The organism is Phenylobacterium sp. (genome assembly GCF_016793225.1).
GTDB lineage: Bacteria > Pseudomonadota > Alphaproteobacteria > Caulobacterales > Caulobacteraceae > Phenylobacterium.
Window position 1 is genome coordinate 1 of the sequence record NZ_JAEUMN010000155.1, and the last position, 44,387, is coordinate 44,387.

Consider the following 44,387-nt stretch of genomic DNA (forward strand, 5'->3'; position numbering starts at 1 on the left):
GGCTCAAAGCCGGTTGTCAAAACACCTAGTGACCACTAAGTGTCCGTTGGACCCGGGCCTGCCCGACGCTTCTGGAGTTCCCATGCAGCAACGCAAACGACATCGGATCGCGGTCATCGGCCTGGGCATGCGGCTCGGGATGCTGCTGCGCGCCGCGCGCGCCGAGGGCTGGGACTTCGACCTTGCTGGCTACGTGGACCCCGCGCCGGTGGGCCTGCCGCTGCTCGCGGAACAGGGCATCGAGGCGGGCGCAGCCTACCCTGACGTGCCGGCGCTGCTGGCCGACGGTCCCTTCGATCTCGTGATGATCGGCTCGCCGAACCACCTTCACCTGGAGCACCTCAGGGCGAGCCTGGACCACCCGGGCATGGTCTTCATCGAGAAGCCCATCGTGCGCACCGAGGCGGAGTCGTTCGAGGCGGCGCGGCTGGTGCGCGAGCGCGGCGCAGGGCGGGTGCTGGTGGGCCTTGTCGCGCGCTCGGCGCCGATCGTCTGCACGGCCCTGGAGAGGCTCGACGACGGCGTGATCGGCGACATCATCTCCATCGACGCGACCGAGCACCTGCCGCCCGCGCACGGGGCCTACCTCGCCCGCAACTGGCGCCGCCGCGTCGAGTGGGGCGGCTCGTACATGCTGGACAAGGTCTGCCACGACTTCGACATCCTCGGCCGGATGGTCGGCGCGCGGCCGAGCCGGGTGGCCAGCTTCGGCGGCCGCCGCATCTTCACCGCCGACACCGCGAACGTGTCCCGCGACCAGGGCCCGGCGATCCTGCGCCGCCTCTCCGGCTGGAACGCGGCGCCCGACATCAGCGGGGCCGACATGGACGTCACCGATCACCAGGTCGCGATCGTGGAGTACGCCAACGGCGTGCGGCTGTCCTTCCACTCGAACACCAGCGCCGCCGCCCCCGAGCGCCGCTGGAACCTGATCGGCGCCCGCGGGGCGATCACGATCGACCTCGTCCAGAACACGATGGTGGTCACGCCGCTGGAGACGCGCGAGGCCATCGAGACCTTCCGCTGGCGCGGGCCGGTCGGCGACTCCCACGGGGGCGCGGACCAGGCCATGGCGCGCGACCTCGTCGCCGCGCTGGACGGTGAGCGGGCCTTCCCCGTCTCGGTGACCGACTCGCTCGTGGCCGGCCTGACGGTGATGGCGATCGACCGGGCGCTGGCCGAGAACCGCATCGTCGACTGCGCGCCGCTGTGGACCCAGCTCGACGCGGCCGAAGCGGGCCTCGCGGCGTGAGGACCACGCCGTCGCTGGTGATCGGCATCGACGCCGGCGCGACCAAGACCGCGGCCGTCTCCGGCGGGCTGGACGGCGGGGTGCTGAACCGGCTGCGGACGGACCCCAGCGCGGTCGTGGGCCTGCCCGAGCCGCGGCCGCTGGCCGTGCTGCGGCGCGTGGTGGACGAGCTCGCGCCCCACAGGGCGGCGCTCGCGCACGTCGCGATCGGGCTGAGCGGCGTCGACTTTCCCGACGAGTTCCTGGAGCAGCATCGCCGGGTCGCCGCCGCGCTCGACCTGCCGGCCGAACGGCTGCTGCTGGTCAACGACAGCGTCGTCGCGCTGGCCGGCGCCGCGACGCACGAGAGGGCCACGCTGGTGCAGCACGGCACCGAGGTGACCATGGCCTGGCGCGCGCAGCTGGGCGGGGAGGCGGTGTTCGACAGCGTGGGCATCGCCGACTGCTTCGACGTTCGGCTGAAGGCCGTGCCGCTGGTGGCCCGCATGCTGGACGGCCGCCTGCCGGTCACGGCGCTCCGGGACCAGGTGCTGGCGCATTGCGGCGTCAGCGGCGAGGACTTCCCGCGCTGGATGATGCGCGATCCGCGGGCGAAGGAACGGGTCCTGCAGCTGGGCCCGGTGGTGTTTGCGGCCTGGCAGGCCGGCGATGCGGCGGCGGCCGGCCTCGTGGCGCGGGCGGTCGACGACTACGTCGTGGCGACGGCGGCCATGGCGGCGCGGATGGGGCCCGGGCCGTTCCAGGCCTGCTTCGGCGGCGGCACGATCGCGCAGGGCGGGGCCCCGCTGATCGCCGCCATCGCCCAGCGGCTGGCCGAGGCGCGCCCGGATGCGACGCTGGCCGCGCCGGCCGCGCCCCCCGAGGACGGCGCGCTCATCCTGGCCCGGCGGGCGGCGGCGCGGACGCAGGCCGCCTAGAGCGCGTTCCGAAAAGTGGGAACCGGTTTTCGGATCGAAGCGCGCTCAAGGTCTTGATTCAGAGCCTCATTCTCCCGTTCAGACGGTTCCGTCTGAACGGGTGAGGCTCTAGGGGCCGTACGCGATGCCCGTCCGTCCCGGCAAAGATGCCAAAGCCGGTCTGAATCCTGGCTCAGCGCTCACGCCCGGATCCGGTCTTCCATGTGGCGGATGAAATAGCGCATGGCGTCGGCCATCGAGATCCGCCCGTCGCTCAGCAACCACTGCAGCCGCAGGCCGTCGAGGGTCGCCAGCATCAGCACGGCCTCGGTGTGCGGGTCGAAGTCGTTGCGGTAGACGCCCGCGGCGCGCCCGGCCTCGAACGAGCGGACCAGGCGGTTGCGGAACGTGTCGTAGCGCCGCCGGAAGTACTCGTTGAAGTCCGACGTCGTCTCCAGGTGCTCGGCCGACATCAGCACGTCGAGGGCCGTGAGCACCGGGTCGTCCTCGAGGACCTGGCCGAACTCCGCCCACGAGGCGATGTAGCTGGCGTCGGCCGTGTCCAGGTCGCCCGCCATGCGGGTTTCCTGCTCCTGATCGGTCTCCTCCAGCACCGCGAGCAGGAGCGCGTTCTTGGTCGGGAAGTGGTAGAGCAGGCCGGCGTCGGTGATGCCGATCTCCTCGGCCAGCATGGCGAGGCTCGTTCCGCGGAACCCGCGCTGCGCGAAGAGCTTGCGCGCGCCCTGCAGAATCTCCGCGCGGCGCTTGCGCCCACGCTGCTGGCGCGTCCCGGGCGCGGCGACGCCTTCTGAGGTGGGGGGAGCGTCCGGGGATTCCTCGGTCATCTCGAAATCTAGCGCTGACTTCGCCTGGGATGCCAAGAGCCGGCCGCGTGGCCCGCAGGGCCTTCCATAACGTGCGTGGAGAGTGAGAGGCGATGGAGCCGCGACGGCTCCATCGCCTCGAGTGTCCGCCCGAGGGGAGGTTCGGACGGCTTAGAATTCCACGTCCAACGAGGCGCCGATGGTGCGCACCGAGTTGAAGTTCCAGGACTGCAGGATCGCCAGGGCGTCGGCCGTGACGTGCGACAGGAAGCTCGGCACGTGCTTGTCCGCGCAGTTCTTGCAGAAGACTGACACGCGGTAGCGCTCGTTGAACCGGTAGGTGAGGCTGGCCCCGAAGATGTCCACGTCGCCGAGCTTCGTCCCCGGGTCGCCGTTGGGGGAGAAGTTGACGCCGGAGCGGTGGAACCAGTTGCCCTCGACCGTCAGCGTGTTGGCGCCCACCGGGATGTCGTAGAGCGCCTGCAGGGTGGTCGTGAACTTGGGCGCATTGGCCGGCGCGAGGCCCTTCGCCTGGAACTGCCCGGCGACACAGCCCTGGGCGGCCGTCTGGCCCGGGTAGCAGGTGGTCACGAAATCCGTGAACTCGGTGTCGATCAGGCTCGCGCCGAAATTGATCGTCAGGAACTCGGTCGGACGCGCGACGGCGTCGATCTCGACGCCCTGGGAGCGCACGCCCCCGGCGTTGGCCAGGCGGAAGAGCGCGGCGACCGGATCGTAGGTCTGGGTCTGGAAGTCGCTGAACTTGTTGTAGAAGCCCGCGACGTTCAACCGCAGCCGGCCGTCGAGCACGGTCGAGCGGACCCCGCCCTCGACGGCCTTCACCGTCTCGGGGGCGATGTAGGGATTGAAGGCCGTGGAGCCGAGGTTCTGCGGATAGGCGGGACCCTTGTAGCCGGTGGCGTAGGTCAGGTAGCCCATCACGTCCGGCGTGAACTGATACTGCCCGCCCACCTTGTAGCTGAGGTCGGTGTGGGACTCGGCGAACCGGAAGTTGCCCCGCGGACCGTAGAGGCCGGGGCCGTTCACGTAGGTCCCGAAGTCCTGCGCGATGCGCACCTTCACCTTGTCGCGGGTCACGCGGGCGCCGGCGATGAGCGTCAGCGCTTCGGTGACATGGAAGTTGACCTGGCCGAAGGCGGCCGCGCTGTCGACCGTGTTGCGCGAGTCGAAGTCGCCGCCGAAGAAGTTGGGGATGCCCGAGCCGAAGTTCGCGAACAGCTGCGTGTGGCCGTTGTTGACCGATCCGAAGTAGTAGAGGCCCACTTGGCCGTCGATGCGATCGAAGTCGAACGCGAGCCTGAGCTCCTCGGTGAACTGGCGGTTGTTCGAGCCGTTCCGGTTGGTGTTGAAGAGGTTGTTGGTCGAGTAGTCGGTGTCCAGGTTGAGCTGCAGGTCGTAGCGCCGCCACGCCGTGATGCTCGAGAGCGTCAGCTCGGGCGACAGTTCGTGCGACACGCTGAGCGAGACGCCGTAGGTATCGACGCTGCGGAAGTTGCCCGACGCCGAGTCGATCCCGTAGCGGAGGTTCTCGGGCCCCGGCGTCGCGCCGATGCGGTTGAGCGCGGCGGCGTAAGTGCCGGCGCCCAGGGTGCGCAGCGTGCGGTCCCAGATGCCCCCGACCCCACGCTCGCGGCTGTAGTCGGCGACCGCGTAGAGGCTGGTGGCGTCGGACGGCTCCCACAGGTACTTCACCCGGCCGGCGACCCGCTTCTGGGTCTGGTCGATGTGCGAACCCGCCGGCGCCGTCACGATGGCCTTGGCGATCGGGTCCTGATGCGACCCCAGCACGTTGATGCGCAGCGCGGCGTTCTCGCCGACCGGCAGGTTGAGCGTGCCGCGCACGACCGCGCCGAAGTCGCCGCCGTCGGCCGTGTCGCGGTTGGCGTACTCCAGTCCCAGCGCGCCGCTGGTCTCGCGCAGGCGGGGCCGGTTGGTGACGACGCTGAGGAGGCCCGCCGAGGCGTTGCGGCCGAACAGCAGGCCCTGGGGCCCGCGCAGGACCTCGATCCGCGCGATGTCGTTGAAGACCCCGTTGCTCTGGAACAGCGGCACGCCCAGGGAGACGTCGTCCACCATCACGCCCACGCTGGAGTCCACCGTCGGCAGGAAGATGTTGCTGCCGATGCCGCGCAGCGAGAAGGCGTTGTCGGTGGTGGTCTGGAAGCTCGGCGCGACCAGCTGGATCTGGTTGAGGTCGTTGAGCTTGCGGCTCTGCAGTTCCTCGCCGCCGACGGCGGTCACCGCCACGGGCACCTGCTGAAGATTCTGTTCGAGACGCTGGGCGGTGACCACCACCTCGCTCACCGTGGCTCCGCGCGCCGCCGCGTCCTGCGCCGCCGCGGGCGATGCCGCCGCGCCGACGACCGCCGCCCCGACCAGAAGCGCCAGTTTCCTGCTCATCTTTCGTCCCTCCCGGCCCCGTGCCGACATCCCGTTCCACGCGAGGCGCGGCCGGATCGGCGGCGCGCCTCTCGAACCCGTTCCGGCCGACTCCGCGGCCTTTCAGAAATCCCTAGAGACCACTAGGTAAATCGTCTGACGAAAAAATCTAGTGTCCACTAACATTTTTGCGATGAGGGCGAGGCGGCATGGCCTGCGGGGGTCCGGCCGAAGCCCGGTCGAGACCGGCGCGCAATTGGAATGTCAGGGGTGCGCCTGGACGGCCGCGGGGCCTGCAGTGGACGCCAGCGCCTCGTCGAACGCGTCCGACGCGATCTCCCACAGCCGCTCGGCGTCGGACCAGCGGTCGGACTCCTCGCGCAGTTCGCCGTCGGGGCCGGTCGCCAGGCGGGCGTAGTACAGCGGCGCGCGGCGGCCCTGCCACATGACGGCGGCGGGCAGGAGTTCCGCGGCGAAGGGCAGGACGTCGCCGGGCGCGGCGCCCTGGAGGAAGCCCAGGCAGCACTGGCGCCACATCTGCCGGAAGTGCCGGATGGCCTCGCGCTGCGGGTCGACGGACATCCCTACCTGGAAGCAGCCCGGATCGCCGATCCGGCCGTGGATCATCCGGACGCGCTCGAAGACGGGGCCGAGGCGGGCGAGCTTGGCGTCGAAGTCGCCGTAGGTCATCTCCAGCCCCGTGTACCAGTGGCTGAGGTCGGCGGTGAAGCGCACCTCCGGGAACCGCTCGACGAGCGACAGCGTGCGCCGCATGTCCTGCGCCAGCGTGGCCCGGTGCGTTTCGAGGTGCATCGGATGCCCGTGACGCGCGGCGGCCTCCAGCATGGCGCCCAGCAGGCGGTCGGCGTCGGCGTCGGTCTCCAGGCCGTCGCCGAGGTGAATGGTGGTGGCGTCCAGACCCAGCTCGGCGCCCCGGCGCGCGATCGGCTCGGCGTCGGCGGGCGACAGGATGCGGCCTATGCCCGTGGCCCGGAACCCGGCCGCCAGATAGGGCGCCGGATCGCGCGCCTGCACGCCCTCGACGTTCGCCGCCCTCAGCGCGGCGATCACCTCGTCCGGCTGCGGCCCGGGCCCGACGGACCAGGCGGGCAGCTCGAGGAACGTCACGTAGTTCATGTCCTTGCGGAGCCGCGGCGCGGCGGCGCCGCCGTCGTTCAGCCGGTCGGGCGCGCTCATCGTGCGGCTCCCCCGGGCGCCATCACAGCAGGCCGCGGCGGGCCAGCGAACGCATCAGCGCCCGGGCCCCGAACCGCCAGGGCGGCGCCCGGTCGCTGGTGGTCACCACGTTGGACAGCGCGCCCAGCTTCGCGGCGCGGATGACGACCCGGTCGCCTTCCTTGTGCGTGAAGCCGCCGCCGGGCGTGTCGCGGTCCTCCGTCGGCGCGAACAGGGTGCCCAGGAACAGCATGAAGCCGTCCGGATACTGGTGCTCCGGGCCGCAGGTCTGGCGTACGAGTTCCAGGGGATCGCGGCTGATCCGGCGCATGGAACTGGACCCGCGCAGGACATAGCCGTCCTGGCCCGTCACCGTGAGCTGAAGCTCTGCGGCCCGCACGTCGTCCAGCGAGAATGTCCGGTCGAAGAGCCGCACGAAGGGGCCGATGGCGCAGGACGCGTTGTTGTCCTTGGCCTTCGACAGCAAGAGCGCGCTGCGCCCTTCGATGTCGCGCAGGTTGACGTCGTTGCCCAACGCCGCGCCCACGACGGCCCCCGCGGAAGAGCAGGCCAGCACCACCTCCGGCTCGGGGTTGTTCCACTGCGACGTGGGATGCAGGCCGACCTGGGCGCCCGCGCCGACGGCCGACATCGGCTGGGCCTTGGTGAAGATCTCGGCGTCCGGGCCGATGCCGACCTCCAGGTACTGCGACCACAGGCCCTTGGCGATCAGGGTGGCCTTGAGCCGCGCGGCGGCCGGGGAGCCGGGCGCCACGTTCGCGATCTCGTCGCCCAACGCCTCGGCCAGGTCGGCGCGCAGCGCGGCCGCCGCCCGGGCGTCGCCGCCGGCCCGCTCCTCTATCACGCGCTCCAGCAGGCTGTGGGCGAAGGTCACGCCGGCCGCCTTGATCGCCTGCAGGTCGCAGGGCGCGAGCAGCGCGGGACGGCCGTCGAACGTGGCCGAGAGCGCGTCTTCCAGGCTGCCCAGCCGCACCCCCGGGGTCGCGGCGACCTGGGCCGCGGGATCGGGCATCTCGAACAGATCGCTAAGCGTCGGCGCCAGCGCGGAGAGGTCGAAGAGCCCGTCGTCGCGCACCGCCACCGGGCGGGGCCCCGGCGCATCGCCGTCCATCCAGATGCGGCCGACCAGCGTGCCGGCGCAGCCGTCGTCAGGGAGGATGTCCTTGGCGCGGATCAAGGCTGAACCCCATAGAACGCCTGCGCCGTCCCGCCCATGATCGCGGCGCGGTCGGCCTCGGGGAGGTCGGACAGCAGGATCTCGGTGGCCTCGGCCCAGCGGCCGTAGTCCGCGGCGCGGTTCACCACCGGCCAGTCGCTGCCCCACATCAGGCGCGATGGGCCGAACGCCTCCAGCAGCGTCTCGGCGTAGGGCCGCAGGTCGGCGACGGTCCAGTCGGGCCGCGCCTCGGTGACGAGGCCGGAAAGCTTGCACACGGCGTGCGTCTCGCGCGCCAGCGCGTGCATCGCCTGGGCCCATGCGGCGTGCTCGCGCCCGGCGATGTCGGGCTTTGCGCCGTGGTCGACCACGACCGGCAGGTGGGGATGCCGCTCGAGGAAGCGTCGCAGCGCAGGCAGGTGCCGGGGCTTCACGAGCGCGTCGAAGGTGAGCCCCGCCTCGGCCATGGCCGCGAAGGACGGGGCCAGTCCGGGGCGCAGCAGCCATTCGTCGTCGGGCAGGTCCTGCAGCATCGGCCGGAGGCCCAGCGCCCCGGGGCGGGCGGCGAACGCGCGGACGGCCTGGGGGGCGCCGGGCGCCTCCAGGTCGATCCAGCCCACCACGCCGGCCACGAACGGCGTCCGGCCGGCGAGGTCGAGCAGGAAGTCCGTCTCGGCGGCGGTCGGCGCCGCCTGCACCAGCACCGTGCGGTCCACGCCAGACGCCGTCAGGTGCGGGGCGAGGTCGCACGGGAGGTAGTCGCGGTAGATCGGCTCGAGGCGGGGTGTCAGCCATCCGTAGTCCCCGCGCGAGAGGCGCCAGAAGTGCTGATGCGCGTCGATCCGGATCATGGCCGGATCACGCCCTTGACGAGGATGAGGTTGCCGTAGAGTCGGCACTCGCCCGTGGCGACGATGGCGAAGGCGCGCCGCGCGCGGGCGTAGAACTCATGCCGTTCCAGCGGCTGGGGCGGACCGGCCTGGCCTGCCTCCGCCACGATCTCGGCGAAGCGCCGCACCACCTCGGGCGTCGGCTCGGCGGGGTCCACGGGCGCCATGGTGAAGGCCGCGCACGGCTGGAAATCGTCGAGCGGGAGCACGCTGAGGATCGCCTCGGCCATGTCGGTGGCCGGATGGCCGTCGGCGCGGCACAGGCGGGCCGCCAGGGCGGCCGCGGGGAAGTTCGCGTCGACGATCGCGATCTCGTCGCCGTGCCCCATGCTGCGGAGCGCCGCCAGCAGGTCGGGGCCGAGCCGGGGGTCGAGGCCCTTCAGCATGCGGACGCGCCCGTCTGAGGGATCGGCGCGGCCTCGCTCAGGAGCCCGGCGGCCTTCAGTTCGGCCCACAGGGCGGCAGGGACCGGGGCGGTCACGGCGCGGACGTTGCGCACGACCTCCTGAGGCGTGCGCGCGCCCGCCACCACGCACACGACGACCGGGTGGGTCAGCGGAAACTGCAGCGCCGCCTGGGCGAGCGGGGTCGCATGGCGCAGGCAGATCTCCTCCAGCTCGGTGGCCCGGGCCAGGATTCCGGGCGGCGCCGGCGCGTAGTCGAAATACGCCCCGCGCCTCGGTCCGGTCGCCAGGATCCCGCTGTTGAACGCGCCGCCTATGACCACGCCGACGCCGCGGGCGGCGCAGTCGGGCAGCAGGTCGTCGGCCGCCGACTGGTCCAGCAGGCTGTAGCGGCCGGCCAGGAGGAACAGGTCGGGATCGGCGTCCGCCAGCAGCCGTCGGCAGGGGGCGATGCTGTTGACCCCGGCCCCGATCGCCGCCACCGCGCCGGAGGCCCGCAGCTCGTCCAGGGCGCGCCAGCCGCCGTCGTGAAGCAACTCGCGCATCCGGACGTCCGCGAGCGCCTCCGAGCCGTGGGCGGCCGCCTCGATGTCGTGGACGTAGAGCACGTCGACGCGGTGGCGTCCCAGCCGCGCGAGGCTCTCCTCGAACGAGCGCAGGACGCCGTCGTAGGTGTAGGAGAAGCGGATGCGCGCGGGCGCGTCCGCGAGGTAGATGTCGCGCGTCGCCTCGCCGGCGGCGCAGGGCTCGAGCAGGCGGCCGACCTTGGTCGATACGATCGTGGCGTCCGGCGCGCGGGCCAGCACGCGCCCCACGCGCTGCTCGGAGAGGCCGCGCCCGTAGAGCGGCGCCGTGTCGACGTAGCGGACGCCCGAGGCCAGGGCGGACTCCACGGTCGCCTCGGCCTCGGAATCGGACATCACGCGATGCATGTTGCCGATGGGAGCGGCCCCGAAGCCGAGGACGGTGAAGTCGAGGACCCGCCCGCTGCGGAGCGGAAGGCTGCGCCGCGGCAGCGCCGTGGCCACGCCGTCGCTTCGCGTGTGGATCGTAGACGGCGGGTCGAAGGTCGGCATATGCTGACATGTTAGCGGCGGCGCTCATGCCGTCAATCTGCGAAACTCCGGAGCGATTTCGCGGAATAGAAATTTTACCGGCGAGGGCGACGCGTTGGAGACTCGACACCACACGGCGAATGCGGCGGTGGTCCGGCTTCACCCCGGCGACAACGTCGTCATCGCCGCGCGCCGCATCGCGTCGGGGGTGGCGATCCCGTCGGAAGGCGTCGCGACGTCCGGACCGATCCCGGGCGGCCACAAGCTGGCGGCGCGCCCGATCCGGCAGGGCGAGGCGGTTCTGAAGTACGGCCAGGTCATCGGGGTCGCCGTCTCGGACATCGCCGCGGGCGCCCACGTGCACAGCCACAACCTCGCCGCCAGCGATCTGCGGCGGGTCGCCCCGCCCACGCCGGCGCTGTCGGGCCCGGGCGCTGCGCGCACCTTCCAGGGATTCCGCCGCGCCAACGGCAAGGTCGGCGTCCGCAACTACATCGGCGTCCTGACGTCGGTGAACTGCTCGGCGACCGTGGCGCGGCTGCTGGCCGAGCGCGCGACCCAGAGCGGCCTCCTGGCGGACCACCCGACCATCGACGGGATCGTGCCGATCGCCCACACGTCCGGCTGCGGCATGGCGGGCTCGGGCGAGGGCTTCGAGATCCTGCGGCGCACGCTGTGGGGCGCGGCGGCGAACCCGAACTTCGGCGCCGTCCTGCTGGTCGGGCTGGGCTGCGAGGTCCTCCAGGTCGGCGCGTTCATCCGCGACTACGGCCTGGCGCAGAACCCGGCCTTCCAGTCCTACACCATCCAGGACGCCGGCGGGACGCGCCGGGCGGTGGAGCAGGGGCTGGAGCGCCTGGCGGATCTGATCCCCCTCGCCGCTGCGGCGACCCGTTCGGAATGCCCGGCCGGCGAGCTCGTGGTGGGGCTGCAGTGCGGCGGCTCGGACGCCTGGTCGGGGGTCACGTCGAACCCGGCGCTGGGCAATGCGGTCGACCGCCTGGTGGCGCTGGGCGGGACGGCGATCCTGTCCGAGACGCCCGAGGTCTACGGCGCCGAGCACCTCTTGTACGCGCGGGCGCGGGATTCCGAAGTGGCGGAGCGCCTGAAGGCCCGGATCGCCTGGTGGAAGGACTACACGGCGCGACACGGCGTCGAACTGGACAACAATCCGTCGCCCGGCAACAAGGCCGGCGGGCTGACGACCATCCTCGAGAAGTCGCTGGGGGCGGTGGCCAAGTCGGGCACGGCGCCGCTGAACGACGTGATCGAGTACGCCCAGCCGCTGCGCGGGCGCGGCCTGGTGTTCATGGACAGTCCCGGCTTCGATCCCTGCTCGGCCACGGGGCAGGTGGCCTCCGGGGCCACCCTCATCGCTTTCACCACGGGCCGCGGGTCCGCGTTCGGCTGCAAGCCGTCGCCGTCGATCAAGCTGTCGTCCAACACCGACGTCTACGAGCGCATGCGCGAGGACATCGATCTGGATTGCGGCGCGATCGCCACCCAGCAGGCCACCGTGGCCGAGAAGGGCGCCGAGATCCTCGACCTGATGCTGCGCGTGGCGTCCGGCGAGCCGACGGCCAGCGAGAGCCTCGGCTATGGCGCGGCCGAGTTCGTGCCCTGGCAGATCGGCGCAACGCTCTAGGAGGCATCATGTCCACGCTCGACCTGGCCCACCACATCGGCGGCCATGCACGCCCGGCGTCGCCCGTGCTGGAGCAGCGCAACCCGGCCCGCCTCGACGAGGTGGTCGCCCGGGTCCCCGAGGCGACGGCCGACGACGTCGGCGACGCCGTGGCGGCCGCGAACGCCGCCCTGCCCGGGCTGTCGGGCGTGGAGGCGCGGGCCGACGCCCTGCACGCGATCGGCGAGGCGTTGATGGCGCGGCGATCGGACCTCGGGCTCCTGATCGCCCGCGAGACGGGCAAGACCGTGGTCGATGCGCAGGGCGAGGTGATGCGGGCGGCCCGGCTCTTCCGCTTCTTCGGCGGCGAGGCGTTGCGGATCGTCGGCGAGCGCTACGCCTCGGTGCGGCCCGGCGTGACCGTGGAGGTGAGCTACGATCCCGTGGGCGTGGTGGGCGCCATCACCCCGTGGAACTTCCCGGTCGCGATCCCGGCCTGGAAGATCGCGCCTGCGCTGGCCTACGGCGACGCGGTGGTGTGGAAGCCGTCCGAGCACGCGTCGGCCGTCGCCGCGGCGCTGATGGAGGTGATCGCCGGCGCCGGCCTGCCGGCGGGGGCGGTGAACATGGTCCTGGGCGCGGGCGGCGCCGGGCGGGCCCTCTGCGCGGCGCCGCTCGAGGCGCTTTCCTTCACCGGCTCGGAGGCGACCGGCCGCGTGGTGCGCGAGGCGGTGACGGCGCGGGGCGCGCGCTGCCAGGCCGAGATGGGGGGCGTGAACGGGCTGATCGTCCTGGCCGACGCGGACCTGGACGCCGCCGCCGAGGCGGTGGTGAACGGCGCCTACTTCGCCGCGGGCCAGAGATGCACCGCCACCTCCAGGATCATCGTCGACCGGCAGGTCTTCGCGCCGCTGGTCGCCCGCGTCGGCGAGCGGATGCGGGCCCTGCGGATCGGCGACCCCTCCGATCCCGCGACCCAGGTCGGCCCGCTGGTCTCGGCGCGCCAGAAGTCGGCCGTCCAGGACGGGATCGCGGCCATGGCCGCCCGCGGCCGCCGACCCGTCGAAGCCGGTCGCGGCGCCGCCGCGCCCGAGTGCTTCGTGGACCCCGTCCTCTTCGATTCCATGTCGCCGGACGACCCGCTGGCCCAGGAGGAGGTCTTCGGGCCCGTGGCCGGCGTCATGGTGGTGGACGGCTACGAGGCCGCCCTGGAGACGCTGAACCGCGTCCGCTTCGGCCTGTGCGGGGGCCTGTTCACCCGGTCGCTGAAGCACGCCGAGCACTTCAAGCGTCACGCCCGCGTGGGGATGGCGATGATCAACCTGCCCACGGCCGGGGTCGACTACCACGCGCCCTTCGGCGGCATGAAGGCCTCGAGCTACGGCCCGCGCGAACAGGGCCGCGCCGCCCGCGAGTTCTTCACCGTGACGCGGACGGCCTATCAGGCTCCCTGAGGACCGGAGCCCGTCTCCGCCAGTTCCGCCAGCTCCATCTCGACCGTCTTCGAGACCATCGCCAGGTGGGCGCGCATCGCGGCGGCAGCGTACTCCGGGTCGCCCGTGGCGATCGCCTCGACGAGGCGGCGGTGCTCGGACAGCGTCGCTTCGGGGCGCCCCGGCTTCGGCAGCCGCAGGCGCCTCGGCCGGTCGAGGGGCGCGCGGGCGGCGTCCAGCAGGCGCAGCGCGCGCGGCGACTTCAGCGCCGCGAAGATCGTCGAGTGCAGCGCCTCGTCCAGGTCGTAAAAGGCGGCCAGGTCGCCGCGTTCCAGGGCTTCGGCCTGCTGGGCGATGTTCTCCTCCAGCTGCGCGACCAGCGCGGCGTCGGCCCGCTGGGTCACCCGCCGGGTCGCCTCCACCTCCAGCGCCGTGCGGATGAACAGGCTCTCGCGAACGTCGTCGGGCCGGATCGGGGCCACGAAGCTGCCGTGCTGGGGAAAGACGTCCACCAGCGCCTCGTCGGCCAGGCGCGCGATGGCCTCGCTCACCGGCGCGCGGGAGACCCCCATCTCCAGCGCAAGCTCGTCCTTCCGCAGGGGCGTCCCGGGCGGCAGCGCGAGCTCGCGGATGCGCCGGCGAAGCTCCCGGTACACCCGCTCGGCCTTGGATCCGTCGACGCCTGTGACCGCCCGCACCATCCGACACCCTTAACGTCTTTGCGGCGGACGCGCGACGCGCGGCGGACGTCCGCGGCGGAGACGACCCCTGGCCGGGTCGACCGGCCCCGGCGTCCCGCGGGCTCCCGTCACACCACCTCCAGGACGTCCCTGTCGGGCAGGGGCGGGAACGGCGCCGTCGGCAGCGTCTGGTACCAGAAGGCCGTCGAGGCGATGTCGTCCTGCAATGGCAGGTAGCGCCGCTCCGGGCCGGACCGCCAGCCCAGAGCCTGGATGGTCACCCGCAGGTCGCTGGCGAAGCGGATCGGGTCGGGGATGTGCCAGCGGTAGAGCCCGAAGCGCTGCTGCGAGTCGTAGACGCCGTCGGGGCGGATCACCTGCGGCAGGCCGGCGTAGGGCGTGTTGAACTCCACGTAGGCCGAGGGCGGCGCCCGCCCGGCTTCCAGGCCCGGGCGGCCGATGCGGAGAGGAATGCTGGGATCGAAATTGTAGGCCCCGCAGAAGTAGTCCTCGGTGCCCGTGCCGCAGATGGTGGGGAACGCGCCGTCGCCGTCGAGGTAGAACTTGATCTCGCCCTCGCCCCACCAGCCGTTGTTGTTGACGCCCCAGGCCATGTAGCAGCCGACGAAATGGCCCTCGCCGGTCACCCCGTCGAGGATGGTGTGGACGCTCTTGTAGGGCAGGGGATTGCTGCGCCGGAACTGCGCGTGGAAGTAGGCGCAGTCCTCCGGGACGTCCGTGAGGACGTAGTTGATCTGGTAGTAGCAGAAGATGGCCTCGGCGCTGAGGTTCGTCAGCGTGAGCCGCGCGCGCCGGCGGAAAGGCATCTCCCAGTAGCAGTTGAACCCGCGGCCGGGGTTCGTGCACACGGCCAGGGACGAGACCTGCGCCCAGCGCTCCCATCCGTTTGCGAAGAAGTCGCCGACGGGGCACTCGACCGACGGGTGCGGCTGGTCGTCCCAGTAGATCCGCAGGATCGCATGGCGCAGCTTGCCGCGCGCCAGGGTCATCCAGATCTGCTGGATCGCGCCCTGGCCCGTGATCTCGCCCAGCAGAAAGGTCTCGCCGGCCGCGATCTCCACCGACGGAGAGACCTTCCAGCCCTGGCCGAGGTCGCGCGCCGGGACCGCCCCGGTCCCCTCCACGGCCATGCCGCCCGCGCCCTTCTCGCCGGTGAAGTTCTCGGGGCTGATGGAGCGCGTCCGCGCGTCGGACAGCCGCGACAGCGTGCCCATGTCCGCTCCAAGTCCCGAGAACCGCGCCATTCCCCAGCCCTTCCGCTGACATGCCAATGGGCGGACGAAGCCCGCGCCCGAAGTGTCGGATTGTCCCGCCCGACAGGCATTAACATGCCACATCGGGAGCGCCAGACGTCAACGCTCGAACCGCGCCCGCCGCGGCGCGGCCGCGCGGGGGGCCCGGTCAGCCGCCCCAGTAGACGTACTCGTCCTCCGCGGTCTGGGGTTCGGCCAGGGTGTGGTCGAGCATGACGGGGGAGAGACCCAGCTGCGGCCAGAGCGGCTTGACCTGGGCGGCGTTGTGCCGGGCCAGCAGGCGCTTCAGTTCGGCCACCTTGCCCGGCATGGCCGCGGCCAGGTTGATCCGCTCGGTCGGATCGTTGGCGAGGTCGAAGAGCCAGTCCTTGTCCGGCCGGTCGGTGACCTGCAGCTTCCAGTCCCCGGCGCGGACGACCTGGTAGTCGCCGCTGCGCCAGAAGAGGTTCTCGTGCGGCCGGCCCCGGGCCTTGCCGGTGACGTAGGGGACCAGGTCCACGCCGTCGATCACCCGGTCCCGGGGCAGCGGGACCCTGGCCGCCGCGGCGGCCGTGGCGAAGATGTCGAAGTGCGATACGGGGGCGCGATAGGCGGACCCGGCCGGGATCGCGGCCGGCCAGCGCATCAGGTAGGGCGTCCGGACGCCGCCCTCGAAGTAGGTCAGCTTCCAGCCGCGGAAGGGCCGGTTGATGTCGGGCAGCCCGACGTAGCCCGCCCCGCCGTTGTCGCTGACGAACACCACGAGCGTGTTGTCCTTCAGGCCATCCTCCTCGAGCTGCTGCAGCACCCGGCCGACCCCGCGGTCGAGGGCGCGGATCATCGCGGCGTAGACCCGCATCCGGTGATCCTTGATGTGCGACAGGGCCGCGTAGTCGGCCTTGGTCGCCTGCAGCGGCGTGTGCGGGGCGTTGTAGGCGAGATAGGCGAAGAACGGCCGGTTGCGGTTGGCGTGGATCGCCTTCACCGCCTCGTCGGTGAGGTAGTCGGTCAGGTAGGCCTTGGGCCGGAAGCCCGGACCGCCGTCCTTCTGGGCGTAGAACGGCATCGACTGCCAGAGGAAGCGGTCGATGGGGTCGAAGTCCTGCATGGAGTTGACGACGCGGGGGTCGTCCTTCGGCAGGTACATGGAGCCGCTGGTCAGCAGGCTCTCCTTGAAGCCGCGCCGGGTCGCGCCGAATTCGGGCGCCTCGCCCAGGTGCCACTTGCCGAAGTGCAGGGTGTGGTAGCCCGCGCGCTGCAGCAGGTCGGCGAGGGTGATCTCGGTCTGCGGCAGGCCCATCTTGGCGAACGGGATCATGTCCTTCTCCCGCTCGGGGAAGGAGACGCCGTTGTGGATGCCGTAGTTGAAGGTCCGCATGTTCCGGCCCAGCGCGGGCGGCGCGGGCGTGAACTCGAAGCCGAAGCGGGTGGGGTAGCGCCCCGTGAGGATCGCCGCGCGGGACGGCGCGCAGGTGCCGTGCCCGGCGTAGCCCTGGGCGAAGTTGACGCCTTCGCGGGCGATGGAATCGATGTTGGGCGTGGGCACGGCGCCGCCGGCCACGCCGCCGCCGTTCACGGTCAGGTCGTTGTAGCCGAGGTCGTCGGCCACGATCAGCACGATGTTGGGCGGACGACGCCCGCCGCGCGGGCGATCCGGACCCTGCTGCCAGGTGATCTCCATCGGCGGACCGACCTCGGCCGGTCCGAAGGCCTTGGGCGCGGCGGGCGCCTGCGCCCGGGCGCCTCCGGAGAGCGACGCGCCTGCGGCGGTCGCCAGGACGGCGGCGACCGCAGCCGAGGCCGCAAGACGGAACTTGATGCGCTGGATCATCTTCGAGCCTCCCCGTGTGGGCCGGACGGGCCTCCCGTCGCCGCGCGCTGCGGACCCGCGCCCGCGCCGCGCCGTCGCCTCAGGGGGCTTCGGCGACGACCTCGTCGCGGACGTGCGGCCGCGTGCGGATGTTCAGCTGGCCGGCCAGCCCGGCGTGCCGATGGTGGGAGATGGCCTGCATCCCGGGGCACCGCATCATCTCGCTCATCGCGGCGAGGGACGGGTATTCCGCCAGCGCGATCATGTCCCAGAGCTCGCCCACCTCGCCCAGCAGGATGCCCGTCACGGCGCCCGAGTAGATCGAACGGCCGCCGTACGAGGCCAGCAGCTTGCGGACCTCCACCGTGTAGCGCGCGTACGCCTCGGCGCCCGTGATGTGGGCGTCCGACCCGTCGGCGTACTCCGCGAAGGGCTTGAACTTCAGCAGGTTGACCATGACGAAGCGGCCGTCTTCCGGCCCGCTGAAGAAGGCCTTGGCCTGCTCGCCACCCGGCTGCACCGCATTGGTAACCAGCATCGCGACACCTCGTTGGACGCAGCGGCGTCCGAAATCGGAACTCTGATTCACATTGGTAGATCGGAATCCGTGTTCGCATCAACCTCGGTGTTGGCGGCGCGCGCCATCGGGCGGCATCGGCGGCCCTCGGCGGTCGCAGCGGCCCCGGCGACCCCGTCTTCCAGCGGAGCATTGCGCGGCCGAACCTCTTGATGGTACGTTATATCATATCATCTTGAGGAGTTGCGGCATGCGGCTGACGATCGGGATCCTGGGCGCGGCGCTGCTGGTCGCGGGGCCGGCCAGCGCCTGCGACGAGCACGGGGGCGGCTTCTTCGGCCGATACAGCGGCTACGAGGGCGGCGACTACGGAGAGATCCTCGCGATGCGCGCGCGCGCCGAGGCCGAGCGTGAGCAGGCGATGGAGACCGCGCGGCGCAGCTTCCTCGCGCGTTTCGACATCGAGGCCGAAGCCCCTTCGTCCCTGTCGGCGGCCGCCGCCGACAAGGCTGAGCTGAAGCGGATTTCCAATGTTGATCCAAGCGCGCCGGCTGACGCACAGGATCGCTGAGCGGACGATCCTCGACCTGCCGGGTTTCGAGATGCCGCGGGGCGAGCACACCGTCCTGCTGGGTCCGTCCGGATGCGGGAAGACGACGCTCATCAACATCCTCACGGGTCTGGTGACGCCCACCTCGGGGGAGGTGTTCATCGATGGCCGCCCCATGACGGGAGCCAGGCCCGCCGCGCGCGATGCGTTGCGGCGCGAGTGCATCGGCCTGGTGTTCCAGACCCTCCGGCTCGTCTCCGCCCTCACGGTCCGGCAGAACCTGTCGCTCGCGCAGCATCTGGCCGGAGGGCGCAGCGACGAGGCCGAGATCGACCGCCTCATCGCCCAGGTCGGCCTGTCCCATCGGGCTCATGCGCGCCCCCGCGAACTCAGCCAGGGCGAGAGCCAGCGGGCGGCGATCGCGCGCGCCCTGTGCGCCCGCCCGGCGCTGCTCGTGGCCGACGAGCCGACATCGGCGCTCGATGACGCCAATGCGGGCGCCATGATCGACCTTCTGCTGGCGAGCGCCGAGTCCGGGGGCTCGACGCTCCTGATCGCGACACATGACCGGCGTATCCGGGAACGCTTTGCCCGGACCGTCGAACTCGAGCCCGTGGCGCTGGCGGCGTGACGCTCTCGGGACTGACGCTCGCCTACCTGCGCGACCGGGCGCTCAACACGGCGCTGAACGTGCTGATCCTGACGCTGGCGGCGGCGACGCTGACGATCCTGGTGCTGTTCTCGGCCCAGCTCGGGGAGCGCTTCGACAGGGACGCCCGAGGGGTGGATCTGGTGGTCGGAGCCAAGGGCTCGCCGCTGCAGCTGATCCTCTCCAGCGTCTACCACGCCGACGTCCCGACCGGGAACATCCCGCTCTCCACGCTCGAGGCGCTGCGCAGCGACCCCACGGTGGCGAAGGCGATCCCGGTCGCCCTCGGCGACAACTTCCGCGGCTTCCGGATCGTCGGGACCGAGGCGGCCTATGTGGAGCACTACGGCGGCCGCCTCGCGCAGGGCCGGCTGTGGGCGGGCGAAGGCGAGACCGTCCTCGGCGCCGAGGTGGCGCGGCGCACGGGCGCCGCGCTGGGCCAGAAGTTCCTGGGCTCCCACGGCCTCGGCGACGGCGGCGGCGGCGAGCACGACGCCCATCCGTTCCGGGTCGTCGGCGTGCTGCGGCCGACGGGCACGGTCCTGGATCGCCTGATCCTCACGTCGGTCGAGAGCGTGTGGGACGTCCACGGCATCGACCACGACGGCCACGAAGGGCGCGGCGACGGGGCGCATGCGGACGCCGATCATGACCACGACGTGCACGACCATGCGCCGGCGAACGCGAGCCGGCAGGTCCAGGAGCTGCGCCCCGAGGTCACCGCGATCCTGGTCAGCTACCGATCGGCCCTGGCCGCCGTCCGGCTGCCCGCCTTCGTGAACCGTCAGACCGGCCTGCAGGCGGCCGTCCCCGCGGTGGAGACGGCGCGCCTGCTGTCGCTCGTGGGCGTCGGCCTCGACGCCGTCCGCGCCTTCGCGCTCCTCCTGCTCCTGACGGGAGGGCTTTCGATCTTCGTGGCGCTCTACACCGCGCTTCGCCAGCGCGAGGCCGACATGGCGATGCTGCGGGTCATGGGCGCCAAGCCCGCCGGCATCTTCGGCCAGGTTCTGTCCGAAGGCCTGCTGCTCGCCGCTGCGGGCTCGATCCTGGGACTCGCCCTGGGCCACGGGGTCGTGGCTGTGGCCGCCGCGAGCTTCGAGCGCCTGGGCGAGATCGGACTCACCGCATGGCGCTTCGAACCGGCCGAGGCGCTGATCGTCGCGGCGGCCCTGACGGCCGGCGCCGCCGCCGCCCTGATCCCGGCCCTGCGGGTGTTCCGGGTCGACATCGCCCGAACCCTGTCGCAAGCCGCTTGAGGACCGTCGTCGTGATCGACCGCCGAACTCTTGGCCTCTCTGCCCTCGCCTTCGTGGCCAGCCCCGCCGCGGCCGCCCTCCAGCCGCAGCCGCGGCCTGCAGCGCCGAGCGAGGCGGTCTGGAAGCCGGCCGACACGCCGCCCGGCGGCGTCGCCTGGTCGTTGCTCGAATCGACCCGGGAGATCACCCGCACCGACGCCAAGGGCTACATCCGCTCCAAGCCCATCTTCCCGCCCGGGGTGAAGGCCCTCGACGGCAAGGTGGTGAAGGTGGCCGGCTACATGATGCCGCTGCAGAACGGGGCGCTGCAGAAGCACTTCGTGCTGCTGGCCTACCCGCCGGACTGCCCCTTCCATCTCAACCCGAACCCGATGCAGTTCATCGAGGTGAAGTCGCCCGCGGGGCTGGGCTTCGACTACCGCGTGAAGGTGATCAGCGGCACGCTGAGGCTCGGCGGCCACGACGAGGGCGGGATCTTCTACCGCATTTGGGACGCTCGCCCGGCGTAGGTCCCGCCAGACGTCCCGCCGCGGGCGACGACCGCCCGCCCCAGGTCGCGCAGCCGTCGCGGACATGACGCCACGCCGCGTCCGGCGCGTCTTGTCCGGCGCCGCCGGTTTCCCGTTGCACCGGCGCTCAGATATGCAATGTTATAACATAACAGTCTTGGAGGGGGCGAACGTTGCGGTCGCCGGACAGCCTGCTCAATCGCCTCGACCCGGAGTCGCTGCAGCGGATCATGCTCGCCCTGCACCGCGATTGCGACTGCTGCGAGCCCGACCCGGGCGCGCCCTTGCCACGCTTTCAATGCGATCCGGCCGAGGAGGATTCCCCATGAGTCCCGCCGGTCACCTGCTGGACGGATCGGCCATCGGCCTGTCGGGCCTGTGCCTGGCCCATTGCCTGCTGCTGCCGCTGGCCGCCGCCCTCTTGCCGGCGCTGGGCGCGTGGGCCGACATCGAATGGGTGCACGCGCTGTTCGTGCTGATCGCCGCCCCATTGTCCGGCCTCGCGCTGCTGGCCGGGCCGAAGAGCGGCGCGCGCCGCGCACCGGTGCTCGGCCTGGCGGCCGGCGGCCTCGTCCTGCTCGGGCTGGGCGCCTTCCTGGCCGACGGCGAGGCGACCGAGACCGGGCTCACGGTCGCCGGCAGCCTCGGCCTGGCTGCGGCGCACATCTGGAACTGGCGGCGCCGGAGCCTTCACTTCGGTGAAGGACCGGCCGTCGGCGAGAGCGGGCGCCTGTGCCCCGCGGGAGACCACTGAGATGACGCCGCGCATGCCGATACCCGTGACGGTGCTGACAGGCTACCTCGGCGCCGGGAAGACCACCCTCCTGAACCGCATCCTCTCGGAAGACCACGGCAGGACCTACGCCGTGATCGTCAACGAGTTCGGCGAGCTCGGGATCGACAACGACCTCGTCGTCGGCGCCGACGAAGAGGTGTTCGAGATGAACAACGGCTGCATCTGCTGCACGGTGCGCGGCGATCTGATCCGCATCCTGAACGGACTGATGAAGCGCAAGGGCGGCTTCGACGGCATCCTGATCGAGACGACGGGACTGGCCGATCCGGCGCCGGTGGCGCAGACGTTCTTCGTCGACGACGACGTCCGCCAGCGCACCCGCCTCGATGCGATCGTCACCGTCGTCGACGCCAAGCACCTCGAGGCGCGGCTGGACGACAGTCACGAGGCTGCCGAGCAGGTCGCCTTTGCCGACGTCATCCTGCTGAACAAGGTCGACCTCGTGTCCGCCGAGGAGGTCGCGCGCCTTCAGGCCCTCATCGGGCGCATCAACCCGACGGCGCGGATTGTCCCGACCACCAACTGCGCCGTCGACATCGCGGACGTGCTGGATCAGGGCGCCTTCGACCTGAACCGCATCCTGGAGATCGAGCCGGGCTTCCTGGGCGAAGACGATCACGAGCACGACGCGGCGGTGGCGTCGGTGTCCATGAGCCTCGACCGGCCGCTGGATTCCAACCGCGCCCGGGCCTGGGTCTCGTCGATCGCGGCCGAGCAGGGACAGGACATCCTGCGCTGGAAAGGCATCCTCCACATCGCGGGCCAGGATCGCCGGCTCGTCTTCCAGGGGGTGCACATGCTGCTGGACGTGGACCTGCAACGCCCGTGGCGGGACGACGAGGCGCGCGTGTCGCGCGCGGTGTTCATCGGCCGGGATCTGCCCGCGGCGCAGCTGAAGGCGGGCTTCGAAGCCTGCGCGGTGCGTTGAGCGAGCCCGCCCTGCTCACCGGACCGGCGCTGGGGCTGATCCTCCTCCTCGGCCTGCGGCACGGCCTGGACCCGGACCACATCGCGGTGATCGACAACCTGACCCTCCGCGCCACCGAGGAGCGGCCCCGCTGGGCGCCGTGGACCGGGACGCTGTTCGCGGTCGGCCATAGCCTGGCCGTGGCCGTGGTGGCCGTGGGCTTCGCCATCGTCGCGCCCCGGTTCGTCTGGCCGGCGTGGGCGACAGAGGCCGCCGACTGGGCGGTCATCGGACTGCTGGTCCTGGTGGGCGCCCTCAACCTGCGGGCCCTCCAGCGGGCCGGGGCCTATACGCCGGTCGGGTGGCGTCAGGGCCTGGTCCCCCGCGCCTTGCGGACCAGTTCTCATCCGCTGGCGGTGGTGACGGTCGGGATCGTGTTCGGCCTGGTCTTCGACACCGCCACCCAGGCCGCGGCCTGGGGTCTCGCCGCCGCCTCGACGGCGGGCCTCGGCGGCGCCGTGGCCGTGGCCGCCGTCTTCGCGGCCGGCATGATCCTCACCGACACCGCCGACAGCCACATCGTGGCGAGGCTGCTCCGCGATCGCGGCGACGCCGAGCGGGTGCGGCGCTATCGCCACGGCGTCGGCTGGCTGATCGTCGCCCTGTCGTTCGGAATGGCGGCCTACGCCCTGGCCGGCCGCCTGGTCGCGGGTTCGGCCGAGCTTTCCGAGGGTCTGTTCACCGGCCTGGGCGTGGCGATGGCCCTGACCGTGGTCGGCGCCCTGGCGTGGGAGCGGCTGCGGACGCGACACGGCGCGAAGGCGTCGTTCCGGGCTCCGGGCCCGGGGATCTGAGGGTGTCGCTGGCGGGCGAGGTTCACGCGGGCATGACACCGGGCCGGCCGGTCTCCACGGCAAAGCGCCGGAGGGTCGAAACCGTGGCGTTCGGGTCGCGCCGGTCCGACACCTTCCGGTAGGCGACGTCGAGGCGCTGCGGTCCGAGGTCGCCGACGAGGTAGCCATGCGACCGCAGGTCCAGGAACCGGACATGCGGGTTCCGGGCCTCGGCGTCGGCCAGGCCGCGTCCCGGGTTGTCGGCCGTGATGCTGGTGGTCACGAACTCGGCGGCCACGGTGGGCGAGCGGGGGTCGCGGAAGTCCGATTTCAGGTCGTTGGCCCAGAACGAATGGATGTCGCCCGCCAGGAAGACCGGGTTGGGCGTCCGCGCGTCCGCCAGCGCCCCAAGCATCCGGGTTCGGTTCGCCTGATATCCGTCCCACCCGTCGGTGTAGTGGCCGACGCGGCCGTCGGCCGCGGTCTGCTCCAGGCGCGCGACGACCAGGTCCTGGGCGACCACGTTCCATCGCGCGTCGGCGCGCCGGAACCGCTCTTCGAGCCAGCGCTCCTGCCGGGGGCCCAGCATCGAGCGACGGGGATCCTCCATCTCGTCGCAGAGCGTGACGCGGCCACGACGCGACGCCGCGGTCTGGCACGGCTGGGGCGAGCGGTGCTGGCGTCCGTCGAGCACGGTGAACTCGGCGAGGCGGCCGAACCGGGTCCGGCCGTGGAGCCGCATGTCCGGCCCGCGCGGCCGCGCCCAGGGGCGCAGGGGCATGTGCTCGTAGAACGCGCGGTAGGCGGCCGCGCGCCGGCGCAGGAACTCGGCCGTGGGCGTCGAGGCGTCCTGCGACCAGCGGTTGGCGTAGTCGTTCTGCACCTCGTGGTCGTCCCAGGTGACGAGGCACGGCGCCGCGGCATGCAGGGCCTGCAGGTCGGGATCCGTCCGGTAGAGGGCGTAGCGGTTTCGGTAGTCCGCCAGCGTCACCGCGTCGCCCTGGCGATCGTGCCGCCGGACAAGTCCCTGGCGTTCCGGGCGATGGCTGTATTCGTAGATGTAGTCGCCGAGGAACAGGACCAGGTCGGCCGCTTCGGCGGCCATGTGGCGGTAGGCGCTGAACCAGCCGGACTCCCAATGGGCGCACGAGGCGACGACGAAGCGAAGGCGCGTGTTGTCGGCCGCCACATCCGGGGCGGTCCGCGCCCGTCCGACCGGGCTTGCGTGGCCCAGCGCCTCGAACCGGTACCAGTACGGACGGTCCGGCGGCAGGCCGCCGACCTCGAGGTGGATGGCGTGGCCGTCCTGAGGCGTGGCCCAGACCTCGCCCTGCCGCACGATGCGCCTGAAACCGTCGTCGGCCGCGACCTCGAAGCGCGTGCGCACCGGGCTCGAGAGGCCGCCGCGGCCGTCGGGCGCGAGCGGGTCCGGCGCCAGCCGCGTCCAGAGCACGAAGCCGTCCGGCGAGGGCGCGCCGCTGGCGACGCCGAGGGTGAAGGGGTCGATGCTGGCGCGTGCGCGGCGCGGGACGACAGCCCCGGGCGCTGCGAGGCCCACCAGCAATCGGCGACGATCGGTGAGGGGGCTCACCGTCGCCGCCGACCCGCTGTTCCACCGGACCATGGCTCGACTCACGGGATCCGGCGGGCGCTCTCTGAGAGGTCCCGCAACCGGGCGACCTGGCCGCAGACCCTCGCGCGCGAGGCCGCCCGCAGGCGTGCGGGCCCGGCGCGATCCAGCCTGAAGCCGCAGCCGGCGGCGATCCGGGCCGGCGGGGCGGCGGGCGCAGCGGCGAAGGACTTCATCGGGACCCCGGACGACAGGCTTGATAAGATGAAATGATATAACGTAACAGTAGCTCATGGGAATGGGGGATGAGTTCCATGGGCGTTCTGAAACGGGGTCTTGCGGGCGTGCTTCTGCTGTCGTCGCTGGCCAACGAAGCGCTGGCGGCGGACGACGCGTCCCTCGACGCGGTCGTGGTCACCGGCCGCAACATCGAGAACTACCAGGCGGTGGACACCCTCACCGGGTTCAAGACCGACGTCGAACTGCGTGACTTGCCGCTTTCGATCTCGGTGGTGTCGCAGGAACTCATCCAGGACCGGTCGCTCAACCAGCTGGGCGAGGCGCTGGACAATGTCTCGGGCGCCCAGCGGAAGGCCGGCTACGGAGGCGTGCAGAACTTCGGAGCCTACCTCCGCGGCTTCGATGCGAGCTTCCTCACCCTGCGCAACGGCGTGCGCGACTTCGGCTTCTACACCCTGCGCGACACCGCCAACGTCGAGCGGTTCGAGGTGCTGAAGGGCCCCGGCTCGGTGCTTTACGGCGCCGTGAGCCCGGGGGGCATCACCAACACCATCACCAAGAAGCCGACGGCGGAACCCATGCTGCGGGTGCAGGCCATCGCCGGCAGCCGGGACCGCTATCGTGGCGAGATCGACGTGGGCGGCCCGATCGCGGGATCGCTCTACGGCCGCCTCAACCTGGCCGCCGACGACGCCGACAGCTTCCGCGACCGCACCGGCAGCGACGGCTACTTCCTGGCGCCCGTGCTGACCTGGAAGGCCACGGACGACGTCGACTGGACCGTGGAGGTCGAGCATCGCCGCAGCGACTACACCTGGGACCTCGGCCTGCCGCGGCACCCCAATAGTTTCAAGGTTCCGATCAGCCGTTTCCTGGGCGAGCCGGACGGGGTCAATTCGGTCACCTCGACCTACGCCGCCTCCACGCTGGAGTGGCGGCTGAGCGAGGCCTGGAAGCTGCGCCAGGTGACCGGCTACGCCTGGACCGACGGCGACTACCATCTGCGGACGTTCAGCGGGGTGGCCCCCAATGGCCGCACCGTGAACCGGGTGGCGTACGACAACTGGGAGAAGTCGCACACCTTCGTCGCCCAGAACGAGGTCGTGGGCGCCTTCGAGACCGGACCGCTGGGGCACCGGTTCGCGGCGGGCGTCGAGTACTACGACACCGAGCAGTCCTACTCGTTCTTCTTCTCGAGCCTGGCGGCGATCGACCTGTTCGCGCCGGTCTACGGCGCCCGGCCCGGGCCCGGCGGCTTCGTGCTGTTCGCGGACGAGGTGTCCAGCCGGGCGACCGGCGTCTACGCCCAGGACCTGGTCTCGCTCGGCGACCGCTGGAAGCTGCTCGTGGGCGCCCGCTACGACCGGGTGCGGAACAAGAGCGTCAACCTGCTGACCGGGGCGCTGTCGCGCAAGAGCAGCGACGAAGGCTTCAGCCCGCAGGTGGGTCTCGTCTACCAGCCTGACGCGGCCACGAGCCTCTACGCCAGCTACGGCGAGTCCTTCCTGTCGATCACCAGCGGGCGCAAGGCGAACGGAGAGTACCTCGATCCCGAGGAGGGGCGGCAGCTGGAGGTGGGCGTCAAGCGGACCTGGCTGGGCGGCCGGCTGTCGACCACCCTGGCCGCCTATCAAATCACCAAGAAGAACGTCTCCACGCCCGATCCCGCCAACCCCGTCTTCCGCGTGCAGACGGGCGAGCAGGAGAGCAAGGGCGTCGAGCTGGACGTGGCCGGCTCCCCGGCGCCCGGCTGGGACGTGATCCTGGGCGTGTCCTACATCGACGCGCGGGTGAGCCGCGACAACACCTTCCGCGTCGGCTCGCAACTGCCCGGCGCGCCCATGCACAGCGCCAGCCTCTGGAACAAGTACACGCTGCAGGGCGGACCGCTGGAAGGCCTGGAGCTGGGGCTCGGCGTCTACTACGTCGACGACCGCGCGATCGCCCTGCCGAATCCCGCCTTCCGGCTGCCTAACTATGTGCGGTTCGACGCCATGGCGGCCTACGACGTCGGCCGCTGGCGGGTGCAGCTCAATCTGAAGAACCTCGGCGACAAGCGGATCTACGACCTCTCCAGCACGGCGATCTTCCCCCAGGAGCCACGCTCGGCGACCCTGCGCATCGCCTACGCCTACTAGGCCGCCGCCGTGATCGGGTCGGTTGCGCGCCGCGAGCTCGCGCTCCAGCTGCGGGACGGCCGCCTGCTGATGACCGGCGCGGTGCTGCTGCTGGCGGTGCTCGCGGCGACGGCCGCCGGCTGGTTCCAGTTCGACCGGGCCCGGGCGGAACGGGAGCACTTCATCGCCGAGGCGCGCCAGCAGTGGCTGGACCAGGGGGCGCGGCACCCGCACCGGGCCGCGCACTTCGGGGCCTATGTGGCGATGCCGCAGCTCAGCCTCGCCATGTTCGAGCCGGGCCTGCGGCCGTTCGCGGGCCAGACGCTGTGGCTGGAGGCGCACGATCGGCCCGCCTTCGCCAACATTCCCTCGGAGGACGACCTCACCCTCCAGACCGGCCTGGGCGTCGCAAGCGGCTCGGCGATCCTGCAGATGCTGGGCGGGCTCCTGGCCCTGACGCTCGGGGCCCTGGCGATCGTCCGCGACCGCGAGAGCGGCGTCCTGCGCCTGGCGCTAGCCCAGGGCGTGAGGCCGCGGGCGTGGGCGGGCGGCAAGCTGCTCGGCCTGGCGACCGTGCTGGCTCTGCCGCTTGCGCCGGCCGCCGGCCTGGCCCTGGCGGCGGCGGCCTTTGCGGCCGCGCCGGGGACGCGGTTCGACATCCTGGCCCGGGGCCTGCTGCTGCTGGCGGCGGACGGCCTGCTGCTGCTGGCCCTGCTGGCGGCGGGGATCGCGATCTCGGCGGTGGCGCGCTCCTCGCGCGGGGCGCTGGTCGCCGCCCTCGGCCTGTGGGTGGGCGTCTTCGTTCTCGCGCCCAGGGCGGCCGCGACCCTGGTCGAGCGCTTCGCGCCGGCGCCGACCCTGCAGGTCTATCAGAAGGCGGCCGGCCAGGCCTTCGACGAAGGCTACGGCGGCAAGCCCGGCTATGCGGCGCAGCTGAAGGCGCTGGAGGCCGAGACCCTGCGCCGCTACGGCGTGACCCGCCTCGACGATCTGCCGGTCGGGTTCTCCGGCATCCGCATGCGCCACATGGACGCCTGGAGCACCGAGGTCGACGACCGCGAGTACGCCCGGCTCCTCGGGATCTACGAGGCCCAGGCCCGGATCCGCATGGGCGTCGCGGTGGCTTCCCCCTTTGTGGCGGCCCGCAGCGTCGCCCAGGGCATGGCGGGCATGGACTGGGCCCACCACCGACGCTTCCTGGAGGCCGCCGAGGCCTACCGTCGGGGCTTCGGCCTGCAGATGAACACCCTGCTCGAACGGCGCGTCCGGGGCAGCCGCTGGGAGACCGACGGCGACCGCAGCGACTGGGCGGCGGTGGCTCCCTTCCGCTACGAGACGCCCGGCGTGGGGTGGGCGCTCGCACGGCAGGCCGGGTTCCTCGGGCTGCTGGCGGCCTGGTGCCTCGCCGCCTTCGCCGCGCTCGCCATCGCCACGCGGCGGCTGAGACCATGAGGCCGCTCTGGCGGCAGGAGGCGCGCCTCTTCCTGCGCGCGCCCGGGGTCGCGCCCCTGCTGGCGGTCCTGTTCGCCCTCAGCGTCCTGGGCGCCTGGAACGGCGCCCAGCGCCTCGAGGCCGAGCGCGCGCGGATCGCCGAGGCGGTGGCGGCGGATCAGGCCGCCTTCGCGAGGAAGCGCGACCAGCTCGTGGCGCTCGAAGCCGGCCGCGCGCAGGAGGGCCAGTTCGGCAGCGCCCGCAAGGCCCACCAGGCGGTGATGAGCGCGGGGCGGCCCCTGGTCCCGCCGCCCGCGGAGCTGGGGGTCCTGTCCGCCGCCGAGGCGCGGCCGACGCCCGACCTGCTGGCCGTGAGCCTGCTCACCCGCCACCGCGACCAGCAGCCGACCCTGGACGATCCGACCAACCGCCTCGACGGCCCCTTCGACCTGTCGTTCGTGGCGACCTGGCTGGCGCCGTTGTTCCTGCTCTTCCTCACCTACGACGTGCTGGCGCGCGACCGCGAGCAGGGCAGCGCGGGGCTGCTCGCGAGCCAGGGCCGCACGCTGGCGGCCATCGCGGCGGTGCGCCTGGCCGTCCGCTTCGTCGCCGTGTTCGCGGTCGTGGGCGCCGTCGCAGTCGCCGCGGCCGTCGTCACCGAGGCGGGCCGAGCCTCTCTGCCCGCCCTCCTCGCCTGGCTGGCGGGTCTGGCGCTCTGCCTGGGAACCTGGTGCGCCCTGGCCGGGGCGGTGAACGCCAGGGCCCGCAACTCCGCCTCGGCCAGCCTCGCCCTGCTGTCGATCTGGATCGCCACATGCCTCCTGGCCCCGGCGGTGATCAGCGCCGCGGTGGGCGCCGTTGCGCCGCCGCCAGACCGGCTCGGCGGCGTGCTGGCCATGCGCGAGATCGAGAGCGGCCTGAACCGCCGCCGGGCCGAGGTCACGGCCGCCTACTACGCCGCCAGGCCGCAGAACCGCCCCGTCCGCCAGGGCGACGAGTACGAGCACTACTTCGTCACCGAGATGTTCCCCCGGACCCTGGCGTTCGACGCGGCCTTCGCCCCGGTGGCGGCGGGCATGGATCGGGCCCGCGTGCGCCAGGCCGAAGCCCTGCGGTGGGCTTCGCCCGCAAGCCCTTCGCTGGCGCTGAAACTGCTGACGGAAGACCTTGCGGGCGGCGCGCCCGAGCGGCGGGTGCGCTATCTGGCTGACGTCGACGCATGGCAGGCGCGCTGGCGCGGCCACTTCGAGCCGAAGCTCGCGTCCATGCGCTTCCTGACGGTCGAGGACTACGACCGCATGCCGCGGTTCGAGCCCCGCCCCGAGGCCGCCGCCGCCCGGTGGGGCCGGATCGTGGCCCTGCTCGGGGCGCTCGCCCTGCCGCTCCTTCTTGCCCTGGCCTGGGCCTGGCGCGCGCTGCGCTCGGCCGGCCCTCTCTGAGGTTCCCGATGCTGTCGGCCGAACGCCTGCACAAACGCTACGGCGCCCACACCGCCCTCCACGGCCTGGACCTGACCGTGCGGCCGGGCGAGGTCTACGCGCTCCTGGGGCCCAACGGCGCAGGGAAGACGACGACCATCAACTGCTTCCTGGGCTTCGTGCGGCCGGACGGCGGCCGGGCCCTCGTGGATGGCCGCGACCCGGCCCTCGACCCCCAGGGCGCCCGCCAGGCGCTGGCCTACATTCCGGAGCAGGTGAACCTCTACGGCTGGTTCAGCGGCCGCGAGAACCTCGCCTACTTCGCCGAGCTCGGCGGCCATCGCTACAGAAAGGCTGAGCTCGGCGGCTTCCTGACCGAGGCCGGCCTCGAGGCCGACGCCCACGACCGGCCCGTGAGCGGCTACTCCAAGGGCATGCGGCAGAAGGTCGGCATCGCCATCGCGCTCGCCAAGGACGCCCGCGCGCTGCTGCTGGACGAGCCCACCAGCGGGCTCGATCCGCGCGCCTCTCACGAGTTCAGCGAGCTGCTGCGCCGGCTCTCCGCGCGGAAGGTCTCGATCCTCATGGCCACCCACGACATCTTCCGCGCGCTCGACGTGGCGAACCGCATCGGCATCATGGTGGGCGGGCGGCTGATCGAGGAGATGGACGCCGGGGGGCTCTCCGCCGCCGGTCTCGAGGCGCGCTACCTGAACGCCACGCTCGCCGCGGCGCCAGCGGAGGCTGCGCCATGAGGGCCTCCCCCGGGCCGCCCGCCGCGGCCGTCATCGTGGCGTCGGCCCGCGCGAAGGGGCGCCGGCGCGTCGCGGCCTGGGCCGGCGCGGCCGCCCTGGCCTTCGCATCCGGAGCCGCCGCGCAGCGGGTGTCGGAGAACGCCGTGACCAGCGCGGAGGACGCCTTCGGCAACAGCGTCGGGCGCGAGACGATCGGCCTCTATTCCTCGAGTTCGGTGCGCGGCTTCTCGGCCTTCGCGGCCGGCAACGCCCGCATCGACGGCCTGTTCTTCGATCCGGTCTGGAACCCCACCCCCAGGATCCGCCGCTCGACGTCCATCCGCGTGGGGCTGTCGGCCCAGGGCTTTCCCTTTCCCGCGCCGACGGGGGTCGTCGACTACGCCCTGAAGCGGCCCGGCGCCGCCCGCGCCCTGTCGGCCTACGCGACGGTCGACACCTACGGCACGGCGGCGCTGGAGATCGACGCGGAAACGCCGCTCCACGAGACTCTGAGCCTCGCGGGCGGGTTCAGCCTGAACCGCAACGCCTTCTTCAACGACACCGAAGGCCTGCAGCACGTGGAGGGGCTGATCGCGAGCTGGCGACCTCGCCCCGGGATCGAGATCCGGCCGTTCTGGGCCCGCTCGGACATCTACGACGACGAGTTCGGGCCCACCTATGCGCCGGCCGGCGCCTTCCTGCCCACCCGCCGCACGCGGCGCGAGTTCGAGGGGCCGCAGCAGCCGAAGTACCGCAGCACCGCGCACCTCTACGGCGTCCTCGCCGACGCCGCGCCCGCGCAGGACTGGCGCGTGCGGGCCGGTCTCTTCCGGACGGCGTTCGACGACCAGCGCACGGCCACGAACCTCCTGCTGAACCTGCAGCCCGACGGCCGGGCCGACCAGATCCTGATCGTGGATCCGCCGTCCAAGCTGGCCTCCACCAGCGGCGAGCTTCGGGTCAGCCGCGCCGTCGCCGAGGGACCGCGGCTGCACGTGCTGCACCTGAACCTCCGCGCCCGCGACCGGCGCGACCGCTACGGCGGCTCCGACGTCGTCGATCTCGGCCCGACGGTTGTCGGCCGCCCCGTCGCGCCGCTGGAGGGTCCGTTCGACTTCGGCCCCCAGACCTTCGACCGTGTGCGCCAGTGGACCGGAGGCCTGGCCTACGAGGGCCGCTGGCGCGGCCGCGGCGAGATCAGCCTCGGCGTCCAGAAGACCGACTACCGCAAGACCGTGGACCAGCCGGGGCTCCCCCGCGCCGTCTCCGAGACGAGCCCGTGGCTCTACAGCCTCGCCGGCGCCGCCTACCTCAGCGACAGCCTCGCGCTCTACGCGGGCTACACGCGCGGCCTCGAGGAAACCGGGGTCGCGCCCGACAACGCCGCGAACCGCAACGAGGCCCTGCCGGCGATCCGCACGCGTCAGCGCGACGCGGGCCTGCGCTGGACGATCCGTCCGGACCTGAAGCTGGTGGCCGGGGTGTTCGAGGTCGAGAAGCCCTATTTCAATCTCAACGAGCGGCAGGTCTTCACCGCCCTGGGCGATGTCCGGCACCGCGGCGTCGAGGCCTCCCTGTCCGGCAAGCTGACGCCGCGCGTCGACGTCGTGGCGGGCGGCGTGTTCATGTGGCCGCGCGTGACCGGCGAAGGCGTGGCCCTGGGGCGGGTCGGCCGACGCCCCGTGGGCCAGCCGACGCGGAACCTCCAGCTCAACGTCGACTGGCGGCCCCCCGGCCTGGAGAACCTGTCGCTCGACCTGGGCGCGACGCATCTGAGCCGTCGGCCTGCGACGCGCAGCAACGACGTCTTTCTCCCGTCGCGCACCCTTGTCGACCTTGGCGCCCGCTACCGGTTCGAGGCGCACGGCCGCGACGCCTCGCTGCGCCTGCGTGTGACCAACCTGTTCAACGTCCACGGCTGGGACCTGCGCGGCGCCGGGGCCTACGACCTCATCCCGGGCCGGGTCGCCAGCGTGGCGCTTGCCGTCGACTTCTGACGGGGGACGACGATCGCGCGGCGTCGGCGTCGGCGCAGGTCAGGCGTAGGCCACCCAGCCCCGCCACGTGAAGGCGGCGTAGAACGGCGTCACGTCCTGGAAGCCCGCGGCGCGCAGCACCGCCTCGTCCTCCTCGGGCGACAGCAGGGCGAGGCTCGCGTCCACGGTCGTGCGGATGACTTCGGCCTGCTCTCGGTCCACCCCCTGTGCGACGGCGAAGGCCGCATAGCGCGCCAGCCACCGCGCCCGGGCCGCCGGGTCCTGCGGGAAGCTGGAGTGCGCCGCGACGAAGGGCGCGCCGGGACGAAGGCGACGGCGGATCTCGGCGACGGTGCGGCGTCGTTCCGGGGCGTCCAGGAAGTGCAGCGTCAGCAGGCAGGTGGAGGCGTCGAAGGGGCCCTCGGGCGCATCGTCCACATAGCCTTCGATCAGTTCGGCCCGGTCCGCGAGCGGCCCCAGGGTCCGGCGCGCAAGGCCCAGCATCTCCGGGGCGGGGTCGACGCCGGTGAAGGTCCAGCGGGGCTGGGCGGTCGCCAGGGCGCGCAGCTCGAGCCCGCCGCCGGCGCCCACGACCAGGACCCGCGCATCGGCCGGCGCACGCTCGGCAAGCAGGATCGCCGTCATGTGATGCAGGTCGGCGAACCCGGGCACGAACCGTGGCGGGCCCTCGGCGTAGCGCGCCACCGCGTCGGGGTCGGAGAAAGGCTTCAGCAGCGGGCTACGGTCGGCTTGGTCCGCCATGGGAAGACTCCAGGGATCGCGCGCCGGGGCGCGCCGAAAATCGTGCGTGAAACTCGGCGCTGAGGTCGGCAAGGGTCACCGCCCGGAGGCGCGCGAGGAGCAGCGCCTCGGCCTCGCGCAGGACGCCGTCGAGGTGGACGTTGACCGCCTGCTCGACCAGGCAGGCCGGGTCGGCGTCCCGGTGCCCGATGGCGAAGAGCGAGGGGCGACCCAGGCTGTCGTAGACGTCGGCGAGCGTGATCGCGGCGAGGTCGCGCCCCAGGCGCCAGCCGCCCCCGTGGCCCTTCTCGGAACGCACGAAGCCGCGTTCGCGCAATCCGGCGAGCGTCCGGCGCACCACGGCGGCGTTGGTGTTCATGGCGCGCGCCAGCATCTCCGAGGTCACGGGCCCGTCGTGCTCGGCCATGTGCAGGAGGACGTGGAGGACGCCCGAGAGGCGGCTGTCGTGGTTCATGTAGCAACAATAGCTACATGATATCCCGCTGGCGAGCGGCAATCTCCGACGAGCCCTGACGTGAGGTGGACGGCGGGAAGGTCCAGTCGCCGCTCGGCTTACGCAACGCCACGTACGATAGAGTCGGCGTCCTGCGGATTTGAGGGGCAGCCATGAGCGTAAGCGACCGAACGCCGGTGATCATCGGAGTGGGCGAGGCGTCCGAGCGGATCGACGCGCCCGATTATGCCGCGCTGTCGCCGGCGGACCTCGCCGCCCGGGCGGCCGCCACGGCGCTCGCCGACGCGGGGGCGGACGGGCTCGCCGCCCACATCGACGTGGTCGCCGCCATCCCGCAGTTCGAGGTCTCCGGCCCGCGCGTCGTGGCGCCCTTCGGGGCGTCCAACAACTTCCCGCGCTCGCTGGCGCGGCGGGTGGGCGCCGACCCGGTGCGGGCGATCTGGGAGGCGGTCGGAGGGCAGGGGCCGCAGCACCTCGTCAACGAGCTGGCGCACGCCATCGCCGCGGGCGAGGCCGAGATGGCCCTGATCGCGGGCTCCGAGGCGATCTCGACGGTGCGGCATCTGCAGGCGAAGGGCGAAACGCGCGACTGGGCCGAGATCGCCGACGGCGCGGTCGAGGACCGCCGCTTCGACGCCCAGGGCATGCTGACGGCCGAGCTCGTGCAGCACGGGGCGCGCACGCCGATCAGCGTCTATGCGATGTTCGAGAACGCCCGGCGGGCGCGCGAGGGCAAGGACCGCGCCGCCTACGCCCTGGAGATGGGCCGGCTCTTCGCGCCCTTCACCCAGGTCGCGGCCGGCAACCCGCACGCCATGAGCCGCGAGGTCTATTCGCCTGAGGCGCTGGCCACGGTGACCGAGCGCAACCGGCTGACCAGCGATCCCTTCCCGCGCCGCATGGTGGCCCGCGACCAGGCCAACCAGGGCGCCGCGGTCCTGCTCACCTCGGTGGGGAAGGCCCGCGCGCTCGGCGTGCCGCAGGACCGCTGGATCTACCTCTGGGGCGGCGCCGACGTGAAGGAGCGCACGCCCGTGGAGCGGGCGGACCTTTCGCGCGGGCCGGCGTCGGTGGCGGCGGCGAAGCGGGCCCTGGAGGCGGCCGGCGTGGACCTGTCCGACATCGGCGTCATCGACCTCTACTCGTGCTTCCCCATCGCGGTGTTCAACATCTGCGACGGCCTGGGCCTGGCGCCCGACGATCCGCGCGGGTTGACGGTGACCGGCGGCCTGCCGTTCTTCGGCGGGGCCGGCAACAACTACTCGATGCACGCGATCGCCGAGATGGTGCGCCGGCTCCGCGCCCGCCCGGGCGCGGTCGGGTTCTTGGGCGCCAACGGCGGCTTCCTCTCCAAGTATTCCGTCGGGATCTATTCGTCGGCGGAGCGCGCGTTCCAGCCGTTCGACTCGAAGCCCCTGCAGGCCGAGGTGGACGCCTGGACCGCGCCCGCGCTCGACCAGGGCTTCGAGGGCGAGGCGGCCGTGGAAACCTATACGATCGACTATGCCCAGGCCTCCCCGCGGGGCGTGGTCGTGGCGCGCAGCCCCGCCCGCGCCCGCGTCGTCGCCATGACCGACGATCCCGCCGTGGCCCGCGAGATGATCGAGACGGACCCGCTGGGCCGCCGGGTGACGATCGCGGCGGGCGACCAGGGCCTGCGACGGGTGCAGGGCTTCTCAGGCTAGGTTCCGCTCACGGGCGGGGCGCCCGACCGGCCTCCTGGCGCGGAGGCGACCAGTCGTCTGCCGGCCGCGCCTCACGCGCTCGAATCTTCGCGCCCGCTCCGTCTGCGAAACCTCTCGGAGGTCGCGGCCTGCCGCGCGCTCACGGCGTATCCGATGCGTGCATAGGCTTCGACGAGGCTGCCGAAGCGCCGGATGTAGGTGTTGGGGGCGCGCGTGATCTCCGAAGCCTCGATCAGGCTCGAACTGAGCTTCCCGCGAGCCGCCAGCAACCGCCGCAACTCGTCCAGAAGCTCATCGTCCGTCGGTCTTCTAGACCTGGCGCTACTGCTCATGCCGCCACCAAAGCAGCCGCTGCGCCGCATGGCGAGAGCTTCAGGCGCGGATTGTCCTGTCAGCAGGAACTTTCCCGCGAAGTCCTAGGGGCCCATGCCATCGGTGCGACGCCCTGCGCGGGTGCTCCCGTCTGCGGCCGCCCCTGCCCGGCAAAGCTGTTCATGAGATCGAGGTGACGAACCGTCCTGCGGTCTTCCGCCGGGCCTGACTGCGCGGCGCGGAAGGCCGCCGGCGCGCCCCAGCCGAATTTGACGGAAGGAACTAACGATGTTAACGCGTGTCAAGTAGACGTTGCGGTCCGTCAAATAAGAACATGCTGGGAGGGAAGGATGCACGATCGTCTGAAGGGGACCCTGTTCGCGGCTACGGCGATGGGCCTGGCGGGGACGGTGCTCGCGCCACCCGCGCGCGCCGAGGAGGCGATGGCCGCCCGCGGAGAGACCGCCCTCGGTGAGGTGGTCGTGACCGCCACCCGCCGCGAAACCGATCTTCAGAAGACCCCCGTCGCCGTCACGGCGTTCACGGGCGAGGCGTTGGAGCGCAGCGCCATCCGTTCTGTGGCGGACCTGCAGTTCTCGGTCCCGGGCCTGGTGTTCAGCCAGAACGGCACGGCCTTCACGACATTGCGGGGTGTGGGCACTTCCCAGCCCGGCTCGGCCGTGGAGGCGGGGGTCGCCACCAACATCGACGGGGTGTTCGTTGGCCGGGTGAGTTCGGTGCAGAACTACTTCGACCTCGCCGGCATCGAGGTGCTGCGCGGGCCGCAGGGCACCCTCTACGGGCGCAATGCGACAGGCGGCGCCATCAACATCACGTCCAAGCGACCGGAACGCGAGTTCGGGGCCGGCGGGCTGCTCACGGTGGGCAACTACGACCTGCGGCGTGTCGAGGCCTACGTGAACGTGCCGCTGGGCGCGACCGCCGCCGCGCGTCTCTCGGTGCTCAACATGGAACGGGACAGCTACCTCACCAACCTCACCGGCCAGACGGTGAAGGGCGAGACGGCCCACGGCTATCGCGGCTACCTGGAGTGGACCCCGACCGAGCGACTGACGCTCGACGTCATCGCCGACTACCTGCGTTCCACGGGCGCGGGGCAGGTGAGCCAGAACCTCAACGGGGGGATCCATCCGATGTCGCCCGTCGGGACAAGGACCACGACCCGGGCGGATGCGATCTTCCAGACCTATCCGAACTACGTGTACCGCGAGAACTGGGGCCTGAACGCCACGGCCGAACTGGAGCTGGACGTCGCCACGCTGAAGTCGATCACCGGCTATCGAGAGGCGATCTGGCGGGGACAGAACGGCCTGTCCGCCACCACCGATCCCACCGCCTTCATCCCCTTCGACGAGGGGTCGAACCAGTTCTCGCAGGAACTGCAGGTGCTGAGCCCCAAGGGCTCCCGCGCCACCTGGGTGGCGGGGATCTACCATTTCCGCGAAGAGGTGGACGCGAGCTATGCGCCGGAGTTCCTGATCTCGCGCGCCGCGCCGCTGTACGACAGGTCGCTCCTGAACCAGGTGTTCACGAACACCTCGTGGGCGGTCTACGGCCAGCTGACCTATCCGCTCACGGAGCGGCTACGCGTCACCGCGGGCGCCCGCTACACCCGGGACCACAAGGAGGGTACGGGCGGCGGCAGCGAGAACATCTTCTTCCGGGGCGCCCCGCCGTTCCTGGTGATCCCGACGCCGGTATCGGTCGACAAGCGATGGAAGGCGTTCACGCCCAAGGTTGGGGTGGAGCTCGACCTTTCGGACGACGCCCTGCTCTACGCGTCGGCGACGCGCGGCTACAAGTCGGGCAACTCCAACCTGACCTTCATGGCGCCTCCGGTGCGACCGGAGTACGTCTGGTCGTATGTGGCGGGGGTGAAGTCGCGGTTCCTCGACAATCGCCTGCAGGTGAACGCGGAAGCGTACTACGCCAAGTACACCGACATGCAGGTGTTCGCGCTGCAGCAAGGCGGCAGCACCGTCACCGCGCTGTTCATCAACGCGGCCAAGGCCGACATGAAGGGCTTCGACGTCGAGGTGCTGGCCCGGCCGATGCCGCGGCTGCAGCTGAGCGGCTCCTACGCCTACCTGGACGCGCGCTTCATCGACTTCCCCGGGGCCGTCGACTCGTTCCTCAACGCATCGGCGCCTGCGGCGGACCGGCTGAAAGACAATCGGCTGCCCCGCGCGCCCAAGCACACCGTGAACGTTGCGGCCCAGTACGAGGCCGACCTAGGGGGCGGCTGGCGGCTCACTCCGCGGGTCGAGTACGCCTACCGCAGTCGCGTCTACTTCAGCCAGTTCAACCACATCGAGACCTCGCAGGGCGGCTTCGCACTGGTGAATGCACGGGTCACGCTGGCCGAGCCGAGCGGACGCTGGACCCTCGCGGCGTTCGGGCGGAACCTCACGGACAAGGACTATCTCGAGTACATCAGCGAGGCGAACGGCGGCGGCGTTCCCCCCGGCAACGTCGTGAGCGGCTTCTACGCCGCGCCCCGGACCTACGGTCTGGAGCTACGGGCACGATTCTGAACCTCGCGGAGCCACGCAGGAGCCTCCCCTCCCGCCGCGTGGCTGACGCGGGCGCACCTGCCTCGCGGAGCGCTGCTTCCGCGAGGCCCTCTCTCCAGGACGCCATGGCCGACAGTCACTACATCGATCCGGAAATCCGCCCGCTGCTCGAGCAGATGGCGGCGAACTATGGCGACTTCAGCAAGCTCTCTGTCGCCGAGACGCGCGCCATGTTCGCCCAAACAGCGGCAGCCACGGCGCGGCCACTGCCGGACGACTGCGTCGACGACTTCTTCGAGGTTCCGGGCCCCGCCGGGCCGATACCCTGCCGCCTCTTCCGGCCCGCGGGCGCGACGGGCGCGCTTCCGGTCGTCGTGCTCTTCCTCAGCGGCACCTATGTTGCGACGTCCCTGGATCAGGTTGGGAACAACCCCGTCGCCCTCGTCCAGGCCCTGGGCTGCATGGTGGTGACGCCGCTGCACCGCATCCCACCTGAAGCTCCGTTCCCCGCCGCCTACGACGATTGCTTCGCCGTCTATCGCTGGCTGCTCGAGAACGGCGGCGTGATCGGCGGAAACGGCGCGATCGTGCTGCTGGGGGAGAGTTCCGGCGCGACCCTGGCCGCCAGCGTCTGCATCGACGCGCGGGAGGCGGGACTGGCGCAGCCGCGGCTCCAGGTGCTCGCCGAACCGCTCCTCGACCACCAGTCCGAGACGCCGTCCATCAACGAATTTGCCTATGTGCTGTCCAAGGCGGACATCCGTAGGGGTTCGGCGCTCTACTTCGGCGATCAGCCGCCGCCGCCCCGAGCCTCGCCGCTTCGCGCGGACCGTCTGGCGGGAGTGGCTCCGGCCTACGTGATCACGGCCGGCCTCGATCCCCTGCGCGACGAGGGCTTCGCGTTCGTGGCGCGGTTGCGGGCCGAGGGCGTCACCGTCGCTCATCGCAACCACGACGGCCAGGTCCACGGCTTCTTCTCGATGCACGAGCAGCTCACCCAGGCCCGTATCGCCTTCCGGGAATGCTGCGCGGCCATCCAGCTCGCCTTCGAGGGCGGGCTCCTGCCCAAATGACGCCCAAGGAGCTTCACGCGTGAACATACACAGCCTCTTCCACGTCAACCTGAACTGCGTCGACTTCGAGCGCTCTCTGGCGTTCTACCAGGCGCTCGGTTTCACGGTGGAGATCCCGTTCCCGGAAGCCGGCCACCGGGCCGTGGGCGAGGGGCTCGGCGTGGGCGAGCACTGGGTCAAGGGCGCCCTTCTGCGCCTGGGCGACGATCCGAACGCCGCGCGGCTCGACCTGCTGGAGTGGATACGCCCCCGCAACTCCGAGCCTTCGCCCCTGAAGCTCACGGATCCGGGCATCGTGCGGATCGCCCTGTCGTCGTCCGACTTCGAGGCCGACGTGGCCCGGCTGCGCGAGCTCGGCGTGACCTTCGTCGCGGATGTCGTCTACCGGAAGACGCCGGACGGCGAGAGGCCGTGGTTCGTGTGCTTCCAAGATCCCGATGGAAACGTGCTGGAACTCGTGAACCGGCCGCGGAGCTGAATCCGATGGCGGAAGCCGAAGCGTCCGTCCTCTACGCCGTGCCCGCGCCCGGTGTCGCGCGGGTGACGCTCAACCGCCCGCAGCGCAAGAACGCGCAGAACGTCGAGTTACTCTATGCCCTCGACGCCGCCTTCCAACGGGCGGCGCGGGATCCCGCCGTCAAGGTGGTGATCCTGGACGCCGCGGGAGACACCTTCTCCTCGGGCCACGACCTCTCCGCCGACGCTGACAGCCCGCTCGAGGGCTTTAACCTCGTGGGTCTCTGGGCCGACTTCCAGGCTCCGGGACAGGAAGGCCAGATGGGCCGGGAGTGGGAGATCTACCTGGGCCTGTGCGAGCGCTGGCGCAGCCTGCCGAAGCCCACCATCGCGCAGGTGCAGGGCAAGTGTATCGCCGGTGGGCTGATGCTGGCCTGGGTCTGCGATCTGATCGTTGCGGGCGAAACGGCCAGCTTCCAGGATCCGGTGGTGGCGTTCGGGATCTGCGGCGCGGAATACTTCATGCACCCGTTCGAGTTGGGCGCGCGGCGGGCCAAGGACTGGCTGTTCACGTCGGATTGGCTGTCGGCCGAAGAGGCGCGGCAGGTCGGCATGGTCAGCCGGGTCTTCCCGGACGCGGAACTCGCCGCCGAGACCCTCTCGCTGGCGCAGCGCATTGCGCAGAAGCCGCTCTTCGCGCTGAAGATGGCCAAGGAGGCCATCAACCAGTCGCAGGATGCGGCGGGACGGCGGACGGCCCTGCTGCAGTCGTTCTCCATCCACCAGCTGTGCCATAGTCACTGGCGCAGCATCCACGGTGTGCCTGTGGACCCGAGCGGGCTGCCGCCCAAGCTGCGCGAGGGCATCTACGACTACTTCCGCAAGGTGGAAGACGGCCGCTGAGCGGGGCCGAAGCCCGCCGCGTCGAGGCGGTCAGCCGCGCGGGCGCAAGCCGTCCGAGATCAGGGTGATGAACGATTGCGCCACCTCGTCGGCGCTCAGGTCCCCCTGCGGGTCGAACCACTTGGGCATCCAAGACAGAGAGCCGAGGATCCAGAACTCCGTGAACTTGGGGTCCACGGGCGCGATCGACCCGTCAGCCATCCCTTCGCGGATGTAGCCGCGCATGCGCTGCTCGAGCTGCTTCGCCCGGCCGCTGATCGCCTTTCGGTGTTCGTCCGTCAGCGCGCCGAGGTTGTCCAGGATCGCGTAGGTCTCGGCATTGGGGTTGATGTGGAACTTCACGAAGTGCTCGATCTTCTCGAGCCCGTTGGTTCCGGCCCCGTCGGCGTGATCGTAGGCGGCCTCAGCGAGGTCGAGCGCCCGCTCGTAGCATTTCAACAGCAAGTCTTCCTTGCTGCTCGTGTAGTGGTAGAGCGCCTGCTTCGTGATGTTGAGGACGCTGGCGACGTCCGCGAGCGACAAACCCTCGTAGCCGTGCTTGTTCAGCATGACCGAGGCGACGCTCACGAGGGCCCGAAGCTTCAGTTCCCGCTGGCGAAGCCGCGACTGCGCCCGTTCCGCCTCCGCGGCCGCCCAGCCGTTGGAGATCATGCTCAAGGTGTCGTCCTCTCAAAATCCACCCGCGGCCTGCCGCGGACTCACTCGCCAATTCATCTTTTGTTGCCGACGGGTAAGTCGCATGCATCGCCCGAACGACGCAAGTTGCCAGAGAGATGATCGCAATTGACGCTCGGCAAGCAAACTCCTAGCGTCGTCCCGGCGCGGAATAGTCGTCGGGGGAGGAATGCATGGACGACCGATCCACGGCGTCGCTCTGGCGGCTGGCGGCGTACTCGCTGCCGGCGATCGGTCTCGCCATGCTCACGGGGCCGATCCTGGTCTTTCTGCCGAACTACTACGCCACCGAGATCGGGCTCTCGCTGGGCGCCGTCGGCGGCGTCTTCTTCCTCGCGCGCTGCTGGGACGCCGTCAGCGACCTGATGGTGGGCGTGGCCTCGGACAAGACCCGCAGCCGCTGGGGGCGGCGGGCGCCGTGGGTCGCGCTGGGCGCCCCGGTCCTGTGCCTGGCCGTCTACATGGTGTGCCTGCCGCCGGACGGCGTCGGGACGCTCTACCTGCTCGTGTGCCTTGTGGCCGTCTACACCGCCTGGACGGCGGTCCAGATCCCCTACACGGCCTGGGGCGCGGCGATCTCGAACGACTACAAGATCCGCAGCCGCGTCTTCGGCCTGCGTGAAGCCTGCACCGTCATCGGCTCGCTGGCCACGGTGGTGGTCCCATTCCTCGTGACGGGCGTACCGTCGCCGCCGCTTGATCAGGTGATCGCCATCATCGGGATCGCCGTGATCGGGGTCCTCGTCGCGGCCATCCCGCTCGCCCTGGCCTTCGGTCCGCCCGCCCGCCTGGAGCCTCCGGCGACCAGCGGCGCCTGGCAGGCCATCCGGCGGCTTCCGCGCAACGCGCCGTTCCTGCGATCCCTGGCGATCAATCTCCTCTTCACCAGCAGCCTGATGACCTTCACCGCCGGGATCCTCTTTTACCTGAACGCCGTCCTGGAGCTCGAAGAGGTGTTCCTCCAGCTGCTGCTTCTGCAGCAGCTCGCGACGATCGCTTCGGTCCCCGGGGTGCTTTGGCTCGCCGATCGACTTGGGCGCCATCGCGCCCTCGCGGCAGGGTGCCTGGGGGTGGGCGGGGGCTTCCTCGCGCTGGCCATCGTCCCTGCGGGGGTCTTCCTCCCCGCGGCCGCCGCCCTGGTCGTTGTGGGGTGCTCGGCGGGCGCGCTGTTCGTGCTCATGCCGTCGCTTGCCGCCGACGCCATCGACTACGGCGCCGTGAGGGGCCTTGGCGCCCAGGGTGGACTGTACATGTCGGTGTTCAGTCTCGTCTCGAAGGCCGCGACCGCCGCTGCCATCGGGGTGGCGCTGCCGGCGCTTCAGGCCGCCGGCTTCGACCCGCGCGCGCCGGCGACGCCGGAGGGTGCGCAGGCGCTCCGCACCATCTGCCTCTTCCTGCCCTGCGGTCTGCTGGCGGTGGGCGGGGTCGTCGCCTGGACGCACCCGCTGAGCCGACAACGCCACGACTTGATCGTGCGCCGCCTGGAGCGTCTGCGTCGGCGCGCCGGCGTGGCCGCGGCCGGATGAGTGCGACCATGACACAGCCCGCCCCAGACGACGAAAGCCTGGACATCTTCCGCCGCTCCGCATCGCGCTTCTTCGAGGCCGAGGCGGGTCCCGACGTGGTCGCCGCCTGGCGCGCCGCCGGCGCCGTGCCGCGCACCTTCTGGTCGGCCGCGGCGCGGGCCGGCCTGTTGGGCGTCTCGGTGCCGGAGGCCTACGGCGGCGGCGGCGGCGACTTCCGCCATGAAGCCGCCCTGGCGTACGAGATCTACCGCCGGGGGCTCGACGCCTTCGCCCTGCCGCTGCACAACGCCATGATCGCCCCCTATCTGGTGAGCTTCGGCACGGAGGCCCAGAAGCAGCGCTGGCTCCCCGGAATGGCGGACGGGCGGCTCATCTCCGCGATAGCCATGACCGAGCCCGGCGCGGGCTCCGACCTGCAGGGGATCAGATCGCGGGCGGTGCGCGATGGCGACGACTACGTCATCACCGGCCAGAAGACCTTCATCAGCAACGGGCAGACCGCCAACCTCGTCCTCGTCGTCTGCAAGACGGACCCCGACAACGGCGCGAAGGGGGTCTCGCTGTTTGTGGTCGAGACCGATCAGGCGCCCGGCTTTCGGCGCGGCCGCAAGCTTGAGAAGCTCGGCCTCGAGGCGGCCGACACCTCCGAGCTGTTCTTCGACGAGGTGCGGGTGCCTGCCGCGAACCTGCTGGGGGAGGCGGAAGGCCGCGGCTTCTACCAGCTCATGGACAAGCTGGCCCAGGAGCGGCTGCTGATCGCCATCCAGGGACTGGGAACCCTTGAGCGGGCGCTCGCCGAGACCGTCGCCTACGTGAAGTCGCGCGAGGCCTTCGGCAAGCCGCTTCTGGAGTTCCAGAACACCCAGTTCAAGCTCGCCGAATGCAAGACCGAGGCGACCGTGGCGCGGGTTTTCGTGGACCATTGCACGGCCCTGCACCTTGAGGGACGGCTAGATGCGACCACGGCCTCCATGGCGAAGCTCTGGGTGACCGAGGCCCAGTGCCGGATCGTCGACGAGTGTCTGCAGTTGCACGGCGGCTATGGCTACATGCTCGAGTACCCCATCGCCCGCATGTACCGCGACAGCCGCATCCAGCGGATCTACGGCGGCACCAACGAGATCATGAAGCTCTTGATCGCGAGGAGCCTGTAGCCACCGGGACGCCGGCTGACTGAGTGGCGGTGAGCGCAGTCAGGCGCTGAGCTGTCTCCGCCCCGACGCCTAGGCGCCTGGGTCCGGCGTACCGGTCCCGATGCCTGCTCGATGATGGGCCCGGCAGTCCCCCGTATCGAGGCGCGGGTGGCGCGGCCTATGGACGGGCCAGGGCCCCGCTTGTCGCGGCCCTGGAGGCGCCTGCTATTGAGGCCCAGGCGGCGCCCGTTCGCAACTGTCCGGCTAGCGGTAGCCGGTAGCGGCTGCGGTGCTGGCGTGAGCGCCAGCCAGTTAGGAGCCTCAGCGCTGATGGGCGTCCTGGGATCCGGCGTCTAACAGTCCCAACGCGGCGCCGACCTTCTCCAGGCGCTGTTCGACCTGACACCATCCGAGGCTTGTCGATGGCGGGGCCACCGTCGCCGAAGCCCCCATCCGTTTCGGTGTCTACGACCACACCGTTCTCCGCCGCGCGCCTC

General features: G+C 71.5%; 40 protein-coding genes. 23 read left to right on the plus strand and 17 right to left on the minus strand.

What is annotated here, in order from left to right:
- The first annotated feature begins 82 nt into the window (after window positions 1-82).
- The gene (locus tag JNK30_RS18085) at window positions 83-1,252 is read left to right on the plus strand and encodes a Gfo/Idh/MocA family oxidoreductase (RefSeq protein ID WP_293484344.1); all 1,170 of its coding nucleotides are present in this window, start codon (window positions 83-85) and stop codon (window positions 1,250-1,252) included.
- On the plus strand, window positions 1,249-2,169 hold the full coding sequence (locus JNK30_RS18090) for a hypothetical protein (protein WP_293484346.1): 921 nt from the start codon (window positions 1,249-1,251) through the stop codon (window positions 2,167-2,169). Before JNK30_RS18085 ends, JNK30_RS18090 begins: the two co-directional genes overlap by 4 nt.
- A 179-nt stretch (window positions 2,170-2,348) precedes the next feature.
- On the opposite strand, the gene JNK30_RS18095 is transcribed toward JNK30_RS18090, so the two are convergent.
- The 7 genes from JNK30_RS18095 to JNK30_RS18125 all read right to left on the minus strand — a co-directional run bounded on the left by JNK30_RS18095 (window position 2,349) and on the right by JNK30_RS18125 (window position 10,095).
- Entirely contained in the window at window positions 2,349-2,993 is a 645-nt protein-coding gene (locus JNK30_RS18095) for a TetR/AcrR family transcriptional regulator (RefSeq protein ID WP_293484347.1), read from the minus strand.
- A gap of 150 nt (window positions 2,994-3,143) precedes the next feature.
- Window positions 3,144-5,393, minus strand: coding sequence for a TonB-dependent receptor (locus JNK30_RS18100; protein ID WP_293484348.1), 2,250 nt, complete (start codon window positions 5,391-5,393; stop codon window positions 3,144-3,146).
- Window positions 5,394-5,636: 243 nt separating this feature from the next.
- Complete coding sequence (locus JNK30_RS18105) at window positions 5,637-6,569, minus strand: hypothetical protein (protein ID WP_293484350.1); 933 nt, start codon at window positions 6,567-6,569, stop codon at window positions 5,637-5,639.
- A 22-nt stretch (window positions 6,570-6,591) separates the two neighbouring features.
- The gene (locus JNK30_RS18110; protein WP_293484410.1) at window positions 6,592-7,743 is read right to left on the minus strand and encodes a fumarylacetoacetate hydrolase family protein; all 1,152 of its coding nucleotides are present in this window, start codon (window positions 7,741-7,743) and stop codon (window positions 6,592-6,594) included.
- The gene (locus tag JNK30_RS18115; protein ID WP_293484352.1) at window positions 7,743-8,576 is read right to left on the minus strand and encodes an amidohydrolase; all 834 of its coding nucleotides are present in this window, start codon (window positions 8,574-8,576) and stop codon (window positions 7,743-7,745) included. The genes JNK30_RS18110 and JNK30_RS18115 overlap by 1 nt, the downstream gene beginning before the upstream one ends.
- On the minus strand, window positions 8,573-9,001 hold the full coding sequence (locus JNK30_RS18120; RefSeq protein WP_293484353.1) for an RbsD/FucU domain-containing protein: 429 nt from the start codon (window positions 8,999-9,001) through the stop codon (window positions 8,573-8,575). The genes JNK30_RS18115 and JNK30_RS18120 overlap by 4 nt, the downstream gene beginning before the upstream one ends.
- Complete coding sequence (locus JNK30_RS18125) at window positions 8,995-10,095, minus strand: aldo/keto reductase (protein WP_293484355.1); 1,101 nt, start codon at window positions 10,093-10,095, stop codon at window positions 8,995-8,997. Before JNK30_RS18125 ends, JNK30_RS18120 begins: the two co-directional genes overlap by 7 nt.
- Window positions 10,096-10,189: 94 nt before the next feature.
- Here JNK30_RS18125 and JNK30_RS18130 point away from each other — a divergent pair, with 94 nt between their 5' ends.
- Both JNK30_RS18130 and JNK30_RS18135 read left to right on the plus strand, forming a co-directional pair.
- Complete coding sequence (locus JNK30_RS18130; protein ID WP_293484356.1) at window positions 10,190-11,719, plus strand: UxaA family hydrolase; 1,530 nt, start codon at window positions 10,190-10,192, stop codon at window positions 11,717-11,719.
- Window positions 11,720-11,727: 8 nt separating this feature from the next.
- The gene (locus tag JNK30_RS18135) at window positions 11,728-13,152 is read left to right on the plus strand and encodes an aldehyde dehydrogenase family protein (protein ID WP_293484357.1); all 1,425 of its coding nucleotides are present in this window, start codon (window positions 11,728-11,730) and stop codon (window positions 13,150-13,152) included.
- Here the strand turns inward: JNK30_RS18135 and JNK30_RS18140 are convergent.
- The 4 genes from JNK30_RS18140 to JNK30_RS18155 all read right to left on the minus strand — a co-directional run bounded on the left by JNK30_RS18140 (window position 13,140) and on the right by JNK30_RS18155 (window position 17,412).
- Window positions 13,140-13,832, minus strand: coding sequence for a GntR family transcriptional regulator (locus tag JNK30_RS18140; RefSeq protein ID WP_293484359.1), 693 nt, complete (start codon window positions 13,830-13,832; stop codon window positions 13,140-13,142). The two genes, JNK30_RS18135 and JNK30_RS18140, sit on opposite strands and share 13 nt — an antisense overlap.
- Window positions 13,833-13,939: 107 nt before the next feature.
- Window positions 13,940-15,046, minus strand: coding sequence for a glycoside hydrolase family 172 protein (locus JNK30_RS18145; RefSeq protein ID WP_293484360.1), 1,107 nt, complete (start codon window positions 15,044-15,046; stop codon window positions 13,940-13,942).
- A gap of 187 nt (window positions 15,047-15,233) precedes the next feature.
- Window positions 15,234-16,895 (minus strand): sulfatase-like hydrolase/transferase, encoded by a 1,662-nt coding sequence (locus JNK30_RS18150; protein ID WP_293484362.1) that lies wholly within the window; start codon window positions 16,893-16,895, stop codon window positions 15,234-15,236.
- Window positions 16,896-16,974: 79 nt separating this feature from the next.
- Window positions 16,975-17,412 carry a DUF1330 domain-containing protein gene (locus JNK30_RS18155; RefSeq protein ID WP_293484363.1) on the minus strand — a complete coding sequence of 146 codons (438 nt, stop codon included), beginning with the start codon at window positions 17,410-17,412 and terminating at the stop codon, window positions 16,975-16,977.
- A gap of 229 nt (window positions 17,413-17,641) precedes the next feature.
- On the opposite strand from JNK30_RS18155, the gene JNK30_RS18160 reads away from it, so the two are divergent.
- From JNK30_RS18160 to JNK30_RS18190, 7 genes are all read left to right on the plus strand, one after another.
- Window positions 17,642-17,962, plus strand: coding sequence for a hypothetical protein (locus tag JNK30_RS18160; RefSeq protein WP_293484365.1), 321 nt, complete (start codon window positions 17,642-17,644; stop codon window positions 17,960-17,962).
- Window positions 17,922-18,572: an ABC transporter ATP-binding protein gene (locus JNK30_RS18165; protein WP_293484367.1), complete on the plus strand. Its 651-nt coding sequence runs from the start codon at window positions 17,922-17,924 to the stop codon at window positions 18,570-18,572. Before JNK30_RS18160 ends, JNK30_RS18165 begins: the two co-directional genes overlap by 41 nt.
- Window positions 18,569-19,846 carry an ABC transporter permease gene (locus JNK30_RS18170; RefSeq protein WP_293484369.1) on the plus strand — a complete coding sequence of 426 codons (1,278 nt, stop codon included), beginning with the start codon at window positions 18,569-18,571 and terminating at the stop codon, window positions 19,844-19,846. The genes JNK30_RS18165 and JNK30_RS18170 overlap by 4 nt, the downstream gene beginning before the upstream one ends.
- Before the next feature lie 11 nt (window positions 19,847-19,857).
- A complete protein-coding gene (locus JNK30_RS18175) occupies window positions 19,858-20,355 on the plus strand; it encodes a DUF3299 domain-containing protein (protein ID WP_293484371.1) in 498 nt (165 codons plus the stop codon).
- A gap of 325 nt (window positions 20,356-20,680) precedes the next feature.
- The gene (locus JNK30_RS18180) at window positions 20,681-21,109 is read left to right on the plus strand and encodes a MerC family mercury resistance protein (RefSeq protein ID WP_293484373.1); all 429 of its coding nucleotides are present in this window, start codon (window positions 20,681-20,683) and stop codon (window positions 21,107-21,109) included.
- Window position 21,110: 1 nt separating this feature from the next.
- Window positions 21,111-22,079, plus strand: a complete 969-nt coding sequence (locus JNK30_RS18185) for a GTP-binding protein (RefSeq protein WP_293484375.1) — start codon at window positions 21,111-21,113, stop codon at window positions 22,077-22,079.
- Entirely contained in the window at window positions 22,076-22,912 is an 837-nt protein-coding gene (locus tag JNK30_RS18190) for a hypothetical protein (protein ID WP_293484377.1), read from the plus strand. Before JNK30_RS18185 ends, JNK30_RS18190 begins: the two co-directional genes overlap by 4 nt.
- Before the next feature lie 22 nt (window positions 22,913-22,934).
- On the opposite strand, the gene JNK30_RS18195 is transcribed toward JNK30_RS18190, so the two are convergent.
- Complete coding sequence (locus tag JNK30_RS18195; protein WP_293484378.1) at window positions 22,935-24,515, minus strand: alkaline phosphatase D family protein; 1,581 nt, start codon at window positions 24,513-24,515, stop codon at window positions 22,935-22,937.
- Window positions 24,516-24,523: 8 nt separating this feature from the next.
- Window positions 24,524-24,697, minus strand: coding sequence for a hypothetical protein (locus tag JNK30_RS18200; RefSeq protein WP_293484380.1), 174 nt, complete (start codon window positions 24,695-24,697; stop codon window positions 24,524-24,526).
- A gap of 78 nt (window positions 24,698-24,775) precedes the next feature.
- On the opposite strand from JNK30_RS18200, the gene JNK30_RS18205 reads away from it, so the two are divergent.
- Genes JNK30_RS18205 through JNK30_RS18225 form a run of 5 tightly spaced genes read left to right on the plus strand, consistent with a single transcriptional unit; the run spans window position 24,776 to window position 32,398 of the window.
- The gene (locus JNK30_RS18205) at window positions 24,776-26,839 is read left to right on the plus strand and encodes a TonB-dependent siderophore receptor (protein WP_293484382.1); all 2,064 of its coding nucleotides are present in this window, start codon (window positions 24,776-24,778) and stop codon (window positions 26,837-26,839) included.
- 9 nt (window positions 26,840-26,848) lie between these two features.
- Window positions 26,849-28,270, plus strand: a complete 1,422-nt coding sequence (locus JNK30_RS18210) for a DUF3526 domain-containing protein (protein WP_293484384.1) — start codon at window positions 26,849-26,851, stop codon at window positions 28,268-28,270.
- Window positions 28,267-29,688: a DUF3526 domain-containing protein gene (locus tag JNK30_RS18215; RefSeq protein ID WP_293484386.1), complete on the plus strand. Its 1,422-nt coding sequence runs from the start codon at window positions 28,267-28,269 to the stop codon at window positions 29,686-29,688. Before JNK30_RS18210 ends, JNK30_RS18215 begins: the two co-directional genes overlap by 4 nt.
- An 8-nt stretch (window positions 29,689-29,696) precedes the next feature.
- A complete protein-coding gene (locus tag JNK30_RS18220; protein ID WP_293484388.1) occupies window positions 29,697-30,422 on the plus strand; it encodes an ABC transporter ATP-binding protein in 726 nt (241 codons plus the stop codon).
- The gene (locus JNK30_RS18225) at window positions 30,419-32,398 is read left to right on the plus strand and encodes a TonB-dependent siderophore receptor (RefSeq protein ID WP_293484389.1); all 1,980 of its coding nucleotides are present in this window, start codon (window positions 30,419-30,421) and stop codon (window positions 32,396-32,398) included. Before JNK30_RS18220 ends, JNK30_RS18225 begins: the two co-directional genes overlap by 4 nt.
- 39 nt (window positions 32,399-32,437) lie before the next feature.
- Here the strand turns inward: JNK30_RS18225 and JNK30_RS18230 are convergent, their stop codons facing one another.
- Both JNK30_RS18230 and JNK30_RS18235 read right to left on the minus strand, forming a co-directional pair.
- Window positions 32,438-33,139, minus strand: a complete 702-nt coding sequence (locus tag JNK30_RS18230) for a class I SAM-dependent methyltransferase (RefSeq protein WP_293484391.1) — start codon at window positions 33,137-33,139, stop codon at window positions 32,438-32,440.
- Window positions 33,117-33,593 (minus strand): Rrf2 family transcriptional regulator, encoded by a 477-nt coding sequence (locus JNK30_RS18235; RefSeq protein ID WP_293484393.1) that lies wholly within the window; start codon window positions 33,591-33,593, stop codon window positions 33,117-33,119. Before JNK30_RS18235 ends, JNK30_RS18230 begins: the two co-directional genes overlap by 23 nt.
- Before the next feature lie 152 nt (window positions 33,594-33,745).
- Here JNK30_RS18235 and JNK30_RS18240 point away from each other — a divergent pair, with 152 nt between their 5' ends.
- Complete coding sequence (locus tag JNK30_RS18240; RefSeq protein ID WP_293484395.1) at window positions 33,746-35,278, plus strand: acetyl-CoA acetyltransferase; 1,533 nt, start codon at window positions 33,746-33,748, stop codon at window positions 35,276-35,278.
- 71 nt (window positions 35,279-35,349) lie between these two features.
- Here JNK30_RS18240 and JNK30_RS18245 read toward each other — a convergent pair whose 3' ends face one another.
- Complete coding sequence (locus JNK30_RS18245) at window positions 35,350-35,640, minus strand: hypothetical protein (protein WP_293484397.1); 291 nt, start codon at window positions 35,638-35,640, stop codon at window positions 35,350-35,352.
- Between the two features lie 300 nt (window positions 35,641-35,940).
- On the opposite strand from JNK30_RS18245, the gene JNK30_RS18250 reads away from it, so the two are divergent.
- The 4 genes from JNK30_RS18250 (at window position 35,941) to JNK30_RS18265 (ending at window position 40,556) form a co-directional block, all read left to right on the plus strand.
- Entirely contained in the window at window positions 35,941-38,145 is a 2,205-nt protein-coding gene (locus JNK30_RS18250) for a TonB-dependent receptor (protein WP_293484399.1), read from the plus strand.
- 104 nt (window positions 38,146-38,249) lie between these two features.
- Window positions 38,250-39,197: an alpha/beta hydrolase gene (locus JNK30_RS18255; RefSeq protein WP_293484400.1), complete on the plus strand. Its 948-nt coding sequence runs from the start codon at window positions 38,250-38,252 to the stop codon at window positions 39,195-39,197.
- A gap of 19 nt (window positions 39,198-39,216) precedes the next feature.
- Window positions 39,217-39,675: a VOC family protein gene (locus JNK30_RS18260; RefSeq protein ID WP_293484402.1), complete on the plus strand. Its 459-nt coding sequence runs from the start codon at window positions 39,217-39,219 to the stop codon at window positions 39,673-39,675.
- 5 nt (window positions 39,676-39,680) lie between these two features.
- Window positions 39,681-40,556 (plus strand): enoyl-CoA hydratase, encoded by an 876-nt coding sequence (locus JNK30_RS18265; RefSeq protein WP_293484404.1) that lies wholly within the window; start codon window positions 39,681-39,683, stop codon window positions 40,554-40,556.
- Window positions 40,557-40,586: 30 nt separating this feature from the next.
- On the opposite strand, the gene JNK30_RS18270 is transcribed toward JNK30_RS18265, so the two are convergent.
- Window positions 40,587-41,207, minus strand: coding sequence for a TetR/AcrR family transcriptional regulator (locus JNK30_RS18270; protein ID WP_293484412.1), 621 nt, complete (start codon window positions 41,205-41,207; stop codon window positions 40,587-40,589).
- 197 nt (window positions 41,208-41,404) lie between these two features.
- Here JNK30_RS18270 and JNK30_RS18275 point away from each other — a divergent pair, with 197 nt between their 5' ends.
- Entirely contained in the window at window positions 41,405-42,757 is a 1,353-nt protein-coding gene (locus JNK30_RS18275; RefSeq protein WP_293484406.1) for an MFS transporter, read from the plus strand.
- Window positions 42,754-43,911: an acyl-CoA dehydrogenase family protein gene (locus JNK30_RS18280; RefSeq protein ID WP_293484408.1), complete on the plus strand. Its 1,158-nt coding sequence runs from the start codon at window positions 42,754-42,756 to the stop codon at window positions 43,909-43,911. The genes JNK30_RS18275 and JNK30_RS18280 overlap by 4 nt, the downstream gene beginning before the upstream one ends.
- Window positions 43,912-44,387 lie beyond the last annotated feature (476 nt).

Excerpts from the sequence above, each read along its gene's own strand:
- JNK30_RS18085 (WP_293484344.1), top strand. The coding sequence starts at position 83 with ATGCAGCAACGCAAACGACATCGGATCGCGGTCATCGGCCTGGGCATG.
- JNK30_RS18095 (WP_293484347.1), bottom strand. The coding sequence starts at position 2,993 with ATGACCGAGGAATCCCCGGACGCTCCCCCCACCTCAGAAGGCGTCGCC.
- JNK30_RS18100 (WP_293484348.1), bottom strand. The coding sequence starts at position 5,393 with ATGAGCAGGAAACTGGCGCTTCTGGTCGGGGCGGCGGTCGTCGGCGCG.
- JNK30_RS18105 (WP_293484350.1), bottom strand. The coding sequence starts at position 6,569 with ATGAGCGCGCCCGACCGGCTGAACGACGGCGGCGCCGCCGCGCCGCGG.
- JNK30_RS18115 (WP_293484352.1), bottom strand. The coding sequence starts at position 8,576 with ATGATCCGGATCGACGCGCATCAGCACTTCTGGCGCCTCTCGCGCGGG.
- JNK30_RS18120 (WP_293484353.1), bottom strand. The coding sequence starts at position 9,001 with ATGCTGAAGGGCCTCGACCCCCGGCTCGGCCCCGACCTGCTGGCGGCG.
- JNK30_RS18125 (WP_293484355.1), bottom strand. The coding sequence starts at position 10,095 with ATGCCGACCTTCGACCCGCCGTCTACGATCCACACGCGAAGCGACGGC.
- JNK30_RS18135 (WP_293484357.1), top strand. The coding sequence starts at position 11,728 with ATGTCCACGCTCGACCTGGCCCACCACATCGGCGGCCATGCACGCCCG.
- JNK30_RS18140 (WP_293484359.1), bottom strand. The coding sequence starts at position 13,832 with ATGGTGCGGGCGGTCACAGGCGTCGACGGATCCAAGGCCGAGCGGGTG.
- JNK30_RS18145 (WP_293484360.1), bottom strand. The coding sequence starts at position 15,046 with ATGGGCACGCTGTCGCGGCTGTCCGACGCGCGGACGCGCTCCATCAGC.
- JNK30_RS18150 (WP_293484362.1), bottom strand. The coding sequence starts at position 16,895 with ATGATCCAGCGCATCAAGTTCCGTCTTGCGGCCTCGGCTGCGGTCGCC.
- JNK30_RS18155 (WP_293484363.1), bottom strand. The coding sequence starts at position 17,412 with ATGCTGGTTACCAATGCGGTGCAGCCGGGTGGCGAGCAGGCCAAGGCC.
- JNK30_RS18160 (WP_293484365.1), top strand. The coding sequence starts at position 17,642 with ATGCGGCTGACGATCGGGATCCTGGGCGCGGCGCTGCTGGTCGCGGGG.
- JNK30_RS18165 (WP_293484367.1), top strand. The coding sequence starts at position 17,922 with ATGTTGATCCAAGCGCGCCGGCTGACGCACAGGATCGCTGAGCGGACG.
- JNK30_RS18180 (WP_293484373.1), top strand. The coding sequence starts at position 20,681 with ATGAGTCCCGCCGGTCACCTGCTGGACGGATCGGCCATCGGCCTGTCG.
- JNK30_RS18185 (WP_293484375.1), top strand. The coding sequence starts at position 21,111 with ATGACGCCGCGCATGCCGATACCCGTGACGGTGCTGACAGGCTACCTC.
- JNK30_RS18195 (WP_293484378.1), bottom strand. The coding sequence starts at position 24,515 with ATGGTCCGGTGGAACAGCGGGTCGGCGGCGACGGTGAGCCCCCTCACC.
- JNK30_RS18200 (WP_293484380.1), bottom strand. The coding sequence starts at position 24,697 with ATGAAGTCCTTCGCCGCTGCGCCCGCCGCCCCGCCGGCCCGGATCGCC.
- JNK30_RS18205 (WP_293484382.1), top strand. The coding sequence starts at position 24,776 with ATGGGCGTTCTGAAACGGGGTCTTGCGGGCGTGCTTCTGCTGTCGTCG.
- JNK30_RS18215 (WP_293484386.1), top strand. The coding sequence starts at position 28,267 with ATGAGGCCGCTCTGGCGGCAGGAGGCGCGCCTCTTCCTGCGCGCGCCC.
- JNK30_RS18220 (WP_293484388.1), top strand. The coding sequence starts at position 29,697 with ATGCTGTCGGCCGAACGCCTGCACAAACGCTACGGCGCCCACACCGCC.
- JNK30_RS18225 (WP_293484389.1), top strand. The coding sequence starts at position 30,419 with ATGAGGGCCTCCCCCGGGCCGCCCGCCGCGGCCGTCATCGTGGCGTCG.
- JNK30_RS18230 (WP_293484391.1), bottom strand. The coding sequence starts at position 33,139 with ATGGCGGACCAAGCCGACCGTAGCCCGCTGCTGAAGCCTTTCTCCGAC.
- JNK30_RS18235 (WP_293484393.1), bottom strand. The coding sequence starts at position 33,593 with ATGAACCACGACAGCCGCCTCTCGGGCGTCCTCCACGTCCTCCTGCAC.
- JNK30_RS18240 (WP_293484395.1), top strand. The coding sequence starts at position 33,746 with ATGAGCGTAAGCGACCGAACGCCGGTGATCATCGGAGTGGGCGAGGCG.
- JNK30_RS18245 (WP_293484397.1), bottom strand. The coding sequence starts at position 35,640 with ATGCGGCGCAGCGGCTGCTTTGGTGGCGGCATGAGCAGTAGCGCCAGG.
- JNK30_RS18250 (WP_293484399.1), top strand. The coding sequence starts at position 35,941 with ATGCACGATCGTCTGAAGGGGACCCTGTTCGCGGCTACGGCGATGGGC.
- JNK30_RS18255 (WP_293484400.1), top strand. The coding sequence starts at position 38,250 with ATGGCCGACAGTCACTACATCGATCCGGAAATCCGCCCGCTGCTCGAG.
- JNK30_RS18265 (WP_293484404.1), top strand. The coding sequence starts at position 39,681 with ATGGCGGAAGCCGAAGCGTCCGTCCTCTACGCCGTGCCCGCGCCCGGT.
- JNK30_RS18270 (WP_293484412.1), bottom strand. The coding sequence starts at position 41,207 with ATGATCTCCAACGGCTGGGCGGCCGCGGAGGCGGAACGGGCGCAGTCG.
- JNK30_RS18275 (WP_293484406.1), top strand. The coding sequence starts at position 41,405 with ATGGACGACCGATCCACGGCGTCGCTCTGGCGGCTGGCGGCGTACTCG.
- JNK30_RS18280 (WP_293484408.1), top strand. The coding sequence starts at position 42,754 with ATGAGTGCGACCATGACACAGCCCGCCCCAGACGACGAAAGCCTGGAC.